A 45,810-nucleotide genomic window follows, 5' to 3' on the forward strand; every position below is an offset into this window, starting at 1 on the left:
AGGCTTACTGTAGGATTTCAAGCTACCTGCAGACCATGGCAAGCCAGGGGATCAATCCTCTTGTCGCTATCCAGTTGGCATTGGCAGGAACTCTGCCTGATGCCGAAGAATAGGGGTGAGTAGTTACGTTCGATGAAGGAAAACCCATTGTCGCCTCCTTCGCGAATTTGCGCGAGTGATGGTGGCCTCGCAAGAGGCTTTCAAAACACCTTTCCGTTTTTTGCCTCTCGACGGTGTTTACAGAACAGTACTTTAGAGAACCTGAATCAGTGACCACCCGCATTCACGGACATGATATCGGAGTCTTCGTTTACCTCCGAGGATAAAATTTTTCGCATAACGAGGTAAGCGCAGACTCCGCGAGATTGGGAGAAAAAGCAATTATTCAAGATTCCCTAGAAAACAAAGGCACATTTGGGTTCATCCATTTTCCAAGGAGCAAAGGTATGTCGATAGATCGAAAACGTTTTTTTCCTGGAGTCATGGTTGCATCGCTGGCACTGCTGTCTGTATTGAATCCCACAGTGGGGTGGGCGACGGATGCCGCCGATTATGGGGCCCTCAGTCAAGTCACTCTTGATGCTCTGGTCGGAAAGAGTGGTGTCTATGGGGCCACTGCCGGGGTACAGTTTCCCGACGGCAGCCGTTGGTTTGGTGCCAGCGGTGTCACAGGGCCGGAGAGTGCCAGTGAGGGCGGACGACCCCTTACCTTGGATGATCGTTTCCATATAGGTTCGCAGACCAAGACTTATACCGGGACATTGGTTCTCAAATATGTGGATGCCGGTATACTGGATCTGGAACAGACCATTGACACCTGGTTGCCGGATTTGACAGTCATGAATCAGGCACTGCGTGAGCAGATTACAATTCGCGACTTGATTTCCCAACGATCGGGAATAGCCGAATACCTCAACGCTAGTGATCCCAATAATCCCGGTCAGACTATTCTCGATAGTTGGAATGCGGCTAATGGTCGCTACGATCTCACCCCCAGTCAACTGGTCGCAGCGGCGCTAACCTTGGAGCAAACCATGCCCCCCGGGGACACCTCCACTTTTCAATATTCCAATACGAATTTTCTCCTGCTGGGCATGATCCTCGAAAAGGCCAGCTGCGCTTCGGCCTCTGGTTGCCGGAGCTTTGACGAAATTCTTCAGCAGGAAATATTGACGCCTCTGGGGCTTTCTGAAACGACCTATCCCACCGGAACCACCTATGATGGTGCCCATACCAATGCCACCTGGAACCAATACGGTGTGCTCACCGACTTTACTCACCCGAGTCCTGTCATCCCCAATACGGCGGGAGCAATGATCTCAACGGTCCACGATCAGCTTGACTGGCTCATCGAACTCACCACCAACGCCAATGGGACCCTCTCTCCAGAGATTTTTGCCGAACGCTTGCAATGGACCACAGATTTAAACGGCAATGTGGCTGGCTCTGAGGCCGGGTACGGCATGGCAATTTATGGGAGCACCAGCGCCACTACGGGCCAGGCCACTCTGGGCCATGGGGGGGAGATCAGCGGGGTACAAACACTGATGTTTCAGTTTCCGGATGCCAATCTTTTCATCGTTGGCGATGTTAACACCTTCCTCTCCGTGCCCGATGATCGAACGCTTCCTGCAAGTTCTATCACCGATCTCTATTATGGTCTTGAGCGCTCGATCATGACCTTGACTGCGGCCACTGTCAACGGTGGAAGCTGTGTCGGGGGAGCCAATGCCACCTGTACCGGCACCACGGTTACCCCCTTTGGTATAACCGGTTCAGGAAATGTCAATATAGAGGCCTCCGGAAGTTTCTGGACCAATACATCCCTTGAGTTTTCAGAGCCCATTCCCACCCTCACCGTGTATGGAGCAGAGGTCACCGCTCTGAGTGTGAACGATGGAACGGTCACTATCAAGGAAAATGGTATTGTGGAATCCATCGGCAACGGCTCAACAGCGCTGCAGCTTGGCGGGAGCCAAAATACAGTTGATATCAGCGGCCAGTTAAACGCTATCGGATACGCAACAAGAGCCCTTGACGGCAGTGGCATCTCCAATGATACCATTATTGTCAATCCGACTGGTTCGGTTACGGGGGGAATCGCTCTGACTCAAGGCCTTGACCGAATAACTGCCAACGGTACTGTGAATGGCGATATTTTTTTGGGCCCGGACGCCATCCTGAACGGTTCCGGAATCGTTAACGGGCTGCTAAGCGGCGGTACCGTCGCTCCGGGAAATTCCGTGGGTGTGCTGACTGTAAGCACTTACAATGGATTCGGTTCTACCCTGCAAATGGAGATAGATGGCAGCTCTGCCACAGCCGACAAGTTAAAGGTGGTTGAACAGGAATCAGAAGGTATTCCCGTCGTGGATACGGGGACGGCCTATTTGGAAGGGGCAACTCTTGAGCTTTCCGGGACCCGACCAGCCACTGACACCCGTCTCTTGTTGCTTGAAGCTGACAACGGTCTCTTCGGAAGCTTTGGCTCTCTCTTGGATAACGACGGGCTGTTGAACACTAGGGGGCGGGTTTCCGGTGCAGTTCTGAGCGGATCAACGTCAGTGGTCGCAGCATGGACCAGTCCCGCTCCCTTTGATGCGGCTGGCGATCTGCTGTACCTCACGAGCCTTGATCGGGCCGATCACAACCTGAATCGGATCAACCGGACGAATACGGGCCTGATCGAAAGCCGAGGGATGAGGCCATTTGTCATGTTTCTGGGGAACTACGCCGATTTTTCCAGTAAGGATGGGGCCAGCGGCTACACCATGCAGAGCGAGGGCTTGATGATGGGGGTCGATCTTCCGCTTGGCAGCGATCTCTTTGTCGGGCTCAATTTTGCGACGACAATCGGTACCGCCCAGGTGGATTGGGATGGGGAGGAGCAGGAAAGCTCGGTTCAGAGCCTTGGGCTCTACGGTACAGGAAAAGCTGGTGAGTACAACATCGGGGCCGATTTCAGCATTGGCTACGGGGACATCGATTACAGCAATAAGGTGACCATTGACGGGCTGGCTGGCACAGCCAAGGGGAAATACGACGTACTGCCTATCACTCTGGGACTGAGTGTGAACCGGGCTTTCATGGGGGACGAATGGACCACTGATATCACCGGCGACCTGGTTTATATGCATGGTAAGGCACAGGGATTTACTGAAACGGGAATAGCAGAAAATGCAGCGTTCACCTTTGCGGATCATACCAACGAACGTTTGCGGGCCGGGGTAACGACAACGCTCTCCAAAAATGAGCCGATCGCGCAATGCTATCCCTGGATTTCTCTCGGCATCTTTCAGCATTTCGATCTTAATTCGCCGGATATCCAATATCATCTGCCAGACGGAGCGACGGCCCGACTTGAGGGCCGTGATGGCAGCGGGATTGAGTCACGATTGGGGATAGGGTTTCGCCATCAGTTGCAAAACAAGGTCAACTTGAACTTCAGTGTTGACGGGAGTCTGCGTGAGGACGACGCCGCAACGCGGATGATGTTGTGGTTGAGTATTCCTCTGGATTCGTGATAGTCTGTAAATGCTGAATGCTCCTGCATGGCTCGATGTGTTCCGTGAGTAAATGCCTGATATTCAGAGCAAGAAAAAGAAACAAAACAGCAACAAAGAATATATGTATATCCCATCCCTGAAAAGAGTTGTTGAGCAGCAATCCATTGACCTGTTCTGCCTGCCCTTTGCCGGTGGAACCAGTAGCCTCTTGTTTCGGCAGTGGCTACACGCTGCGGGCGTAGGATTGCGTATTCATCCGGTATCCTTACCCGGGCGGGACAAACATTTTCACCTTGCGCCTCTTGCTGACATGGACTCCATGCTCAGCTGGCTTGATCAGGAAATATCCCCTCTGCTGAGCGGGGATTTTGCCCTGTTTGGCCACTCCATGGGGGGAGTGATTGCCTATGCCTATACTCTCAAGCTGCTGGCTGCCGAGAGGCCAGGCCCCTGCCATCTTTTTGTCTCCGCCTCAACCCCACCGCTGACGCCGCGCAAGTGGAAGCTCCATAATAAATCCTCAGAGCAGATGCAGCAGTATCTCAAAGGCTATGACCCCACAGGGTATTGTTTTGATGAACACCCCGAGTTGTGGGAAGTGTTTGAACCGGTCCTGCGGGCGGACTTTCAACTGGTGGAGACCTACGTCCCTCCCCTGAAAGCGGATACGATTGATTGCCCGCTCACGGCCCTGTCGGGAACAATGGACGGAGTTGCCGATGCTCAGACCATGGCCGGCTGGCGCTCGATGACCAAAGGTGGTTTTGAGGCCGTGTCCATTGAGGGGGGGCATCTTTTTCTACGTGATAATTCCTTGGCGGTTTTTGATTGTGTCTCTCAACGATTGCTTGGGCCCTAATACAATTTTCTTTCGAAAACTGGAGCGGCTCTGCCGCCAATCCAGGCAGAGCCGCAACAATCACTCCTTCCAGCGTTTGACAACGAAAACTATCGTCAACCTGTGATCCCCAGGCTGGCGGCAAGTGCTTCCATATCAATATCCTCACTTTCAGGCCGGTGCTCTTCGACGGCCTGCAGCGCCTGCTCAAAGCTCTCCATAAAGGTTGTTGCCGCTGTTTTCTCCATGGCACCATAATCGATCGTGACTGAGACAAACATGCCCTGATCTTCAAAATGGGCAAGAATGGCGATGGGATGCTGCGCCCTCATGGCCAATGGCAGCGGTTCGCCCAGGCCATTCCAATCAATGCTGAATGGGGTGGTGGGACTGTTGGTTGCATCGGGGGTGCTGTCGAGGCGTCCCAGAAAATTAAAGGCAATAGGGGCCACAGCAGAGCGTAACTCCGGATGATCGGAACGCATCCAGGCCAGTAAGCCAAAACCGATGCCTTTTCGGGGAATATCAGCCAAGGGATCGTACCGCAGATCCGCTGGCACCCAGACAGGCACTATCTGGGTAAACCAGCCCACGGTTTGTCCGCAGGGGGGAATGGTTGCCGGGAGCTCACGACCATTGGTCTCCACGGCAACGGGTGCGCCTGGCCAGCCAAAGGCCTCGGCCGCGGCTGAGGCAATCGCACGCAAGAAAAACGCCTGCAGCACTCCCGGTGCTGTCCCGGTCGACGCGAGCAGTGTGGCGACCGCCTCCGAATCAAGATCAAGGCGGTGTACTCTGACCTGGCTGTCGCCGTTTTGGGCACGGGGGAGGGGGCAGACGGTGATAGAGCGTGCAACCTCCCGCCAATAGGGCAGCTCGGTGGTGGTAACGGGCGAGTCCGCCTCACGAGCAAGTGCTGCTGTGATTTCCCCATAGGGGGCGCTGCGGGCTGGCAGGGGGCTATCGGGTTCATTGAGGAGTTGTTGCAGATCCGAAGCAAGGATGTTCCAGGAGAGCACATCCACCACCATATGGTGCGCCACCAGAAGGAGGGCATCGCCATCATCGCGGTGAAAATGCAGCGCCTGAAAGAGGGGAGCGCGCGTGAGATCAAATCCTTGGTGTACGTCATTAGCCAACCGTTCTGCCTTTTGATCTGCGGCAGCACGGTCCAGCCCTCGCAGGTCATGGAAGGCAACCACCTGATCCGCGATTTTTTCCGGGACCTCAAAGTAAGGTGTCTTGGTGTGGAGAGCCAGGTGGCCGCGGAGGACATCATGCTGTTCCAGCAACCGGGCGACTGCCACAGCAATTGATTCATGTGAAAAACGTTTTTTGAGCCTGAGCAGGAGAGATTGGTTGAAATGATTGCCTGCAGGCAAATCATTTTGGTGCAGAAACCACTGCTGGATGGGGGCCAGGGGCATAGGGCCGCTGAAAGAGCGGTAGCCTGTGGTCTCGATGGTGCGGGCGATACGGGCGAGTTCTGCGATACTCTGATAGCGAAAAATTTCAGCCACTGTCAGGCGGATCCCCAGATCCTCCAAGCGGGCCACAGCCTTGATCGCTGCGATGGAATCGCCGCCACCGGCGAAAAAGGAGGTGTCCGCTTCAATCTGCTCCATGCCGAGCAACTCGCGAAACACCGAACCAATTACCTCGGCAGTTCCCTGCAGGGCCTGGTTTTGCTCAGGCGGTCTGCTGGAGACCGAGGGCATAAGCAATGAGGGCAGCTCATCAAGGGCAATTTTTCCGTTCACGGTGAGCGGGATGGTCTCAACTTCACGGAGCAGGCGCGGGGCAGCGTAGCGGGGCAGCTGCTCGGCCGCGTAGCTGCGCACATCTTCGAGGAAGGTGTCGTTAAGTTCGGCTGCTGAGCCATCTTCGGCAAAGAGATGGTGATGCAGAGGCGTTTTGCGAAAACCGTCGCTGACATGGGGCAGGTCCATAACCACTGCATGGATGGCTCCGTCTGCGGTGTGCAGGGTACAGTCGATTCTGTAATCCTGGTGGCGACCGTCTCGTCCCGGAAAACGCCGGACCGTACCCCGCAGGCGATCGCCCTTGGCAACCGTGATGCCGTCCAGGGAAAAGGAGGCGTACACCGGGAGCCAACTGGAGGACCCTGTTAAAATATCGATTTCCCGATTCGCGCCCACATCCAGGGTGAGCCAGAGCAAAAACCCCGTGACCCTGCCGCTGCGTTGGAAGGTCAACTCAATTTCGTGTTCACTGGTCAGTGCCATTTCCTGGGTGTAATCCAGGTGTTCAAAGATGTCGCTGGAGGACAGGATGCTGCTGCGGTCCAGATGACGGACACAGAGTCGTAAATCAAAGGGACGCCCCACCTGCTCAAAGATACGGTTGATGTAGCCCTGGGCCAGTGGGGTAAAGCCCGTTTCCAGCATTGATGCCGGGAGTTCAACCGCTGCTATCTTGGTCAGGCTGGCTCGGGGAAGAAGATTTTCAGGGGCTGCGAGCTGTGGCCTGATATTGTTGATGATCTCGGCCGCTCCCTCAGAACCGCCGATGGCACCGACAATCTCGGAGATACACCAGTCAACCCTTTCCGGAAGTGCGGTTTCCACCGCATCACCAGTGAGAATGGTGATGCGGTCCTGGAGATTATGCTCTGCCACACAGCGTCGGGCACTTTGGGCCACCTCCGGATTGATCTCCACGGCGTAAACGTGACGCGCTCCCGCTTCGATTGCCAGACGTGAGAGAATGGCAAAGGGGCCGGGGCCCACCTCCAGAACCGTGGTGCCGGGCAGATAGCGGCGGAATCCTTCCAGATAACGGGCGTTGCGAATATTATCCGTAGCCATGGAGCCATAAACCACTTCATCATAAACAAAAAATTCCGCCACCGAGGGCCAAAGGGAGGCTTTGGTCGGTAGTTTTTTCACCCAGGCGCCAACCCCGGTGGGAGCATCTGGCGCACCCAAAACAGAAACCACAGCCTCCTCCACTTCGGGAGCGCGCCGCAAAACATGGAGGACATCGGCCAACTCAAGCCGTTGGCCTGCAATTTTTACCTGGTTATCCTGCCTGCCGACGTAGCTGAGGCTGCCATCTTCATTGAGGAGACAGAAATCACCGCTTTGATAGGTGCGATGATTGTGCTGGCGCGGGTCCAGTCTAAAGGTCTGCTGGGTCAGCTTTGGCCGCCCGATATAGCCGCGGGCCAGACCGGCACCGTGAAGGATCAGTTCGCCCGGCACCCCGAGGGGAACAGGGCGTGACTGGGCATCGATAAGACTGATCCCGACCCCGGGTAAGGGCTTGCCAATGGGGATTGAGTGGGCCTGTGCATCCTCTTGGACGGTACGATGAAAGGTGGAGCAGACCGAGTTTTCCGCAGGGCCGTAGGCGTTGAGATAACACAGTGAGTCGGCAAAACGACGGACGTCCTCATGACGAGCGGCCTCCCCGGCGGTTATCAAGGTTTGCAGACATGGGGGCAAGGGGCTGGACAGGGTTCCGAGATAACTTGGGGGCAGGGTGAGGGTGGTGATGGCTTCACGCTCGAGAAGCTCTAGGAAAGCTGTCGTGTTTTCAATGACCTCCTGGCGGGTCAGGACGAGAAGTCCACCGGAGAGCAGGGCCATGAAAATCTCGGAGAGGGCGCCGTCGAAAACAGGGGCGGCAAACTGAAGGACACGGGAGGATGGTGTCAGTCCAAAACCCCTGATCTGGTCGCTGATCATATTGCAAAAACCGGCATGCTCGACCATCACCCCCTTGGGTTCTCCGGTGGAGCCAGAGGTGAAGATAATATAGGCTAAGCCTTGAGGGCAGGTATGATTGATCGTCCTGCCACTGTCGCCTTTGATCGCAGTAAGGGGCAGCAGTTCACTTTCCTGGGTGACAAACGGTTCCTCTGAGGTGCAGATAACCCAGCGGGCGCCACTGAGCCTGAGCACCTGATCGATGCGTGCCTGCGGCCAGCGTTCATCAAGCGGCACGTAGGCGCCACCAGCCTGCATGATACCCAGAATAGCGGCCACACCCTCAACCCTGCGGGCACCGAGTACGGCCACCCGATCCTCCGTTACCATTCCACGGCGAAGCAGGTCCGCTCCGATTTCCTGGGCGCGGTCGTAGAGCTGACGATAGGTGAGAATCTGCGAGCTATCCTTGACCGCCGGGTGTGTGGAGTGCTGTTCCACCATGGCCGCGAACATCTGCGGGATGGTTGTGGGCGGGAGAGATTCCGCAGCGCGGTCCAGGGCGGCGTGGAGGGCGCGTTCACCAACGGTGAGGCAGTCCATTTGGCTGGCGGGTAACTCGGGGGCCTCGGTCATTCGCTCAAAAACCTGTGCAAGGTGCTGGCCCAGACGATCGACCTGGGAAGCGGTGAATAAATCGCTGTCAAAGTTCAGGTCCAGATTGAGGGCCCTTTCCGCATTGTCCGTGCGGACATGGACGACGAGATCAAAACGGCTGAATTTCCATTCGCTGTCATTGCCAAAGGGTTGCATGTCGACCCCGGGAAGTTCGATGCCGGAGAGGGGCTTGTCCATCAGCACCAGTAGCAGGTCGCAGATCGGATTGCGCGAGAGGTTGCGGTCCAGATCGAAATACTGCACCAGTTGATCAAAGGGCAATTCCTGGTGATCCAGCGCGCTTTTGGTGGTTTCGGTGACCTGGCTCAGCAGAGCTGTGAGGGGTTGCGCCAGATCGACCTGGTTGCGCAGGGCCAGGGTATTGGCAAAAAAACCGATCTGGTTGTGGAGGAGGGGATGGTTCCGCCCCAGAACCGGGGTTCCGACAACGATATCGTTTTGACCGGAGTGGCGCTCCAGTACCAGCAACAGTCCGGTCAAGAGAACATTGAACAGGGTGGTCTGCCTGGATTCGGCCAGATGGCGCAACCTTTCGCTTAAAGGAGAATCCAGTCGCAACTTTCTGGTATCCCCCTGAAAACGTTGCACCGCAGGTCGCGGCCGTGCTTCGGGAAGATCAAGGACAGGGGGGATAGGGCCAAGCGTTTCTTTCCAATACCGGGTCAAGCCTTCGAGGTGTTCCGGAGTGTCGAGACGTTTCTGCTGCCAGGCGGAGATATCGCGGTGTTGAAAATCAAGGGGCGGCAAGGAGAGAGTGCCGCCCGCCGCGTAGGCTTGGGCCAGTTCCTCTGCAAAGACGGAGAGTGACTCGCCATCGCAGATGATGTGATGGAAGGAAAAGATCAGCAGGATACGCTCCTCAGGCATCTCGCTCTGGGCTGCGATAACCCGCATCAGGGGGGCGCAGGTTAAATCAAAGGGGCGTTGCCGCTCCTTTTCAAGTTCCCTGGCGCCAAGCACCGCAAAGGGGGCGCTGCTGGGGAAGATTTTCCGTTCCAACGTAGGCTCCAGGTGGGCCACCGGCTGCTGGCGCGGTTCTCCTTGAACATTGATAAAGCGGGTACGCAGAATTTCATGCCGTTCAATAACACTGCTCAGGGACTGCTCCAACCGATCCAGGTCAAGATCCCCCATTGCCTGAAAACCAAAAGTGAGGTTATAGGCCACCGGATTCATTCCCAGTTCCTGCAAGGCCCAGAGCCGCCGTTGGGATGAGGAGAGCGGATAATGGGCGGCCTCGGGCAAACGGGGAATCGACTCAACCTCCGTGTCTGCGGTCTTTTCCAAGAGTTGGGCATGGGCACGAATGGTCGGTGATTTAAAAAAGTTGGCCAGGCTGATGTCACGACCTGTTTCCAGGTGTACTCGGGCGATGACCTGGATTGCCTTGAGCGAATCGCCCCCCAGCTGCGCAAAAGGAGTCTCAACGCCCACCCGTTCCATACCAAGGATTGCCGCCCAGATGCGCGTCAAGCGCTCCTCCATTTCCCCTTGGGGCGGAGTGGGCCCCGCATCGCCATGAATCAGTTCGTCGGGTTTGGGCAGGGCGCGGCGGTTGATCTTTCCGTTCATCAGCAGCGGCAACTCCTTGAGTTGCACCAGAAAACGAGGGATCATGTAGGAGGGGAGAATCTCAGCGAAATGCGCACGCAACCGCTCAGCGGTGGCAGGAGCTGCCCCCTTGATGGTGAAGTAGCCGATCAAAAAGGGTTCCGTCGCGTTGCTGCGATCAATGATGACCGCGCATTGATCCACCCCCGCGCAGGTACGGGCCGCCGCCTCGACATCGCCTCCTTCGACCCGGTTGCCCGCTATCTTGACCTGGTTATCCAACCGGCCCAGACATTCGATCGTACCATCCGGCAGACTACGCCCCAGGTCGCCGCTCCGGTAGAGGATGTCGTTTTGCTGCTCGCCCAATGGGTTGCGGACAAAGGCGGCTCGGGTTGCGGCCGCATCGTTGATATAACCCAGCGATGGGTAAGCCGTGCGGATACAGATCTCACCGATCTCACCGGTTGCGGCCTGCCTGTCTCCCTTGAGAATGAAGGCGGCGGTGTCGGGGAGGGGGCGACCGATGGGCAGCAGACCATCATCCAGAGAGTCGGGCGCGTCGATTGGGTGATAGAGTTTGGCCAGGGTGGTCTCGGAGGGACCATAGAGGTTGATGAGGCGGGCCGAGTCACCCGCTACTTGCCGCCAGGCTTTGATATCACGTCCAAATAGTGGTTCTCCGGCCAGGAAAATATGAGTAAGTCCGCTCAGATCGGTCGATTTTTCTTTCGTGCTCACGGCAAGCGCATCAGTCATGAGGCGAAAGATGGTGGGCACACAATGGAGCAGGCTGATTTGTTTTTCCGCAAGCCAACGGACCAGCAGACGTGGATTACCAGCGATTTCATCGTCAGGGACACAGACGGTGCCGCCGTGAGCAAGCGGAGTCAGGATGTCGCGTAAACTGACATCAAAGGTAACCGGTGCCAGTTGGGCCGATTTCGTGGAGGCACCAAGGTCAAAGGTCTCGCTTTGCCAGGTAATGAAATGATTCAGACTCTTGAAGCGACCGAGGATTCCCTTGGGCGTTCCCGTGGAGCCGGAGGTAAACATGAGGTAGCTAGGACTGTTTGGCTGCAGTTGCGCAACATGGCCAGAAGGCGACTCGTCTGTGCCGATGGTGATAACCGGCAAAGTTCCCGCCACCTCCTTTGCAAGGTCAGCGTTTTCGGCTGCAGAAAGAAGCGCTACCGGAGCTGCCTGCCTGAGCATGGCCAGAATCCGTGATTCGGGCAGTTGCGGGTCTATGGGCATAAAGGCCGCTCCTGACCGGGCAACCGCGAGCAGTGTGGTTATGTGGCCTCCTCCCCGGGGAGCCAGGATGGCGATCGGTTTGTTGTTGATTGGTTCCGGCGAGCAGGAGGAGAGCTGGTTGCTCAAGGCAGAGGATCGTGCTGCCAGGGTGGCATAGGAAAGCTGTTCGTCCGGGCAGTCGATCGCGATGGTCTGCCCGTTTTTTTCAGCCTGTTCAAGAATCGCGTGGCGGACATCAAAAAGGTTGGTCATTTGGGTACTCCCATATCGGCAGGTATCGTAATATCCGGGAAATGTCAATTGGGTGAGGAGAGGCCAAAGGCATCCATCAACAGTTCTGTGGTGAGTACGATCATCAGGTAGTCGTCCTCATAGGTCTGATTTACGGTGAAATCCGGTCGCAGGGAGCGCGCAGTGAGATTGGCAACGGTTTCCGGGTTGAAAATGCCCCGTCGACGTATTCGTTCCGGAGAGAGGAGATCCATGACCCAGTCATGCCCCTGGCGTAAGAGATGCGGGCTGCCATGGGCAACAAAACTGAACTTTCTCCGTTGAACCAGCTCCTCGGGGAGGTGTTTGGCCCCCAGTTTTTTGAGAAGGTATTTTTCCTCGCCTCCCTGGACCATGATGTGCTGGGGAACCCGGCGGGCCACCGCAATTACATCCGGATCGAGAAAGGGGTAGCGCGCCTCAACCTGGGCCGCGTAAGCGACACGATCGGAATGGTCTGCCAGGAGATGATCGGCCAGGCGAAGTTTACAATCGATGTAGGACCGTTTATGGGCCAGGCTGCGGCCTCTGAGCTGATCACGGTTGAGCGGCGAGTGGGCAAGAGCGGCGAATGCGGTGCGATTGGCGGCTAATTCCGGAGAGAGCAGGGCCTGGGTCATCTCGGCGTGGCCGTTGTAGTTACGTTCGTAAAAAAATGAAGGATCGCCCCATAACCGCTCGCGGGTTTCCTCTTCCAACATAGCTTCAAGATCATCCAGTTCCTCCAGTCCATTGTCGGCCCGGGTCTCGTCAAGACGGTAGCCCACGTAGCCGGCAAACAATTCGTCGGCGCCCTCTCCGGTCAGAGCCACTCGCATATCGCTGGAGTGCACCAGTTGGGCCAGGAGTAGAGTGCAGGCGTTATAGCTTTCCTTGAGCACGGTCTCGCCATGCCAGACAATGTCGTGCAGGTGGGCCAGGATACGATCCTGGTCGAAGATGGCCTCGTGGTGTCGAGAGCCAATGGCTTGCGTGATTCGTGCCTGCCAGGGCCGTTCATCGATCTCGGGGATATTGAAGCCAATGGAAAAGGTATCGCGAATAGTGGTGGGATCGACCTTATGGGCCAGGGTGGCGATCAGGGCGGAGTCGAGCCCTCCACTGACGTAGAGCCCAACCGGAACATCGGCGCGCAGCCGTCGGCTCACAGCCCTGGTCAGGGCAGCCTCCAGCTCTTCGAGCAGGTCCTCTTCCTTCACCGCTTCCATGTCTGCAGCCGGGGGAAAGTTGTAGTCCCAATAGGATTGTATATCAATCCGCTCCCCCTGGATGCGCAGCCAGTGGCCGGGAGGGAGCGCATGAATATCCTTGAACATGGTCTGTGGGCTGACCAGGCCGGGAAAAGTGATGATTTGATCCAGGCCCGCCGGATCGAGCCTGCGCGGTGTTTCCGGATGGGGGAGAAGGGCTTTTACCTCCGAAGCAAAGAGAATACCGTCTTTGATTTTGGTCCAGAACAGCGGGGCAATGCCGGTTTGATCCCGGCCAAGAAACAAGGTACCGCGCTGGGTATCGTAGACGGCAAGGGCAAATTGTCCATTGAGGCGGCCGATGCTGTCCGTCCCCTCGATCCGGTAGAGGTGGGGAATGACCTCAACGTCGCAGGAGGTCTGAAAGCAAACGCCCTTATCCTGGAGTTCCTGACGCAATTCCAGGTGGTTGTAGATTTCAGCGTTGGCCACTGAGACCATGGTCTGATCGTTTGAGCGCATAGGCTGATGGCCATGGGCAATATCGACAATCGACAGCCTGCGGCATCCTAATCCCACCTGCTGGTCTCGAAAAAAGGTTTCCTCATCCGGGCCCCGGTGCGCCAGGGCCGCGGTCATGGCGCCAAGCACCTCCTGGTCGGTCTCCGTGAGGCCGCTATGACGATAAATTCCTGCTATTCCGCACATAGGCTACCTCTAATCCATTCCCAGTAAGGGGTCATCGTTTTCAAGCATACCGACCGTTTCGCTCGCTGGTTGGTGTCTGTCCGTTTGCAGGACTTGAACCGGCGAGAGATCCTCACCGCCTGCCAACGCCTCCACCAGGAGTACCAGGTCGTCCAGCAGCCATTGCGCCGTTTCCCGGCGAAAGAGGGTGGTGTCGTACTCAAGGATCAGCTCGATTGCAGGCCGATCTTCGACCATGAGGTTGAGATCATATTTTGCTGATACTGTCTGATCGGCAAGGGGCTCGATGCGCAGATCGGCAAAACGGCCTGAAGGCGTGGCATTGTTTTGCAACAGTAGCAAGACATCAAAGATCGGGGAGTGGCCTGGTGCTGTGGTGATCTTCAAGTGCTCTACCAGGAGGTCAAAGGGATAGGCCTTTTGTTCAAGGACAACGGCTGCCTCTTCTTTTGCCGCCATCAGCCACTGGGACAGGGAGGCGGCCGGGTCACCCGTCATGGGAAAGGGGATGAGGTTGAGGTAAAAACCCACCTGGTCTTCGACCTCCAGCATATCGCGCCCTGCATCCGCCGTCCCGATGATTGTTGCCGAGGAACCACTTCTGATCTGCAGCAGGGCGTGGACAAGAGCGCTGAAGGCGGCAAAGAGGGTTGTGCCGGCGGATCCTGTAACCTGACGCAAGGCCGTGCTTTCCTCTTCACTGAGCATGTATCGCACCATGGCCCCTTGGCCGCTTCGCATTTGGGGCCGGGGAAAATCTGATGGGATCGTTGTTCTGAGGGGGGCATCCAGCAGACGCTTGCGCCAGAAGGCGAGCGCGGGGTGCACCTTGTCTTCGGAAAAGGCCTGGGACTGCCAATAGGCGAAATCTTTATACTGTCTCCGCAGCGGGGGCAAGTCAGGGGCTGTGCTGTCGTAGAAAGAGGCCAGATTCTCCATGAGCACAGCCACCGACCAGCCATCAGCTGCTATATGGTGGATATTGAGCACCAGAAGGGTACGGGCAATACCTTCCGGGGTCGCTTCCAATCCAACCAGTTGGGCGCGCAGCAGATGCCCCTGGCTCAGATCAAAAACATGGTTGAATTCCGCTGTCAGCTGACGGGAGATGGTCGCCTCCTCTCTTTCCCCCGTGGGGGGCTGGGTCAGGGGGAGCAGAAAATTTTGTTCGGGCGGATCGACCATCTGTGCCGGCTGGCCGTCCACAAAGCAAAAACGGGTACGCAGAATTTCATGGCGCTCTCTCAGACGAACAAAGGCCTGAGCCAGGCGTGCCGGGTCGAGCCCACCGGTCAGGATAAAGCCTCCCACCATATTGTAGGCAACAGCTTTGGGATCTGCATGCTGCATGGCAAAGAGTCGCCTCTGGGGCGATGACAGGGGATAGGCATTCAGTGGTGGTGCCAGAGGAAGTTCCTGCTCTGTTGCCGCTTTTTGGTTTTTAAGAAGGGCTGCCAGGGCTGCTATGGATTGAGCCGAAAAGAAGTCTTTGAGACTCAGCTCAAGCCCCAGGTTGCGGCGAATGCGCAGGACGGCCTGGTTGGCCTTGAGACTGTGGCCGCCGAGTTCAAAAAAGTTATCATCACGGCCTACCTGTGCAATATCAAGCAAACCACACCAGATGGAGGCGATCTCACGCTCCAGGCCTGGTTTGGGGGCAGCGCTGTTCTCGTTGCGGCCTAATGTGGCGTTGCACATGGTGGCCAACAGCCTTCGGTCAGCCTTGCCGTTGGTGGTCAAAGGGATAGATTCGACCAGGTATACATGGGCGGGAATCATGTAGGCGGGCAAGGTGCGGGCCAGATGGTTGGCCGCTTCATCCGGATCAGGCGGCGGATCCGCCACCAGCCAGGCGACCACCTTGTCGGCTTTGCCATCGGCACCGACAGCGGTTCCCACTACTGCTTCGCGCACACCGGGCAGGTGCATCAGGCTGTTTTCAATCTCTCCCGGTTCGATGCGAAACCCCCGTAGCTTGATCTGCTCGTCTATGCGTCCCAGATAGACAAGCTCGCCATCAAGTGTGGTGCGGGCCAGGTCACCGGAGCGATAGACCCTCTTTCCTGGGGCCAGGGGATCATCGACAAAGCGCTCAGCACTCAGTTGCGCCTGGCCCAGATAGCCTCGGGCAACGCCGGAGCCCCCGACAACGATTTCTCCGGCAATGCCTGCGGGAACCAGACGCAGGCGGGCATCACGGATGGTTACACTGTAGCTTGGCAGAGCCCGACCAATGATGCTGTCTCCATTCTGGAGATCGTCTGGGGAAAGCTCTCGAAAGGTGACATGGACCGTTGTTTCTGTAATGCCAAAGAGGTTGAGCAGTCGACAGGTTGGATAACGTGCGGCCCATCCCTTCAGTTTGCTCGGGGTCAGTGCCTCCCCCCCCAACCAGACTGAGCGAACTGCCAGATTCGCATGGGGTTGTTCCTCTTCATAAGACAAAAGGGCATAGAGAGCGGAAGGAGTGAGGTTGAGCAGGGTGACCTTTTTTTTGTGCAGGAGGTTGCGCAACGCGGCCATATCGCCTTGGGCCGATTGGGGGACCACCACCAGGCGACCTCCGGTGAGAAGCGGGCCCCAGATTTCCCAGATCGAGAAGTCAAAGGCCGGGGAGTGGAACCAGCTCCAGACCTCATCCCGGCCAAAGTGGAATACGTCCCCCTGGCCCAGAATAAGCGTGAGGACGTTGTGATGCTCGACCATGACTCCCTTAGGCGTTCCGGTGGAGCCAGAGGTGAAGAGGACATAGGCCAGGAGGTGACCATGGAGTGGAACCCGCGGGGGTTGGCTGCTCTCTGTCTCCAGGTCATCGCTACTCAGGTTCAGCAGGGGCAGGTCTGATTGGATCAGCTGTCTGTCAACGCTGTCGTCAACCACCATAGCCTTCACTCCCGCCGTGGCCATGATGGTCTGGCCCCGTTCCACCGCAGTCTGTGGATCAAGGGGAACAAAGGCTGCCCCGGCCTTGAGAACACCCAGCATGGCCACCGGCCAATCAAGGCATCGTGCCAGGAGAATAGCGACCCGATCCTCCTGGCCAACGCCTACGTTCAGTAACCGGTTGGCTATACGGTTTGCCCGTAGTTCCATCTCGCCATAGGTGAGATGTCGAGGCCCATCAACCAGAGCAATGGCATCAGGCATTTGAGCAACCTGGGCGGCAAAGGCATCGGGTAGGCTGGTCGGGGCGGAGGTTGCCTCCTGTTGTTGGCGGGGTTGGGCAGCATTGATCAACTGCTGCTGGTTTTCTGGACTCAGTAGCGCCCAATCGCTGAGAGGCTGCCCGCTTGCCGCTGGCAGACCGCGTAACAGCACAACAAGGATGTCAAGCCAGTGCCGGGCGGTTTTTTCATCCAGAATATCCAGGTTAAAGGCAAGAGCCAACTCCCGCTGCCCGGTGCTGTTCCTGCTGCTGGCCAGGGTGAGATCGTACTTACCCCAGCCGATGGCCGGAGGCAGGAGGAAATCTTCTGCGCCTCCCTCCTCACGAACATAGAGCACGTCAAAGAGGGCGGTACGGCTCATGTCATTTTTGGGTTTCAGGTCAAGCACCACCTTGTCAAAGGGCAGTGCTCCATGTCTGAGGGACTCGCGGCTTTGCTGGGAAATTTGTTCAACAAAGGCATCGAGTTGCACGCTGGTGTCACAGGCCACCTTCAAGGTGACCAGGTTGGTTACCGGCCCGATGAGTGAACGTTCTTCCTTGGGTTGATAGGGGGCGGTTGTCCCCAAAACAATGGTATCCTGACGCGACAACCGCTGGAGCAGGGCGATAAAGGCCGCAAGCAGGAGATCGTCGAGTGGAAGCGATCGTGGCTCTGCCCACGATTGCAGGGCATCGACTTCCGCGGTTGTGAGGGGGGCGGTTACCAGGCCCAGGGTAAAGGTGTGAATCGCCGGGCGGGGACGATCCATGGGGAGCAGGAGCCGTGGCAGTTCTCCGGCGAGTTGTTGCCGCCAATAGGCCAGGTCCTTGGGCCAGGCCGCAGCGGGACGGCGTTGGTGTCGGGCGAATTCGTCAAAGGCTTGCGCAGGCAGGGAGGGGAGTGCATCGGTGAGCAGGAGCCGGGCGATTTCGTTGAGAGACCAGAAATCGAGCACAATATGATGGGCCACCAGAACCAGGGCTCTTTCTCCGCTTTCTGTTTGGAAGATCCCTGCTCGCAGCAGGAGGTCACGAGAAAGATCAAAGGGATGTTCGATGAAAGAGGCCAGTTCGCCGCCTAAGTTCGGCTGTAGATGAAGAGTCTGCCCGGCCCGTTGCACAGCCTGGCGGGTTGCCTGCTTTTTGTCAAAGCGGGGGAGTTCGCCCTCCATGTTCATGGTTCTATTGAGCAGGGGCAAGGCCTGAGTCAGCTTATCGAGCCGACGCTGCAGCTCCTCTGGATCGAGAGGCTGTTCAAGCCTTCGAATCAGGGCCATGTTGTAATAGACCGGCGCCCCCGTGTAGAGCTGCCCGTTTTCGAACCGGTCGACAAACCAGAGCCGCTCCTGATGGGGCGTGGGGAGCGGTTCCTTGACCGCTGCAACGAGGGCCTGATCCGGATCGGTGATCAGTCGGCTCAGGGTGGTGACGATATCCTCCAGAATAGCTTCTGCAGTCGCCTGTGTATAGAGGGCGGTGGCATAGGTCGCCTCCAGGAGGAGCGAGTCGTCAGTTTCTGTCACATACAGGGAGAAATCAAATTGGGTGGTCGGCGTTGCCACCTCTTCACAGACCGCCCCATGCTCGGCTGCAATACGCATGATGCCCCGGCGATCGTCGTGAGTGACGCAGATCTCGAAGAGAGGATTGCTGTCCACGCTCCGGGGAAGCGCCAGGGCCTGGATGATCTCATCCAGGGAGGCAAGGTCATGGGCTGCTGCTGCCAGCAAGCGATCACGGGTTGTATGCAGAATATCACCCAAGGTGGTTTTTGCGTTCAAAGAAAACCGTATGGGCAGGGTGTTGGCAAAGAGCCCGACCAAGTCTTCCAGGCCCCCTTGATTGCGTGAGGCGCTGATCGTTCCCAGCACCAGCTCTTCTTGCTGGGTGCGCTGGAAGGCCACAACGGCAACTGCGGCCATTACCGCCTGGAACAGGCTGCTTCGTTGCTGCTTGACCAAGCGGCGCAGGTCGATGAGCTGTTCGCCGACAACGAGGGTATGTACCCGAGCGCCGGCAAAGGTTTTGACGGGTGGTCGTGGATGGTCTGGGGGAAAGGTGGTCAGGCTGGGGGCTCCGGAAAGGTGCCGGGTCCAATAGGCCAGGGCTTTGTTCTGTTCAGGAGCTGCAGCTGTTGCCAGCCAGCGGCAGTAATCACCGTACTGCAGGGCCAAATCGGGCTGAAGCGGGGTAATGCCCAGCCGAACCGCGCGGTATGCGTCCAGGAGATCGCGCAGCACAATCTCGATGGACCAGACATCGGAGATACTGTGATGGATGGAGAGTGCCAGGCAGTCGCCTTCAGGGAGCTGGAGCAGCAGGACCCGCCACAACGGTGCCCTATCAAGGGGGATGGGAGTGGTTGCCACCTCCTCCAACCGTTTGGCTCTGCGGGCAGACCAGTCTGTATCCGCTTTGAGATCTTCAATGGTGAGCAGGGGCATAATTGTCTCGGCCATCATCTGAACCGGCACTTCATCCTGCACCCTGATAACCGCACGCAGACTGTCATGCCTGGCTGCAAGGAATGCCAGGGCCTGCTCTAATGCTTGGGGATCAAGAGGCCAGGGGAAATCAAGGGCCACGGTGATATTGTAGGCCGCGCTCGTTTCCCCCATCTCCTCCAATAACCACAGCCTGCGCTGTTGCGGGGAAACAGGCGCTGTGCTCCTTTCTCCGGCTTGGATGCGAGACTCCGCCCCGGCTTCTCGGTTGTCGATCAAGGCCGCCATCTGAGAGAGGTGTGGTGCGTTGAAGATGTCGGCAAGCCTGAGGACAACGCCAAAGGACTCGCCAATAGCCGCCACCAGGCGAACTCCGGCAAGGCTGCTGCCGCCAGCCTCAAAAAAATCCTCCTCGCTCGAGTTGACTTCCATATTCAAGAGGGATTGCCAGAGCTTTGCCAGCCGTTGTTCGCTCGGGGTACGGAGTGATGCTGACTTAGCCTGCCTGTTTTTGCGGGGTGCTGGAGCCTGCATACTGGAGGGATCAGGTAACCTCAGCCAGTCGGAGAAACTGCCGGATTCGTGGCTGAACTGCGGGGCAGCTGCAATCTCACCGACAGAGGTGTTGCCTGCGTCACTGGCAGCAATCCTTTTGGCGATCACAAGGAAATTGTCGATCCAGGAGGTCACCTGGTCGCGGGAAAATTTTTCCGTTGGCCAATCGACATCAAGCACCAATTGGTCGTTGACACTGAGCAGATTGACAAAGAGATCGGCACGGGCCCCAACAATCGGGACCGGGCGCACAACAATATCGAGTCCCTCAACCGCAAGGTGAAGCGGGCCGTCGAGGTTGAACAGTACATGGCGTTGTGGCAGGGATTCTGTGGGCAGGGAGCTTGATTCCGCAACCACCTGACGTTGCAGGCGATGGAGAAAATCATCCAGCCGCTCCTGTGAATCGAGAACCAGAGTTACAGGGCGAACAAAGGAAAGATTGCCCACCAGGGTATGGGTTCCTGCAGCTGCCTGCCCGGCACAGGGCAGACCAATGGTGATAATGCGTTGATTGGTCAGTCGAGACAGGAAGATGGCGTAGGCCGCAAGCATGAGGACAAAGGGCGTATTTTCCCCTTGTTGCGCTCGGGTTGCAAGCGCAGCCCGGAGTTGGCCCAGTTTGGTCCGTGTGATGCGGCTGCCAGCGGGGCTGCTGCCTGTGGATTGGCACAGGGAACCTGGCAGCTCCATAGAGACCGGCGTCTGTGTTCCCGCTGTGGGTTGGGCGGACTCTTCCCACTGGAGATAGGTCTCCAGTCTGTCGGGTTCGGCCAAGGGGATGCCCTGGTATGCGGACAGGGTTTCCCGGGTAATCAGGGCAAGGGACCAGCCATCAATGCAGAGATGGTGGCCATAAACGATCAGAGTGGTCCGGCCAGCACCCAAGTGGGCCGCAACAAAGCGGATTGGCGCCAGATCGGGTTCAAAGGGGCGACGCAACGAAGCCTCCATCCAGTTACGGAGCTGGGCTTCCGGATCGGCGACTGTGGAAAAATCCAGCCATACAAGACCGGTGCGGGCCTGTTTTGCATATACCTGGCTGGTTTCCGAGATGAGCACCGTACTCAGGGCCGAATGGCGATCCACCACCCTCTCTATCGCCCCCTGTAAACGTTCCCTGTGCACGACCCCGTTGAGGTCAAGGGCAATCATATCCGTCCAGAGGCCAAGGGCTGCGGGGTCCAGAGCCGGGTGGTACATTGCGGTCTGTGAGCGGGTGGTGGGCAGGATGCTGCTGTTCTCTGTACTGGCTGAGTCTTTGTCGGCCAAAAACCAGCCGTCCCGTTTCATTGCCGCGATGCCGCGCTGGGTGGCGCTGATGATTTTTTCAATATCCTCCTCTGAATGCGCGGTGGAGAGGAAGCAGTTGCGCTGTTCCCAGACAAAAATACCGTTGTTGAGCAGGTGGGTATTGAGGATTTCGGTTTCCTCGCCAAATCCGAAACGAAAGAGTGAACCGTAGCGCTCCATCCGGACAGGGACCTTTTCCCGCGCAAAGAGCTGATCCAACCGTTGGCACATGGCTTCGGTTTTGGCCGCCAACTCCTCCTGCAGGGCACCGTTGTCCGCGGCGATGCGTTCAAGCACGGCGCGTGCGGCGGCAAGGGAGAGGGGGTGGCCGTTAAAGGTACCGGCCACAAAAGCGGTGCGAACACCGGGTGCACTCTCGTCTCCGTAGGACCATTGGCCGCCATCGACCGCATCCATGAAGCGAGCCTTGCCCGACACGACCCCAAAAGGTTGGCCGTGCCCCAACACCTTACCGTAGGTGACGATATCCGCCTCGATCCCCAGAAGCGCCTGCATGCCGCCGGGAGCAAAGCGGAACCCGGAGATGATTTCGTCAAAGAGCAGGGGGACATCGCGTTCATGGGTCAGCTGGCGCAGGGCATGCAAAAAATCCAGGGGCAGGTTGCCCGGATTGCGGCTCTGTACCGGTTCCACCAACACCAGGGCGATCTCCTCTGCATAGCGGGCAATGACATCAAGGCCGGCCATGTCCCCATAATCCAGCACGATCAGGTCTTCGACCATGGCCTCGGGAGTGCCGTCGGTCATAGGGATGGCCTCCGGCCGCCCCTGGGAGTTAATCCAGCCGGTGGCCAGGACCCCGTCAAAACTACCGTGATAGGCGCCTTTGAAAAGAACCAGCCTGGTGCGGCCGGTGACGGCGCGCGCCAGACGCACTGCGCACATGATGGCCTCGGTTCCGGTGGAGAAAAAGGCGCATCGCTCCACCCCGGTCAACTGGTGAATCTGCTGTGCCACCTCACCGGCCAATGTGGAGGCCGGGCCAATGGCTGCTCCCTGTTCCAGTTCAGCCAGGAGCGCCTCTTTGATAAAGGGGGGATTGTGGCCAAAGAGAGAGACGCCAAAGCCCATGGTGATATCGACATACTCGTTGCCGTCCACGTCCCAGACCTTGGAGCCCTGCACCCGATTGGCGACAAGCGGATAGACCAGTTCCTTGTATTCCTGGCGGAAACCAAAGACCGAGCGGCTGTTGGCCAGATGTAAACGGTTGCTACGTGCCTCCTGTTTTGAGCCCGCACTCTTTACATTCCAGTCCGCGGCCAACCTGGCAATGTGGGTCTGTTGTTCAGGGCGAAGCCCCTTGGTTTGTTTGTTGGGCTGACTGAAGAGTCCCTTGATTTCGCCACCCGCTGACTTTTTGATGGGTTTTGGGGAGGCGGAAGCGGAGACCTCTCCCGGCGCAGCGGGCATCATCCCTCTTGCACTCAGGGTGTCGAGCTGACGATTGATAATATCCTGCACTGTCTGCAACTGGGCCTGCATGAGCTCAGGAATTGATGCCTCGCCGGCAGCGAAGGTTGAGCCGGTGGCAGCCGGAGAGGGCTCGACAGGCGCGTGCTCCTCGGGCAGATTTTTGCGGATAAGGGCGGCCAGGCGCAGAGGGGTTTCCGTGCCGTCGTAGAACTCGCCCACCGGAATATCCAGGCCGGTTTCGGTTTTCACCGCATGTTTGAGCTGAACAATGATCAGGGAGTCCACGCCATGGGCAAGAAAGGATTGATTGGCATCGATCTCGTCTGCCCTGCGACCGGAAATCTTGGTAAAGAGTGGTTTGACAATGCTTTCTAAGATCTCCTCCTGACTGCGCAGCAGAGTAGGGGGAGAGGAGGCGGTTGTCGCCTGTCTTTCTGTAGGGCGAGGCGCTTGGGAATTGCTCCAGGGGGCGCGGGGAATCGGTTGGGGAAAGAAAGGGTGCCTGGGTAAACGGTCTCCTCCAACACCGCGATGGCCGTAGTACTGCTGCCAATCCACCTTGCCGCCCGCTTGCCATATGCGCGCCAGACCAGCAGCCAGGGGCGCAAGCCCTTCCCCGTCTTCGGGATCGTAGCTGGCCACCCAACGCGCCTCTGCAACAGAAGCGGGCCCAAGTCGGGACAACAGCGGGCGTGGTCCTATCTCGATCATCAGGTTGAATCCGGCCTGTCCAGCCGCCGTGGCTGCCTGAGAAAATCGTACCGGTGAGAGCATCTGTTCCTGCCAGTAGGCGCTGTCCATCAGAGCATCCGGCCTCAGGGCAGCACCGGTCCATGTGGAGAACATGGACAGCCCCAGAGGGCCTGTTGGCAAAGCGGTGCTTTCCTCAGCCAGTTTCTCTGCGGCCTTCTGCATGCAGGGACCGTGGAAGGGGCGGCTTACCTTGAGTAGACGAGTTTTTAAGCCCTCTTTTTGACAGCGGTTGCACAACTCTTCGATCTCCGTGCCCGGGCCGGAGACTGTGATTGATTCAGGGCCATTAAACCCTGATATCACCGTCTTGAGTAAGCCGTTGAGTAGTGGCGAGACAACCTCGGCAGTCGCGCTGACAGCGACCATGCTCCCCACTGGTGCCAGGTTCTGCATCACATCGCCTCGGAGCACGGCAAGGCGCATGGCGGTTTCCAGATCAAGTGCCCCTGCGACCAGGGCAGCCGTGATCTCCCCACTGCTATGGCCGATAACCCCGTCGGGGCGCACGCCCCAATCAGCCAACAGACGGACCAGGCCCCAGGCCGTGGCGACCAGTGCTGGCTGGGCCAGATCTGTCTGATCAAGTCGCTGTTGGTTCGCCCTGTTTTCACCGTAGAGCCAATCACTGAGCAAACGACCGGCAATGGGGCCGGCAAGGGCTGTGGCCTCGTCAAAGGCCGCCCGGAAACCAGACTGTTCGTTGTAAAGTTGGTGCAGCATTCCGGGCGACTGGGCACCTTGGCCGGTAAAGGCAAAAAGAACAGTGGGCTTGCGCAGTGCTTGGCTTACCCGTGCAGTACGCAAACGCTCAAGAGCATTTTCCTTAGAGGCGGGATTGAGCGCCAGAGCCAATCGGTATTCGTGGCCGCCCCGGCGGCTGCAGGCACCCGCGAGAAGCGCGTTCCACTGGACCGGTTTTTTACGGGTAAGGGTATCCACCCAGGTTGCCTGCAATTGCTCAAGAGCGGCTGCACTGCGAGCTCCAATCGCCAGGATAGGGAGATGATTTTCTTGCCCGGTTGGCTGCACCACCGGTTGGCTGTCTTCTCCTATCAGCAGGTGGGCATTGGTACCGCTCATACCAAAGGCACTCACTCCAACGATCCGGCGATGCCCCCGACGGGCAGTCCAATCCAGTGGTTCATCCACGGGACGGGCACCAATATCTGCCCAGCGAATATTGGGGTTGGGTGCCTGGTAGGAGCTGTTGCGCGGAATGCGTTCATGGGCAAGAGCCAGCAGTGCCTTGATCACCCCGGCAACGCCTGCAGCGGCCTCGAGGTGGCCGATGCGGCTCTTGACCGCGCCAAGCGGGAGCAGATCGGTGCCACGGCGGGGAAAAACATCAATGAGTGCCGCCACCTCAATGGGGTCTCCCAGAGAGGTGCCTGTTCCGTGGGTTTCGATCCAGTCCACATCCCGGCTGCCGATATCGGCATCGAGCAGGGCGCGGCGGAGCAGTTGTCGTTGTGCTTGGCCGTTGGGTGCCGTGATATTTTGACTGGCGCCATCATGGTTTTGGGCGCAGCCCAGCAGGATACCGTGGATGGAGTCACCCTCGGCCTTCGCCTGCTCATACCCTTTCAGCACAATCATCCCGGCACCCTCGCCCCGACCATAGCCATCTGCATCGGCGGAAAAGGTTTTACAGCGACCATCGGCAGCCAGCGCCCCCATGTGTGCCAGACCGGTATGCAGGTCCGGGGAGAGCAAAAGGTTGGCCCCGCCCGCGATGGCAAGTTCGCATTCGCCGCTCCGTATTGCCCGGATGGCCAGGCTGGTTGCCACCAGAGAGGAGGAGCAGGCCGTGTCGATGGCCACAGCCGGTCCTCGAAAGTCAAAGATATGGGACAGGCGCCCTGCAGCGATGCTGGTGGCAGCGGAGGTGACGCCATAGGTGCGGGCGGCGGCCTTATCCGGGATGAATCGTGTGTCGCCGATGGGGAGCCCTGTTTCGCTCAGGCCCAGGAACAGACCGACCCGGCGGCCGCGCAACTGTTCGGGATCGAGCCCGGCGTGCTCCAGGCTCTGCCAGAGAACATCCAAAAGAAGGCGTTGCCGGGGATCAAGGGTAGCTGCCTCGGCAGGAGGGATGCCAAAGAATTCATGATCAAAGGTATCGATATCGTCAAGAAAGGCAGCATGCCCTGGAACCTCGTCTTGTGAGTCTGTATCCTGCGACCAGCGGTTTGCTGGAATCGGGATGGTGAGATCGTCTTTGCCGCTCTCTAAGAGCATCCAAAAACGCTCGGGATCATTGGCGCCGCCAGGAAAGCGGCAGCCATAGCCGATCACCGCGATCTCTTTCCCTGTTTCCGTGCCGGTCTCCATCATTTGCTCGGCGTGCTCCTGCCTGCTGCTGACAAAAAATGCCGCCAAGTCGTAGGCTGTGGGATGATCAAAGATATCGGCAATCGAGAGGGGGCGGCCGGTCATGGTTGCCAGGCGCTGGCACAGAGCCACAGCATGGAGGGAACTCACCCCCTGTTCCATCAGGGCGTCGTGGAGGGTAATGGAGGTGTTGGTCAGGCTTTCTGCCTCGTTTGCGATCAGGCGGGCTGCCAGTCCAGTGTTGCCCAGGCGCATGGCAGCGGTGAGCGGTTCGCCCTTATCGACAAGGAGCTGTCGTGTTTTTGCGATCTGTGGGGCAAATTCGCCACCGGTAAACCGGTTTCCCAATTCAAAGCGCTGTATTTTACCGCTGGTCGTCTTGGGAATGTTGCGCACCGCGATACAATAATCAATGGCCAGGCCGGTCTTTTCCAGGATGGTCTCTTCGATCTTCCAGGCAATTTTTGCAAAATCCTCATCGCTGCCGCGATAGCGGACAAAAACAAGCACGGCCTCGCCGTTGCCATCGGGTCGCCGAGCCTGGGTGATGGCCAGGGTGTTGGTCCAGTTGAGGCCAGGGGTGGATTCGGCAGCCAATTCAATATCTAAAGGGTAGTAGTTGACCCCTTGAACGATGATGAGATCCTTGGCCCGGCAGTTGGTGACCAATTCGCCCTGATCCATGAAGCCGATATCGCCGGTATCGAGCCAGTTTTCTGCAAGAAGGGCTTCCTGTGTGGCCTGGGGATTATTCATGTAGCCCTTCATCACCGCAGGACTGCGCACCTGGATCCGACCAATGAGGTTTTCACCCAAAATATTGCCGTCTTCATCCGCGATACGCACTTCAATCCCCTTGAGCGGTAATCCCAGAGTCATGAGCGAAATCGCGCGAGGGTCATCTTCAGCCAGATGAATCGTCTTGTCCCCGATGGCCAAATGGGTTCTGTCGATATACACGACCCGCAGGTCGGCGTCGGGGATGGCCATGGTTACGACGAGGGTTGCCTCGGCAAGGCCATAGGCCGGTTTCAGGGCCAGCGGGTTCAGCTGTGTCGGTCGCATTGCCGCCAAAAAATCCGCTGTGGTGCGGGCAGAGATGGGCTCGGCCCCATTGGAAATTTGGCGAACGGAACTCAGATCAAACTGGGCTGCGCGCTTCGGTTTCATGAGCGTGGAAACTAAGCGGAGGGCGAAATCGGGTGCTCCCGAGATGGTGGCCTTATGTTTGTCCATGGCCCGAATCCAGGAAACCGGCTTACGGGCAAAGGTCGTGGCCGCCATCAACACCTGATCGATGCCGGTGACCATAGGGAGAATATGAAAATGGAACAGGCCAAAATCGTGGGAGAGCGGCAGCCAGCTGACAAAGGTATCCTTGGGGGTCAGGACAAGACGATCCGCCAGGGCCACCATGTTGGCCAGGACCTCGGCATGTCGCAGCTGTACCCCCTTGGGACGCCCCGTGGATCCAGAGGAGAACTGTATGATGACGTTATCGTCGGGGCAACAGGGCGGCGATGGGTCAGGGGCCTCCGGCAGTGTGGCGATACGATCGAAATCCGGGCCGGCAAGCGTCCAGCTACCGCTGATTAAGCTCTCGATATCGCTGTCTTCGACCAGGGGGGTATCGGAAAGGACCCAGGGGCCTTGGAGGACCTCAATGGCTCCTATGGTTCGCTCGCGTTGCGCCGGTGTCTCCATGGGGGGTAGGGGAACGGCGACGAAACCACCGAGGATACAGGCCCAAAAGCCACAGGCAAAGGCCAAAGGGTCTTCCATCAGCAAAATGACGGCGTCGCCGGGGCGCACCGAAGATGCGGTGAGTTGGCCTGCAATACGAGCCGCGCGATTTTTCAACGCACTGTACGAGACCAGATATTCATCCTCATTTGCATCTATGCGAATAAATGTCCCCTTCCCTTGAGCCACATGGAGAAAGATATCCCGTAACGTTTGCCCCGAAGAGGGAAGCAAATCCGCGCCAAAGCAAAAGTCCCAATTTTTACCCATGATGCGATCCTTTCAGTAAAATCAAGAGCACGCCGCTTGGATGAAGGTGCATGCAGAGTTGAGCCAACGTTCCATGTGCTGCGGATGAAACATGCTGTAATGGTCACCTGTGGTCACGATGCGTTCAAACCGGCCTCGTGTGAGCGCCTTCAGAGACTTCAGGCCTCCGGCGCTGGCGGAGAGTTGAGAACTCTTGGCCTCAATGGCCAAAATATCGCTGTTGAGGTGGAATCCTGTTTTGTAACTATTCCATAGCTTGATGTTATGCTGGGCAATATTTTCCAGTCGAGCGAATTGCTCAGTGCGCATGCTCCGGCGTAATATAGCCAGGACCTGTGACCAGTATCGTCGGTTTGAAAGAGCGGTAAGTCCCTCAAAAGACATTGGTTGCCGTTCTGATCCCGCTTGGCGCGGCGCGCCGTCAAAGAGCAGGAGCGACACGGTTCGGCCCTCCCGCTCGAGTTGGCGCGCCATCTCGATGGCAAGGCTCGCTCCAAAGGACCAACCGAGCAAAACCTGATACCGCATGCCCCCCTGCGGGAGAACTGCACGCATCTGTTCGACCATATTTTCCAGGGATGGGGCCAGGGGACCCGCAACCAGGCCGGGGCAATCAATACCATCGGCACCTAGCTTCAGGTCCATGGTATCGAGTATTTCCTTGTACACGCTGGCCACGCCCAATGTTGGCGGCAAACAAAGAATGGGTGCGGTCTCCTCGTATTGGCAGAGCACGGTGTATGGTTTTTCCTGTACCGGCCCGTTGTCAAGCCGTCGTGCCAGATCCGTAAGGGTTGGATATTCAAAAAAAGTACGAATGGTGAGGGGAGTGTCGAATTCTCTGCGGACTTCGGCTGCCACCTGAAGCGCGCGCAGACTGTGGCCGCCAAGAGCAAAGAAATCATCCTCCCTGCCGATCTGCTCCACCTTCAGCACCTGCTGCCAGATCGCAGCCAGACGTTTTTCCGTCTCGGTTTGCGGGAGGACGTAATCATCCATCTCCCGAGAGCGGTTCATGGCGTGACGCAGCATTGCCGCTCGATCCGGTTTGCCGTTTTCCTTGATCAGCAAACGATGGACAAAGAAGAGACGGGTGGGGATCTGTGCGGGCAAGAGTCGCGCAGCGAGTTGTTTTTTGATGTCAGCGGGCTGGAGGTCGATCGCGGCTGACTGTACAAAGGCGAGCAGTTGCGCTTCTGCTGTCTCGCTCTGGTGATCAAACACAACCACCGCATCGTCAACCCCCGGAATCTGGCGAAGCGTAGCCTCGGTTTCCCCTGCATTGACCCGAAAACCACGAATTTTAATCATGTCATCGGTCCTACCAAGGTACTCCAGGTGACCGCTTGCGCTGATGCGGGCTCGATCGCCTGTTCGGTATGTGGTTGTTGTCCCTTCTTTGGAGAAACCACCGGATTTACCGTTGATATATCCCCGAGCAAGGGCCGCTCCCTCAACCACCAGTTCCCCTTCGATCCCCTGAGGGAGGGGAGAACCATATCGATCTCGAATATGGATACGGGTATTGGCAACCGGTGTCCCGATGCACTGGGCGTTCATCCTGCTTGCTGTTTGAATATCGCCTAAGTCGATCATGGCGCAGCCAATGGTCGTTTCCGTTGGGCCGTAATGGTTCACCACCTGGAGCCAGGGGCAGTAGAGGGCCAGGATTTCCAGGTCGCGGGGTGCAAAAATCTCACCGCCCAAGATCAATAGGCGCCAATGGCGCAGGTTTGAGAGTGGCTGCAAATCCGGACTTGAGAGCAGTAAACGCAGATAGGAGGGGGTGCATTTGAGGGTCGTTATCTTGCGGGCGGCCAAGGTCTCGATGACTCGGAGCGGGTCCACCAGGATGTTTTGCCCGGTCCAGTGCGGAGTTCCTCCCGCCAGCAGAACCGAAAAAAGAGTGGTGTAGCCCAGGTCAAAGGCCGGAGAGCTGACCTGAAGCGCGGCATCTGTCGGTAGCAGCCCCAGAACATTTGCTGCGTGGTGGCAATAGTTGCTCAAAGCCTCCATGCCCACGGCAACCCCTTTGGGGCGCCCCGTCGAGCCGGAGGTATAGATGATATAGGCAATATCCGCGAGGACCGGTTCAGGCGGTGGCGCCCAGGACCTTTCCCGGTGGCGGCTTATTTTTTCACAGGGGCAGGAAAGAGAAAAATCATGGTCCCGGTTGCCCGGTGTCAAAAGGATTTTTACCTGACTGTCGCTCAGAACAAAGGCCCTTCGCTCCGTTGGCCAGTCAGGGGCGATGGGGACAAAGCTCGCGCCAAGTCGCCAGGCAGCCAACATCCCGATAAGGACATCATTGCCGGGTTCGACAAGAATCCCGACCTGATCACCTTCGCCTATGCCATAGCTACGAGAGAGCATGCCCGCTGTGGCTAGGATAGCCTCTTCCAGCTCTGCCGCGTGCAGGGCCCCCTGCTCATCCACCGTGACAATGTGATTGCCATTTTGAGCAAGAATGGCATCAAGCTGTAGTGGCAGGGGAGGTGCAAGGGGAATCCGGGGGCCGGTGATGGTGGTTGTGGCTAATGCGGAACCGTTGAATATTGGTGCCGTTTTGGGGTCGAGCTCCGGTGATTGTACGGCAAGTTCGAGAGCCGAGCAGAGCATCGCCAGGAGCCTGTCGATATCTGCGCGATGAAAACGGCCCTGGCGAAACTTGGCTTCAAAGTAGGCCGTGCTGTCCAGGGAAAAGCCAATTTGGAAATCATAATGGTCCCAGGAGGCAAATTGGAAGTCCGAGAGACGCAATCCTGCAAAGGTAAGTTGTTCTGTATCTCCGCCGGAGAGTAAGGCTGTGCGGCCCACGATTGCGTGATCGATTTGGCCTGCGCCAATGTTCCCTGCAGCCAGCATCTCCGCCAGGGAGACTGCAGACCAGACCGCGGTTTTTTGCAGGTCGTCGTGGACCTGCTGAAATAACGCATCAAGACGTGTCGTCCTGGCTATATTCACCCTGAGCAGCACTGTGGAAATGAACATACCTATGACCCGGTCGATATCGGGAAATTCAGCAGGGCGATTGGCCCGAACAACGGAAAGCAGGACTTCGGAGCGATCCTGCAACCGTGCCAACACCCAGCCCCAAATGGTATGTAGGATGGATGTTGCCGGTATGGACAGTCTGCCCGCCAGGTCTGTCAGCGCCTGCATGGTTGCTGGCTCGATCACCTTGACTGCGTGAGCGTAATCACCCGGTGCCGCCTCTTGGTGCAGAAAGGGCAGGGGAGACATACCTTCTACGTTGGCAAGATAATCTCGCCAGAAGGCAGTGTTTGCCTTTCCTCGGCGTTCACTCTGCGCACGAACGACATCCCCGAACCGCGTCCGCGGAGGTGGGGCCAATTGTTCGTCCCCACCCATGGCCCGTGCATAGAGAGCCATTAGGTCTTCAAGTAATATGGGAGCACACCATGCATCGAAAATGAGATGGTGTAAGGTGACGATCAGACGATACCGCGCCGGCCCGGTTTGGAGGAGGCGGACTCGCATCAGCGGATCGCGCGCGAGATCAAAGGGGGCTCGGCGATCGACCAAACCACGTTCCTGGAAGATTTTTTCTCTCTCAGAACAATGAGAGATGTCTTCAAAGGAGAAGCTCAATGGACGGGAGTTCAAGACCACTTGCCTTGGCCCCTTTCCGGGAAGTTCGGTAAACGCGGTGCGCAGCATGGGGTGCCGTTTGGTTAAGGCATGCCATGCCTGCTCGAATTGGATGGGGGCCAGCCAGCCCTCAACAGCACAGGCAAACTGTTCATTGTAGGCGGGGATAGTTTCAGCTGCGGCGTTGCGTTCGGTATGGAGCCTGTATTCGGTATAGATGCCTTCCTGGAGGCCTGTGAGCGGAAAGATATCTTCTATTGCGGTACTGGCTCTGCGTTGCGGTGTATCAGTAACCATATGTCCTCTTGAAAAAACCTGAAGCTGCTCATCACAAACCCGATCTCTCTGCTGGGGAGAAGAGCTTTCCTGCGTGTAAAAATTACTCCTGAAAAGATGATTTCTGGTTGTTAACCGGAAAGAGCATATTGCCTAGCGGTAGGGGAGAGCATTGTCATGCTGCAAGCTCATAAGGGGTACAGCGACCGTATTCCATCTTGTAGATGCGGTCCGCTGCATGAAAATATTTATCGTCATGGGTCACGGCGATGATTGTCTTACCCTTGGCCTTGAGTTCAGGCAGGAGCACCTCGTAGAAAAATTTGCGAAAGACCGGGTCCTGATCGGCGGCCCATTCGTCAAAAATCATCACCGGTTTGTCCTCCAGTACACTGATGATCAGGGAGAGCCTCTTTTTTTGACCGGTGGAGAGATCGCGGTTGGTTATTACTCCGTCTTCAATGGAAGTCTTGTGGGTCAACTCCATCTGCGCAAGGAGGGTATCGATCTTCTCATTATCCGGCGCATCAATGCCAATGAGTCGGCCAAAGAGGTAGTAGTCTGAGAAAATGGTGGAGAAGAGGTTGCGATAGCTTGCCTTGTTAAATGGGGTGATCTCGATGTCATCAAGCAGAATGCGTCCACTATCAAGCGGATAGAGACTGGTGAGGGCCTTGAGGAAGGTCGATTTACCGGAGCCGTTACCCCCAACGATAAAAGTGATTTCACCTCTATGGAATTCGAGCTGCATCGGGCCAATGTGAAAGGGTCTGCCGTTTGCCTTGAGTGGAAATTGAAAAAAGATATTCTCCAGGCAGATTCGGCTCCAGCTCAGCTCCTTAATCGGTTGTTCGCCGCTGATTTGTTCCTGTTGATTTTGTCCCTGGTCGATCAGGTTTTCCAATTTGCGAATATTGTTGATCGCCGCCTCAGCCCGGGAGACGGCTGGGATGGCGGTAGCCAGGTTGCCCACCGGGTCGGAGGTGAAGATGATCAGTGCGATCAGTTTGGGGATCAGGGTGATCTGGTTTTGGTCTATCTGGGGGAGGAGAAAGAGGATTCCACTGATGGAAAAGAGTAAAAATGATTGGGAAAGGAGAATCGTGATATTGAGTTTGAGTCCGGCATCCACCCGAAGGTCTGTGGAGGCATCAATAGTCGTATTCAGCTCTTCCTGACTGAAATCCTGGTATTTCCGTCGGTTTAATTTCAGATCCTTGAATCCGTAGAGCAGGCCGTTCAGGTTGTCCATGAAGATATTTTCACTGGCCGCCGATTTTTGTAACAGGCCTGAGATCTGTTTTTCGTTTTTCAAATAGAGGATCACGATAAAACTGACAATGCCGACGGTTATCAACACCGCCTCTACGGACATAACGGCGATATAAATTATGAGGAAGCTTAACATCACTCCGGAGGAAATGGCGTTGATAGCCACAGTGGTGGAGAGTGATATGGTCGCTGTGTCCGTGGCCAGAGCTGAAAAAAAGATGCCCTTGTCGATGGACTCCAGGCCGAGCAGATCGGTGTTGTTGAGTTTTCCCAGAATTCTGAGACGGATGATACGAACAATGTTTTCGACCAGCCGAGTACTTTCGTTGATGGAATAGCGTTTACAGTACCAGAACAGGGCCATGAGGGAGATGAAGAGAAAAAACTCCTGGAAATGAAGGCTGCCCGGTTGCAGTTTACCTGCGATATGGATGGCGGTAGCCACGGCGAGACCATTGGTAATGCCTGCTGCGATGGTCATGAATATCATGCTCTTGCTGAGCGGTCCCGCCTCTTTTTTGAGGAATTCGAAGTAATTTTTCACGGGGTCCCTTGTTCGCCGGTTTGCGTTGCATCAGAAAAATCTTTTGTAAAATCCTCCATCTGAGTGTCTCCTCTGAAAAAACCTCCCTTGGGCAAGGGGAGTTTGACCAGGGTTTCGGGAGCTTTTGTCTGCAGCACCTGCGCCCAGGCCTCCTCATACAGTTTGGTTGCCTCTCCGAGGTCTTTTAAAAAAAGACGGTCTTCCTCCTCTGGAAAAAGAAATCCAGGGCCGGTGCGGATACTCCTTTTTACCTGGGGAAGTGAGCTACTCATACTATTGGGGAAGTAGTTGTAATTGGTCATTTGCGCCATGACCTGAGGCTGCAAGAGGTAGTTGAGAAACAGTTCGGCGGTGCGTATGCTTTTGCTCCGAGCGCTTATAACGGCATTATCGATGGTCACCATGACCTTCCCTTCAGGCAGAAGAAATCTGATGTTCGAATTGTGATTCAAAGCGTTTGCGGCCGTTCCGTTCCAAACGACGCCAAGAAGGATGTCCCCGTTGATGAGTTCTTTGTCACTGTTTTCCTCCCCCATGAAAGACAGTCCGCAGGTTTTTACGGTGTTTATCAGAAGGTTACGGGCCTCTGTAATTTCCTTTGGATTGGTCGTGTTCGGAGAATAGCCGCCCAGTTGGAGGGCAATCCCCATGGCAAAACGCATCTCCTTCATGATGCCCAAGCGGTAATCGAGGTAGTTGTTGCGTGCTTGTTCGACAAGGAAATTCCAACTTCTGGGAATACCGACGATATAGTCGATATTAAATCCTATGCCGAGACTGGTTCGAAATAAGGGCACGCAATAACGGAGTCCTATATCGAAGGGGACTCTGCGAAGGTCTTCATCGAGATCTTCCAGATTGGGCAGATTTTGATGATCCAGTCGATAGAGGAGATTGTTTTTGATCATTTTGGTGACCATATAATCGCTGGGAGTGAGCAGGTCATACTGCTCGGGACGGCTCTGTAAGAGCGAAAACATCTCCTCGTTGCTGTGGATATAGGTGGGGAAAATCCGCGTCCCGTATGCTTTGCTAAATAAATCAAACACCTCTTGAGGGATGTAGTAATGCCAGGTCAGGATATTAAGCTGCTCGGCAGGCTCGAACTGTGCTTTGGGGAGTTTCAGATGCTTGGTCCAATCTTGGGTGTCACTTTTGCCGACCGGCGTTCTGTTGTCACAGCCGCCAATGCAGAAAGCGACCAGAGCGAGCACGAGGAAGAATATGTTGCGCATCTGTTTCATCTGCTTGTTTTTGTCCCTTGAGGAAGAGATTCCGAAGGCACAACAGGGGGGAACTGGTCGTTCTTTAAGTAGCTCTCTAACCTTGAAAGAAATGATGCCCAAGGTTCTTTGGAATCCTGTTGCTTGGGCAGTGACTGTTGCGCATCTGGCTTGGGTGAGGATGGGGGGGATGTCTGTGGGGAGGTGGAGTCTGCTGGTTCAGATTCAGGATTTTCGGGCTGCGTCTTGGTCGAATCCATATTCATGATCAGGGGAAGTTTACCCTCTCCACCACCTATGACCACGACTTTGGAATTGTTGGATTTAGATAGGGCTATAGTAGCATCAATTCCCTTATATTGCAGGTATTTATCAAAGAAGTTTCCAGCTTTGACAATATCCTCAAAGCGTTTGATTCCTTCCGCCTCAATAGCTTTACGCTTGGCTTCCTTGACCGCGGTTTGCAGGAGGTAGTCGTACTGCTGAACATATTGCTCCTGGCTCAGTTTGCGTTCAATAGCCTCGACGATTGTTTTGGGGAGGATCATCCTTCTGATAAGAAGGTTGTCGAGGATGATATGCTTTTCGGCAAAGGCGCCCATGGACCCTTGCATAATGATCTGCAAAAGATAGCCCTCAGAGGTGTAGATTTCAGCAGGCAGGTAATTGGCAACCACTTTTCTCAGGTGCGCCTGAACCTCCGGCTTGACCACTTTGCGTACATAATCCGGACCTACGAGTGTGTGGAGTTGGGGAAGATACTCCCGATCGGGTAGATAACGCACTGATACTTCGAAAAGTATCGGCAAACCGTCTTTGGAAAGTGCTTCAAATTCAAAGGGTGTGTGGTGAATGCGGGTATCGTAGACATACATCTTGTTCCATGGAGGGATGACATGGAGTCCCTCGTTATAGACGTAGTCCATATCGGTGCCGCCGTGGAATCGTCGCCAAAGAACGCCAGCTTCACCAGGATAGATATTGATGAAGATACGGTTGAAAAAATAGGCAAAAAGAACGAGGGCAACCAGGAAAAAAAATTTGAGAAAAAGCGCAAGTCGGCGCCTGAGATAGGGCCAGTTTTTTCGAAAGTTTTCAAGAATTGTGTTAGCGGGGGGCTGCTCCGATGGGGCCATATGCACTCCAACTACCTGAATGTGTGAGGTCGCCCCAAGTACAGTAAGATGGACAAGACCTGTGGTGTGTGAATCTGAGAATTTTTATTTTGCATCCTACTGGCAGAAAGGAAAGGGAGTATTGAAAAAGTCGCTGCCAGTAATCAGAAAGACAAAGAAATTATACAGTGTAGAACAAAAAGGATTCAAGGTGTTTATGAGATTTTTTTATTGATCTTGTTCTGAAAATGGAGGAGAGCCGTGTTTAGATTTCACTTGGATTGATTGATGGACCAACGACTTAAGCTGGCGAGAAGGAGACTTGTATCGTGAGAATCTTTTTTTTGACAGGGGCACTCCTGTATAGGTCACAGCAAATGAGAAAACGGGAGTGAGAATCAATATGCTCGCTATTGTGGTACCAGGGGCTTTTTACAGTAGAGTGCCGGGAAAGTCTTGGTACGATACAATTATTCTTGCATCTCTAACAGCTCAATAATTTCGATTTGGTTAGAATGACGAAAAAACAGACCAGTTTATACACATTTCATTGGAAGCGTCCTCGCAAAACGGGTACTATATAAGACGTCTTACCAGTAAGAAATTGAGCGGATGAAAGAAAGTGGCAATTAAATGAAGAATTACAGGGAGGGCAAGCGATGGTAACCAATACAAAAGAAGATGCTAAGGTCAAAGAAAACCTAAAAACGGAAGGGCCTGAGGTAGCGGAAGAAGAGCTTGAAGGACTCTCTACACTTGAACAGGCGGATAAAATCGTACGTAATTTTGTGCTGTGGAGCGCGGGAGGCGGTCTCATTCCCATGCCGCTTGCAGACATTGCCGCTATCTATGCTGCTCAAGTGACAATGATCGCCAAACTGAGCAAGGTGTATGATATTCCTTTCTCTGAACATAAATTTAAAAATACCCTGTTTCCCCTTTTTGCTTCCTTGGGCGTTGTGCCGATGGGCACCGGCCTCCTTGCTTCGATGGTTAAAATTGTTCCAGGCGTCGGACAACTTGTCAGTGGGCTGAGCATGCCGGTGATGGCTGGTGCGATCACCTATGCCACAGGCAAGGTTTTTACAAGCCATTTTGAGGCCGGTGGGACACTGCTTGATTTCAATCCGGAAACAATGAAGGACTACTACAAGGAACTGTTTGAAAAAGGGAAAACCGTGGCCAAAGAAGCCGCAAGCTCGTAAAAAAGCAAAAACAGAATGGTCTTACCAATAACACCCTACTTGTTGTATTTACTTCTGCTTATCGGTTTTTCCTGGTTTATGGGTTTGCTCGGACGTGATTTCAAATTTGGCTTCTGGGGAAATTTCCTGGTGAGCTTAATTTTTACACCAATAGTCGGTATATTGGTTCTCCTTGCACAGGATCGCCGGAGAAAAGCCGATTAAATAGAACATGTATTCCTTCCCCTTGCGAGCAAGAAAATCCAGGGTGAATCCTGGATTTTCTTGCCTCTGACCACCCTTCATTTCGTTTCCTTTTTTTGCTTTTGCCGGAGCGGTCGGCACCCTCTACGGATATGGAAAAATCTGGGCTGAAAATCCAGGCCTTGGCTGAACAAATCAATAGAGGCGTGAGAAATGAGGTGCAAGGCGCCTTCATTGTAATTACTCAAGACACCCTTTAGCTCATGGGCATAGTCCGGATACATTTCGCCTGACTGGGTATACAGGTGTCCGTGATGGATGATCACCAGCTCTCTGCCAGGAAGGCAAGGCAGGTTGGCCGCGACACATTGTCTGGGGGCATCCGGAGATCGGGCCTGATCGTCTCCGCATCGCAGCAGGCATTTTGCTGCACCATAACGACTTCCGTATTTTTTTTATCATGATTTCGATGAATTTTTCCTGAATTCGTGAGCATTCATAACTCTGGAAATTTTTGAAAGGGTTGACATTTTTTCAAATTAAAAGAATAGTTATTCATTCATGCGATTGGTTTTCAATACCGACTTTTCTTGATTTTGAGGGAAGTCATCCTGAATGTTTTCTAGCCTGAAGCTGTGAGCAACCTCATCTCCTCACGGATTCAGATCGATACAGCACTGGTTCACGCCATGTATCCATGGCCCCATGCCCCCAGACGAAGGAAGGTGGACAATGAGTGAAACAGGTCAAAGTCGTCATCTCATCGGGCGACGCAAATTCCTCCAAATTTTAGCCTTTGCCGGTGCGGCCGGCGGTCTTTACGGATACGGATTGATGCGGGCTGAAAGTCAGCCTCAGGTTGTGCGGCAAAGTCGCACCCTGATGGGCACCCAAATCAATCTGATCGTCTACGGTCCAGATCAAGACCAATGCCTGCAGGCAACTGCAGCTACTTTTAACCGCATGGAAACTCTGGAACAGATTTTTAGCCGACATCAGGTGAACAGCGCCCTCAGTCAGCTGAACGCCCAGGGCTCCCTGATGGAGGCCCCAGATGCTCTTCTGGAGGTTCTGGGGCTGGCTGATCAGATCAGCAGGGCCACAGAGGGCGCCTTTGATGTCTCGGTGCTTCCCCTGTTGCAGCTCTATGAGAAGACGCGTGTTCCCTCAGCCGTCGAAGTGGCGGAGGTTTTACCTCTGGTCGACTATCAAAAGATAAGACGTGAAGGGCCGGGAATACGTTTGTCTGCGCAAGGGATGGCCATAACCTTAGATGGCATTGCCAAGGGCTATATCGTTGATCAGGGCGTCGCCGCTTTACGCGGAGCTGGATTTTCCAATGTCTATGTCGAGGCGGGTGGTGATCTCATGGTCAGTGGCGCAAAACCCGCAGATGCTCCCTGGCGTATTGGTGTCCAAAATCCCCGACCGAAGTCCGCTCAGACAATGACCGTTCTTGAGTTGAATACCCCCCTGGCGGTAGCCACCTCCGGTGATTACATGCAGCCGTTCTCCGAGGATCTGCGCAATCATCACATTCTTGACCCAAGAAAGGGGTTTTCGCCGCCAGAGCTTGCCAGCGCCACAGTGACGGCGCCATCCGTGGCCTTGGCCGATGGTTTGGCAACAGCATCTATGGTTCTGGGACACCAAAAAGCGATTGAACTGCTCCAACAGTTTGCGGGTTGCGAAGGATTGTTCATCGATAAGCAGCTCAATGCGTATAAAACATCAGGTTTTCAAGGCTGATATGCAAACATTCACCATTCGCCGCGGTCTCGACATTCCCCTAGCAGGCGCACCGAAACAGCACATAGGCACGGGACCGCCCGTGGAGGAGGTCGCCCTGGTCGGTGACGACTATCCAGGGATGAAACCGACCATGCTGGTCAAGGAAGGTGAGCGGGTCCGTCTGGGGCAACCATTATTTTCCGACAAAAATAATAACGAAGTCCTCTTTACCGCGCCCGCAGCTGGCGAAGTCAAGGCCATTCACCGCGGTGCCAAACGTCGTTTTGAATCTTTGGTTATTGCCATCGACGGTGAGCAGGCCGTGGATTTCGGTACCTCCTTTTCCTCTCCCTCCTCCAAGTCTCCTCAGGAGTTGCGTTCCTTGCTCCTGCGCTCCGGGCTTTGGACAAGTTTTCGCGCCCGTCCCTTTGGTAAAATTCCCGCAGCGGATGCCACACCCAGCTCTCTGTTTATTACAGCACTTGATACTACACCACTAGCTGCCGATCCCTTGGTGATTGTGCAGCAAGAGCCGGAATTGCTAACAACCGGTCTGGAATGTTTGCTGCGACTGCTTGCTGTGCCCATCCACCTCTGTGTGCGTCCCAATGCCCAGCTTGAAGAATTTTTGATTCCAGGCGTTACAGTGCATGGCTTTGAAGGACCGCACCCGGCTGGGCTCGCATCGACGCATATCCATTTTCTGGACCCGGTGCGTGCGGGAAAGCAGGCTTGGCATCTGGATGTCCAAGATGTTCTTGCTTTGGGGTATCTCTGTAAATTCGGAGTATTGCCAGCGACCCGAGTCATTGCTCTTGCCGGGCCTGGCGTGCAAAATCCACGTTTGCTGTCAACGCTTCCCGGCGCCTCGGTAGAACAGCTCTCGCGCAATGAGCTGCACGCCCAGGGAAGCTGGCGGCTCCTTTCCGGTTCTGTGCTGGATGGCCGTGTTGCTCAAGGCAATGTCGGTTACCTGGGGCGCTATCACCGGCAGGTTGCGGCGCTTGGCGAAGATGACGGTAGGCAGCTCTTTGGTTGGCTCATGCCGGGAAACGATCGTTTTTCAAAAACCGGTTTGTTTGCCTCCAGGTTTTCCCCGGGAAAACGATTCAAGATGATCACCGCCACCTGGGGGGGAAGACGAGCAATCTACCCATTGGGCGTATACGAGAAAGTGATGCCGCTGGATATCATCGCCACCTCGCTTTTAAAAAGTCTTGCTGTTGGTGACACAGAAAAATCAGCATCGCTGGGGGGGCTGGAGTTGATAGAGGAAGATCTTGCCTTGTGCAGCTTTGTCTGTCCCGGGAAAAACGAATTCGGGCCTATGCTGCGCTCTGTGCTCGATGCACTTGAAAGGGGTGAGTAGCGGTGGAGGACCACGCGCCAATTCACTTCACAAGTGTCTTTCTACAGCTCTATGGTTCTTTGTAAGGTGCGATAATTATGAAATTTCTTCGCGATATATTTGATAAGCTTGAACCCAGGTTCACCAAAGGGGGCCCCTGGCACCGCTGGTATGCCCTCTTTGAAGCGACGGACTCCTTTTTGTTTCACAGCAGACGAGTCACCCACATCGCTCCCCATGTGCGGGACGCAGTCGATTACAAGCGCATCATGATCACCGTGATTATCGCTTTGATCCCCTGTGTAATCATGGCCCTGTGGAATACCGGTTATCAGGCTAACAGCGGGCTGCAGCAACTTGGTCTCCAGGTTCCTCCTGGCTGGCGCGGAGCGATCATGGCCCAGGTTGGTTGTGATCCAAACAGTGTTTTTTCGAATATGGTGTATGGTGCACTCTACTTTTTGCCCATATATCTCGTCACCGTTGTCGTGGGTAGTCTTTGGGAGGGATTGTTTAATCTTATTCGAGGCCATGAGATCTCCGAGGCCTTTCTGGTGACCAGTTTGCTCTTTCCCCTGACCCTGCCGCCAACGATCCCTCTCTGGCAGGTGGCTTTGGGGATTAGCTTTGGAATCATCTTTGCCAAAGAGGTCTTTGGTGGCGTCGGGCGCAACTTCATGAACCCAGCCCTGGTCTCCCGAGCCTTTCTTTACTTTGCCTACCCTATCTCCATTACAGGTGATGCTGTCTGGGTTCCGGTGGATGGACTGACCAGTGCCACACCGCTGGCACATCTCGCTGCATCACCAACGGGATTTTCCCCTTCCGATCTCTCGCTGAGTTGGACAGATGCCTTTGTTGGTATCATGCCGGGCTCAATGGGAGAAACTTCGGCCCTTGCCTGTCTGCTGGGGGCGGCATTTTTACTCTATACAGGCATTGCCTCCTGGCGAATTATGGGATCCATGGTTCTGGGGGGGGGGCTGGCAGCTTTGCTTCTTGCAAATCTTTCGACACAGGGCAATGGCCTGCAGACTTTACCAGCCCACTGGCATCTCGTCCTTGGTGGTTTCGCCTTTGGAATGGTCTTTATGGCGACCGATCCGGTTTCGGCAGCGCAGACACCCCTTGGTCAATGGATCTATGGTCTGCTGATTGGCATTCTTGCTATCGTGATACGCGTTGCTAATCCGGCCTTTCCCGAAGGGGTAATGCTGGCCATCTTGCTGGGCAATGTCTGCGCTCCCCTGCTGGATCATTTCGTTATCCAGGCCAATATCAAGAGAAGGAGGCTGCGCCATGGCTGAAGAATCCGTTGCCAGACCCTTTTATACTGTCCTGGTCCTGGCCCTGGTCTGCTCGGCTTTGGTTGCAGGAACAGCGGTTGGCTTGCGACCATTTCAGGAGGCCAACCGCAAGGTCGATCAGCAAAAGAACATCCTGCGCGCAGCAGGTTTGTTTAACCCCGAGGAAAAGGTCGTCGTCCAGTTTCAACGATTGATTCAACCCAGGCTGGTTGACCTGACCACTGGTAGGTTTGTCGATCAAACAATGCAGGATGCGGTTAAGCTTGAAGAAAAGAGGACGCTGACCCGCGATGAGGATCCGGCCGGTCTTTTCCAACTTGAGCGCTATGTACCTGTGTACCTGGTTCGGCAAGAGAATGGGTATGGTCAAATCATCTTACCTCTTAGAGGGAAGGGACTGTGGTCGACTATGTATGCCTATGTAGCCCTTGATGCCGATTTGAATACCATTCGTGGCATCAGCTTTTACGAACATGGCGAGACCCCTGGCCTTGGTGGTGAGATTGAAAATCCGAGTTGGCAGGCAGGTTGGCAGGGCAAACGAGTGTATGACGCGGATGATGCGGTTGTCTTGCAGGTGGTCAAGAGCGGTAAGACGGATGGGGTGAGTGCCGAGCACCGCATTGATGGAATCTCAGGGGCCACAATGACGGGCAACGGCGTTTCAGCCATGCTGCAATTCTGGTTTGGGGAGAATGGCTTTGGCCCCTTGCTGCAAACGCTGCAACACCAGGGAGGACTCAATGAAAGATCGAAAACGTGATCTTCTGCTTCGTTCAATCATCGAGCGTAATCCGATCGCGCTTTTAGTGCTTGGTATTTGTTCGGCGCTGGCGGTTACCTCACAGATGCAGACGGCCTTTGTCATGTCCGTCTGCGTAACTCTGGTGGTTGCCTGTTCAAGCTGTATTATTTCTCTGGTGCGAGCGCAAATCCCCAATTCGGTACGTATCGGCGTTCAGATCACCGTGATTGCTACCCTTGTCATTTTGGTGGATCAGGTGCTCAAGGCTTTTTACTTTGATTTGGCCAAACAGCTCTCGATATATATAGGCCTGATCATCACTAACTGTATCGTCATGGGACGAGCCGAAGGCTTTGCCATGTCCAACCCACCACTGAACAGTTTTCTGGATGGGATTGGTAACGGCCTGGGCTACGGATTTGTCTTGATGAGTGTTTCGTTTATTCGGGAACTCTTTGGCTCCGGGACTCTTTTTGGTTGGGAGGTGCTGCCGCTGACCACCAATGGCGGTTGGTACGTGCGTAATGGACTGCTCCTGCTACCGGTAAGCGCGTTTTTTATCATTGCGCTGATTATCTGGCTTTTGCGGACCATTGATCCGGTGCAACAGGAGAAAGACTGATGACACAGTATTTGGATATCATCATTCGTTCATTATTCATCGAGAATCTGCCGCTGAGTTTTTTTCTCGGCATGTGCACCTTTCTGGCGATTTCCAAAAAAGTGAAAAGTGCCGTTGGCCTGGGGGCCGCGGTGCTGGTATTGATGGTGATCACGGTCCCGGTGAACAATCTTATTCTCACGCGTCTTTTGGAACCCGGCGCCCTTGCCTGGGCCGGGCAGCCCGATATGGACCTCACTTTTCTTGGTCTGCTCACCTATATTGGGGTGATTGCTGCTATTGTCCAAGTCCTTGAAATGACTCTTGATCGATTTATGCCCGCACTATATGGAACCTTGGGCATCTTTTTGCCGCTGTTGACAGTAAACTGTGCCATTCTTGGTGGCAGTCTTTTCATGGTTGAGCGCAAATACAGTTTTGCAGAGAGCATTGCCTATGGTCTGGGGGCCGGGGGAGGATTTTTTCTGGCCGTAGTGCTGCTTGCAGGTATTCGTGAAAAATTGGAATATGCCGATCCTCCTGCCGGTTTGCGCGGCCTGGGCATGACCTTTATCTGTGCCGGGCTGATGGCGCTAGCCTTCATGGGGCTTGGAGGCTTCTAAAGGTACCTGAGAAAATTTGCCAGAAGCAAACCGGATGTAAGTACAGCGGTGCAATAGAGGAGTTGAAACAATGACGGAAATAATCGGTGCAGTTCTCACCTTTCTGGCTATCCAGTTGGTACTTGTCACCTTGATTGTCACAGCGAAACGGTTGCTGCTCCCCGGTGGCGAAGTGGTCATTACCGTCAACGATGATAAAGAACTCTCCGTTAAGCCGGGCGGTAAATTGCTGACGTCACTGGCCCAGGAGGGAATCTTTCTCTCTTCTGCCTGCGGTGGCGGTGGAAGCTGCGGTCAGTGTCGTTGCCTGGTGGAAGAGGGGGGAGGTGCCATTCTGCCAACGGAGCAGGGAAAGATCAAACCAGTTGATGCCCGGCGTGGCATGCGTCTCTCCTGTCAGGTGCCGGTCAAGCGAGATCTGAAAATACAGGTTCCAGCGGAGATGCTTGAGACAAGAAAATGGCAGTGTACGGTTCGTTCGAATCGCAATGTCGCCACCTTTATTAAAGAACTGGTCCTGGATTTGCCGCAGGGGGAAGAGGTGAACTTTAAGCCAGGAGGCTATATTCAGATCGAGGTGCCGCCCCATGCCCTGGAATATAAAAGTTTCGATATCGACGAAAAGTTCCTGGGTGATTGGACCAAATTTAAAATGTTTCAGTACCAGTCCCGCGTGCATCAGCCAGTGAGTCGCGCCTATTCCATGGCCAACTATCCCGGAGAGAAAGGGATCATCAAGCTCAATGTGCGTATCGCCAGTCCGCCACCGCGTGGACCTCTGGGGATTCCTCCGGGGCAGGCCTCTTCGTATATCTTTAACTTAAAAGAAGGCGACGAGGTGACCATTGCCGGTCCCTTTGGTGAGTTTTTTATCGAGGAATCCGACTCAGAGATGATCTACATCGGCGGAGGTGCTGGCATGGCTCCTCTGCGAAGCCATATCTTTGAACTCTTTAAGGCGAGAAAAACCCAGCGTAAGGTTTCGTTCTGGTACGGGGGGCGAAGCGTTCAGGAACTTTTTTATATGGAAGAGTTTGAAGCTCTCGCCAAAGAACACGATAACTTCTCTTTGCATGTGGCTCTTTCGGATCCGCAACCTGAAGATAACTGGCAGGGATTAACCGGATTTATCCATCAGGTGCTCTTTGAAAACTACCTTAAAGAGCATGAGGCTCCCGAAGATATCAATTACTATATGTGCGGCCCACCTGTGATGACCCAGGCTGTGCTCGATATGTTGGATAATCTTGGGGTAGAGCCCAGCAACATCCATTACGATGATTTTGGAGGCTGAGATCCATGCTGCAGTTGGCTTTCCTTTTCTTGATCACCTTGTGTACCATGGTCGCATTTTCTGGCATTATTATCTATGTGCGCAGTCGTCCCTCCAAGAAGCCGGGACCCAGTGAAGAAGGGTGCCATAGTCAGAACGGGGGAAGCTGCTGCAGTTGCTCGTCGAATGGACTTCGTGCCTCCTCTTCACAGCTGCCTATGTATCGCGAGTGAGGGGCAAAAAACTCCCCCCTGCCAGCCGTACGGCTGGCAGGGGGGAGAATGAAAGTGGATCTCTTAGTAATCTTCATTACTGAGCACATCACTCACATCAATGCAGCGATTGGACTCTTCTTCGGTTAGATCCTCTTTTTTCTTGATCACTTTAATATCATTAAACTGACAAGCGTACTGTTTCCCCTCTTTGTCTCGAATCCAGACCATTTCTTCATAACCAAGACCGGATTTACCCTCGGGTGAACCTTTTCCTTTTTCTGTCATCTTGTTCTCCTTTGTGTGATTGGCATCAGATTTCAGGAACATAAGCCAATTATATGTACGATTCCCCATAATTGGCAACCCTAGGAAGGTTCTTTTTTAACCGAGAGTACTGCAGGTATGACGATTTGGATGCTGCTTAGGCTCTGGGGGCTCTACTCTTCTTAGGGGACAAAAAACGGAAATAGAGAACCTCGAGAAAGGGGCTCCGATCTCCATCATTTAAAAAATTGCATGATGCCATCGATGAATGCATTTTGCTATGTCCACGACCCTGCGCATTTTTCAAGAACGGTGATTTGAGAATGCGCGGGAAAAGCGATCTCAACGAGCAAAAAGCTCTTGCCCTTTTGTTTCATCCATGGTTAATTAGCGCCTCGCCGCTGCCGAGCAGCATCAACGCAGCGACGGAAGCGCTTGCAACCAAACAAAAAAAGGTTGACAGCGATTCAAAAACATGATAGACTGATTGACGCAGCTTGCATCGCAAGCGCTTTTGATCTTTGAAAACTGAACAGTAAGAGCGGGCCAAGTAATTTTGGTTTTTTGATTGATTAGCACCAATCATTTGTGATTGGTCAGGATATTAAACTGGAGAGTTTGATCCTGGCT

Annotated in this window: 19 protein-coding genes; 11 read left to right on the forward strand and 8 right to left on the reverse strand. The window is 55.2% G+C overall.

Going from position 1 to position 45,810, the window contains the following annotated elements; genetic code table 11:
• Positions 1 to 446: 446 nt before the first annotated feature.
• Both JWJ90_RS18335 and JWJ90_RS18340 read left to right on the forward strand, forming a co-directional pair.
• A complete protein-coding gene (locus tag JWJ90_RS18335) occupies positions 447 to 3,524 on the forward strand; it encodes a serine hydrolase (RefSeq protein ID WP_205228671.1) in 3,078 nt (1,025 codons plus the stop codon).
• 52 nt (positions 3,525 to 3,576) lie between these two features.
• Positions 3,577 to 4,365, forward strand: a complete 789-nt coding sequence (locus JWJ90_RS18340; protein ID WP_205228672.1) for a thioesterase II family protein — start codon at positions 3,577 to 3,579, stop codon at positions 4,363 to 4,365.
• 95 nt (positions 4,366 to 4,460) lie between these two features.
• Here JWJ90_RS18340 and JWJ90_RS18345 read toward each other — a convergent pair whose 3' ends face one another.
• The 7 genes from JWJ90_RS18345 to JWJ90_RS18375 all read right to left on the reverse strand — a co-directional run bounded on the left by JWJ90_RS18345 (position 4,461) and on the right by JWJ90_RS18375 (position 35,706).
• The gene (locus JWJ90_RS18345; protein ID WP_205228673.1) at positions 4,461 to 11,753 is read right to left on the reverse strand and encodes a non-ribosomal peptide synthetase; all 7,293 of its coding nucleotides are present in this window, start codon (positions 11,751 to 11,753) and stop codon (positions 4,461 to 4,463) included.
• 44 nt (positions 11,754 to 11,797) lie between these two features.
• A complete protein-coding gene (gene asnB, locus JWJ90_RS18350) occupies positions 11,798 to 13,669 on the reverse strand; it encodes an asparagine synthase (glutamine-hydrolyzing) (RefSeq protein WP_205228674.1) in 1,872 nt (623 codons plus the stop codon).
• A 9-nt stretch (positions 13,670 to 13,678) separates the two neighbouring features.
• A complete protein-coding gene (locus tag JWJ90_RS18355; protein WP_205228675.1) occupies positions 13,679 to 27,643 on the reverse strand; it encodes a non-ribosomal peptide synthetase/type I polyketide synthase in 13,965 nt (4,654 codons plus the stop codon).
• Between the two features lie 21 nt (positions 27,644 to 27,664).
• On the reverse strand, positions 27,665 to 31,552 hold the full coding sequence (locus JWJ90_RS18360) for a non-ribosomal peptide synthetase (RefSeq protein ID WP_205228676.1): 3,888 nt from the start codon (positions 31,550 to 31,552) through the stop codon (positions 27,665 to 27,667).
• Between the two features lie 154 nt (positions 31,553 to 31,706).
• Positions 31,707 to 33,347, reverse strand: coding sequence for a cyclic peptide export ABC transporter (locus JWJ90_RS18365; protein ID WP_205228677.1), 1,641 nt, complete (start codon positions 33,345 to 33,347; stop codon positions 31,707 to 31,709).
• Positions 33,344 to 34,582: a polyamine ABC transporter substrate-binding protein gene (locus JWJ90_RS18370; protein ID WP_205228678.1), complete on the reverse strand. Its 1,239-nt coding sequence runs from the start codon at positions 34,580 to 34,582 to the stop codon at positions 33,344 to 33,346. The genes JWJ90_RS18365 and JWJ90_RS18370 overlap by 4 nt, the downstream gene beginning before the upstream one ends.
• Before the next feature lie 5 nt (positions 34,583 to 34,587).
• The gene (locus JWJ90_RS18375) at positions 34,588 to 35,706 is read right to left on the reverse strand and encodes a prohibitin family protein (protein WP_205228679.1); all 1,119 of its coding nucleotides are present in this window, start codon (positions 35,704 to 35,706) and stop codon (positions 34,588 to 34,590) included.
• 638 nt (positions 35,707 to 36,344) lie between these two features.
• Between JWJ90_RS18375 and JWJ90_RS18380 the strand changes: the two genes are divergently transcribed.
• The 8 genes from JWJ90_RS18380 (at position 36,345) to nqrF (ending at position 44,722) form a co-directional block, all read left to right on the forward strand.
• Positions 36,345 to 36,890: a YcjF family protein gene (locus tag JWJ90_RS18380; protein WP_205228680.1), complete on the forward strand. Its 546-nt coding sequence runs from the start codon at positions 36,345 to 36,347 to the stop codon at positions 36,888 to 36,890.
• A 915-nt stretch (positions 36,891 to 37,805) separates the two neighbouring features.
• Positions 37,806 to 38,822, forward strand: coding sequence for an FAD:protein FMN transferase (locus JWJ90_RS18385; protein ID WP_205228681.1), 1,017 nt, complete (start codon positions 37,806 to 37,808; stop codon positions 38,820 to 38,822).
• A 1-nt stretch (position 38,823) separates the two neighbouring features.
• A complete protein-coding gene (locus JWJ90_RS18390) occupies positions 38,824 to 40,173 on the forward strand; it encodes a Na(+)-translocating NADH-quinone reductase subunit A (protein WP_205228689.1) in 1,350 nt (449 codons plus the stop codon).
• A gap of 77 nt (positions 40,174 to 40,250) precedes the next feature.
• Entirely contained in the window at positions 40,251 to 41,459 is a 1,209-nt protein-coding gene (locus JWJ90_RS18395; protein WP_205228682.1) for an NADH:ubiquinone reductase (Na(+)-transporting) subunit B, read from the forward strand.
• Positions 41,452 to 42,222 carry a Na(+)-translocating NADH-quinone reductase subunit C gene (locus JWJ90_RS18400; protein WP_205228683.1) on the forward strand — a complete coding sequence of 257 codons (771 nt, stop codon included), beginning with the start codon at positions 41,452 to 41,454 and terminating at the stop codon, positions 42,220 to 42,222. Before JWJ90_RS18395 ends, JWJ90_RS18400 begins: the two co-directional genes overlap by 8 nt.
• A complete protein-coding gene (locus tag JWJ90_RS18405; protein WP_205228684.1) occupies positions 42,203 to 42,826 on the forward strand; it encodes an NADH:ubiquinone reductase (Na(+)-transporting) subunit D in 624 nt (207 codons plus the stop codon). Before JWJ90_RS18400 ends, JWJ90_RS18405 begins: the two co-directional genes overlap by 20 nt.
• Positions 42,826 to 43,428 (forward strand): NADH:ubiquinone reductase (Na(+)-transporting) subunit E, encoded by a 603-nt coding sequence (gene nqrE / locus JWJ90_RS18410; RefSeq protein ID WP_205228685.1) that lies wholly within the window; start codon positions 42,826 to 42,828, stop codon positions 43,426 to 43,428. The genes JWJ90_RS18405 and nqrE overlap by 1 nt, the downstream gene beginning before the upstream one ends.
• Positions 43,429 to 43,498: 70 nt before the next feature.
• Positions 43,499 to 44,722 carry an NADH:ubiquinone reductase (Na(+)-transporting) subunit F gene (gene nqrF, locus JWJ90_RS18415; protein WP_205228686.1) on the forward strand — a complete coding sequence of 408 codons (1,224 nt, stop codon included), beginning with the start codon at positions 43,499 to 43,501 and terminating at the stop codon, positions 44,720 to 44,722.
• 275 nt (positions 44,723 to 44,997) lie between these two features.
• Here the strand turns inward: nqrF and JWJ90_RS18420 are convergent, their stop codons facing one another.
• Positions 44,998 to 45,201 carry a hypothetical protein gene (locus JWJ90_RS18420; protein WP_205228687.1) on the reverse strand — a complete coding sequence of 68 codons (204 nt, stop codon included), beginning with the start codon at positions 45,199 to 45,201 and terminating at the stop codon, positions 44,998 to 45,000.
• Positions 45,202 to 45,503: 302 nt separating this feature from the next.
• Here JWJ90_RS18420 and JWJ90_RS18425 point away from each other — a divergent pair, with 302 nt between their 5' ends.
• Positions 45,504 to 45,659, forward strand: coding sequence for a hypothetical protein (locus JWJ90_RS18425; protein ID WP_205228688.1), 156 nt, complete (start codon positions 45,504 to 45,506; stop codon positions 45,657 to 45,659).
• Positions 45,660 to 45,810: the final 151 nt, after the last annotated feature.

The sequence above is a fragment of the Desulfobulbus rhabdoformis genome (genome assembly GCF_016919065.1).
GTDB classification, from domain to species: Bacteria; Desulfobacterota; Desulfobulbia; order Desulfobulbales; family Desulfobulbaceae; genus Desulfobulbus; species Desulfobulbus rhabdoformis.

Bases quoted from the DNA above. Each gene is read 5' to 3' on its own strand.
- JWJ90_RS18420 (WP_205228687.1), bottom strand. From the start codon at position 45,201: ATGACAGAAAAAGGAAAAGGTTCACCCGAGGGTAAATCCGGTCTTGGT.
- JWJ90_RS18340 (WP_205228672.1), top strand. From the start codon at position 3,577: ATGCCTGATATTCAGAGCAAGAAAAAGAAACAAAACAGCAACAAAGAA.
- JWJ90_RS18360 (WP_205228676.1), bottom strand. From the start codon at position 31,552: ATGGTTACTGATACACCGCAACGCAGAGCCAGTACCGCAATAGAAGAT.
- JWJ90_RS18375 (WP_205228679.1), bottom strand. From the start codon at position 35,706: ATGGCCCCATCGGAGCAGCCCCCCGCTAACACAATTCTTGAAAACTTT.
- JWJ90_RS18380 (WP_205228680.1), top strand. From the start codon at position 36,345: ATGGTAACCAATACAAAAGAAGATGCTAAGGTCAAAGAAAACCTAAAA.
- JWJ90_RS18370 (WP_205228678.1), bottom strand. From the start codon at position 34,582: ATGCGCAACATATTCTTCCTCGTGCTCGCTCTGGTCGCTTTCTGCATT.
- asnB (WP_205228674.1), bottom strand. From the start codon at position 13,669: ATGTGCGGAATAGCAGGAATTTATCGTCATAGCGGCCTCACGGAGACC.
- JWJ90_RS18405 (WP_205228684.1), top strand. From the start codon at position 42,203: ATGAAAGATCGAAAACGTGATCTTCTGCTTCGTTCAATCATCGAGCGT.
- JWJ90_RS18345 (WP_205228673.1), bottom strand. From the start codon at position 11,753: ATGACCAACCTTTTTGATGTCCGCCACGCGATTCTTGAACAGGCTGAA.
- nqrF (WP_205228686.1), top strand. From the start codon at position 43,499: ATGACGGAAATAATCGGTGCAGTTCTCACCTTTCTGGCTATCCAGTTG.
- JWJ90_RS18400 (WP_205228683.1), top strand. From the start codon at position 41,452: ATGGCTGAAGAATCCGTTGCCAGACCCTTTTATACTGTCCTGGTCCTG.
- JWJ90_RS18425 (WP_205228688.1), top strand. From the start codon at position 45,504: ATGCGCGGGAAAAGCGATCTCAACGAGCAAAAAGCTCTTGCCCTTTTG.
- JWJ90_RS18385 (WP_205228681.1), top strand. From the start codon at position 37,806: ATGAGTGAAACAGGTCAAAGTCGTCATCTCATCGGGCGACGCAAATTC.
- nqrE (WP_205228685.1), top strand. From the start codon at position 42,826: ATGACACAGTATTTGGATATCATCATTCGTTCATTATTCATCGAGAAT.
- JWJ90_RS18395 (WP_205228682.1), top strand. From the start codon at position 40,251: ATGAAATTTCTTCGCGATATATTTGATAAGCTTGAACCCAGGTTCACC.
- JWJ90_RS18390 (WP_205228689.1), top strand. From the start codon at position 38,824: ATGCAAACATTCACCATTCGCCGCGGTCTCGACATTCCCCTAGCAGGC.
- JWJ90_RS18335 (WP_205228671.1), top strand. From the start codon at position 447: ATGTCGATAGATCGAAAACGTTTTTTTCCTGGAGTCATGGTTGCATCG.
- JWJ90_RS18355 (WP_205228675.1), bottom strand. From the start codon at position 27,643: ATGGGTAAAAATTGGGACTTTTGCTTTGGCGCGGATTTGCTTCCCTCT.